38 protein-coding genes are annotated in these 43,274 nt (G+C 41.4%); 23 read left to right on the forward strand and 15 right to left on the reverse strand.

Going from position 1 to position 43,274, the window contains the following annotated elements:
• Positions 1-1,460, reverse strand: a 1,460-nt coding sequence (gene lnt / locus AC5JP1_RS12975; protein WP_493844493.1) for an apolipoprotein N-acyltransferase, incomplete at its 3' end; no start/stop codon positions are given.
• A gap of 239 nt (positions 1,461-1,699) precedes the next feature.
• Here lnt and AC5JP1_RS12980 point away from each other — a divergent pair.
• Positions 1,700-2,344 carry a DUF411 domain-containing protein gene (locus AC5JP1_RS12980; protein ID WP_082787298.1) on the forward strand — a complete coding sequence of 215 codons (645 nt, stop codon included), beginning with the start codon at positions 1,700-1,702 and terminating at the stop codon, positions 2,342-2,344.
• 796 nt (positions 2,345-3,140) lie between these two features.
• Entirely contained in the window at positions 3,141-3,863 is a 723-nt protein-coding gene (locus AC5JP1_RS12985; RefSeq protein WP_057758750.1) for a CHAP domain-containing protein, read from the forward strand.
• A 147-nt stretch (positions 3,864-4,010) separates the two neighbouring features.
• Here the strand turns inward: AC5JP1_RS12985 and cadR are convergent, their stop codons facing one another.
• Positions 4,011-4,421 (reverse strand): Cd(II)/Pb(II)-responsive transcriptional regulator, encoded by a 411-nt coding sequence (gene cadR, locus AC5JP1_RS12990; RefSeq protein WP_493844494.1) that lies wholly within the window; start codon positions 4,419-4,421, stop codon positions 4,011-4,013.
• Between the two features lie 142 nt (positions 4,422-4,563).
• On the opposite strand from cadR, the gene AC5JP1_RS12995 reads away from it, so the two are divergent.
• The 8 genes from AC5JP1_RS12995 (at position 4,564) to AC5JP1_RS13030 (ending at position 13,913) form a co-directional block, all read left to right on the forward strand.
• Entirely contained in the window at positions 4,564-6,765 is a 2,202-nt protein-coding gene (locus tag AC5JP1_RS12995) for a heavy metal translocating P-type ATPase (protein WP_102083145.1), read from the forward strand.
• Positions 6,766-6,886: 121 nt separating this feature from the next.
• Complete coding sequence (locus tag AC5JP1_RS13000; protein WP_114701930.1) at positions 6,887-8,935, forward strand: heme lyase CcmF/NrfE family subunit; 2,049 nt, start codon at positions 6,887-6,889, stop codon at positions 8,933-8,935.
• A 69-nt stretch (positions 8,936-9,004) separates the two neighbouring features.
• Positions 9,005-9,598: a DsbE family thiol:disulfide interchange protein gene (locus AC5JP1_RS13005; RefSeq protein ID WP_493844506.1), complete on the forward strand. Its 594-nt coding sequence runs from the start codon at positions 9,005-9,007 to the stop codon at positions 9,596-9,598.
• Between the two features lie 83 nt (positions 9,599-9,681).
• Positions 9,682-10,164, forward strand: coding sequence for a cytochrome c-type biogenesis protein (locus AC5JP1_RS13010; RefSeq protein WP_371532842.1), 483 nt, complete (start codon positions 9,682-9,684; stop codon positions 10,162-10,164).
• Positions 10,161-11,441 (forward strand): c-type cytochrome biogenesis protein CcmI, encoded by a 1,281-nt coding sequence (gene ccmI, locus AC5JP1_RS13015; RefSeq protein WP_493844495.1) that lies wholly within the window; start codon positions 10,161-10,163, stop codon positions 11,439-11,441. Before AC5JP1_RS13010 ends, ccmI begins: the two co-directional genes overlap by 4 nt.
• A 141-nt stretch (positions 11,442-11,582) precedes the next feature.
• Positions 11,583-12,290, forward strand: a complete 708-nt coding sequence (gene lspA / locus AC5JP1_RS13020) for a signal peptidase II (protein ID WP_114701927.1) — start codon at positions 11,583-11,585, stop codon at positions 12,288-12,290.
• 245 nt (positions 12,291-12,535) lie between these two features.
• Positions 12,536-12,898, forward strand: a complete 363-nt coding sequence (locus AC5JP1_RS13025) for a DUF3817 domain-containing protein (RefSeq protein WP_493844496.1) — start codon at positions 12,536-12,538, stop codon at positions 12,896-12,898.
• A gap of 733 nt (positions 12,899-13,631) precedes the next feature.
• A complete protein-coding gene (locus AC5JP1_RS13030; protein WP_493844497.1) occupies positions 13,632-13,913 on the forward strand; it encodes a hypothetical protein in 282 nt (93 codons plus the stop codon).
• 234 nt (positions 13,914-14,147) lie between these two features.
• Here the strand turns inward: AC5JP1_RS13030 and AC5JP1_RS13035 are convergent, their stop codons facing one another.
• Both AC5JP1_RS13035 and AC5JP1_RS13040 read right to left on the reverse strand, forming a co-directional pair.
• A complete protein-coding gene (locus tag AC5JP1_RS13035; protein ID WP_114701979.1) occupies positions 14,148-15,731 on the reverse strand; it encodes a Fic family protein in 1,584 nt (527 codons plus the stop codon).
• 164 nt (positions 15,732-15,895) lie between these two features.
• Positions 15,896-16,492 (reverse strand): recombinase family protein, encoded by a 597-nt coding sequence (locus AC5JP1_RS13040; protein ID WP_114701980.1) that lies wholly within the window; start codon positions 16,490-16,492, stop codon positions 15,896-15,898.
• A gap of 277 nt (positions 16,493-16,769) precedes the next feature.
• On the opposite strand from AC5JP1_RS13040, the gene AC5JP1_RS13045 reads away from it, so the two are divergent.
• Positions 16,770-17,039 (forward strand): recombinase family protein, encoded by a 270-nt coding sequence (locus AC5JP1_RS13045; protein ID WP_443535576.1) that lies wholly within the window; start codon positions 16,770-16,772, stop codon positions 17,037-17,039.
• A 113-nt stretch (positions 17,040-17,152) separates the two neighbouring features.
• Here AC5JP1_RS13045 and AC5JP1_RS13050 read toward each other — a convergent pair whose 3' ends face one another.
• The gene (locus AC5JP1_RS13050) at positions 17,153-17,953 is read right to left on the reverse strand and encodes an AAA family ATPase (protein WP_493844498.1); all 801 of its coding nucleotides are present in this window, start codon (positions 17,951-17,953) and stop codon (positions 17,153-17,155) included.
• Positions 17,954-18,020: 67 nt separating this feature from the next.
• Here AC5JP1_RS13050 and AC5JP1_RS13055 point away from each other — a divergent pair.
• A protein-coding gene (locus tag AC5JP1_RS13055; RefSeq protein ID WP_493842780.1) for an IS3 family transposase occupies positions 18,021-19,186 on the forward strand; the annotation gives its coding sequence in 2 pieces (ribosomal slippage) (positions 18,021-18,279 and positions 18,279-19,186; 1,167 coding nt in all).
• A gap of 307 nt (positions 19,187-19,493) precedes the next feature.
• On the opposite strand, the gene AC5JP1_RS13060 is transcribed toward AC5JP1_RS13055, so the two are convergent.
• Positions 19,494-20,659, reverse strand: a protein-coding gene (locus AC5JP1_RS13060) for an IS3 family transposase (protein WP_493842780.1) whose coding sequence is annotated in 2 segments (ribosomal slippage) — positions 19,494-20,401 and positions 20,401-20,659 — 1,167 coding nt in all. Because the reading frame shifts where the segments join, the coding sequence is not laid out codon by codon here.
• 100 nt (positions 20,660-20,759) lie between these two features.
• Here AC5JP1_RS13060 and AC5JP1_RS13065 point away from each other — a divergent pair.
• Positions 20,760-21,925 (forward strand): IS3 family transposase gene (locus AC5JP1_RS13065; RefSeq protein WP_493842780.1). Its coding sequence is split into 2 segments (ribosomal slippage): positions 20,760-21,018 and positions 21,018-21,925, totalling 1,167 coding nucleotides; the frame shifts between segments, so codons are not numbered across the junction.
• A 66-nt stretch (positions 21,926-21,991) separates the two neighbouring features.
• Here the strand turns inward: AC5JP1_RS13065 and AC5JP1_RS13070 are convergent.
• From AC5JP1_RS13070 to parA, 7 genes are all read right to left on the reverse strand, one after another.
• Positions 21,992-23,188, reverse strand: a complete 1,197-nt coding sequence (locus tag AC5JP1_RS13070; RefSeq protein ID WP_493844499.1) for an AAA family ATPase — start codon at positions 23,186-23,188, stop codon at positions 21,992-21,994.
• A 71-nt stretch (positions 23,189-23,259) separates the two neighbouring features.
• Positions 23,260-26,442 (reverse strand): type I restriction endonuclease subunit R, encoded by a 3,183-nt coding sequence (locus AC5JP1_RS13075; RefSeq protein WP_493844500.1) that lies wholly within the window; start codon positions 26,440-26,442, stop codon positions 23,260-23,262.
• A gap of 78 nt (positions 26,443-26,520) precedes the next feature.
• Positions 26,521-27,369 carry a hypothetical protein gene (locus AC5JP1_RS13080; protein ID WP_493844501.1) on the reverse strand — a complete coding sequence of 283 codons (849 nt, stop codon included), beginning with the start codon at positions 27,367-27,369 and terminating at the stop codon, positions 26,521-26,523.
• A gap of 52 nt (positions 27,370-27,421) precedes the next feature.
• On the reverse strand, positions 27,422-28,747 hold the full coding sequence (locus AC5JP1_RS13085; RefSeq protein ID WP_493844502.1) for a restriction endonuclease subunit S: 1,326 nt from the start codon (positions 28,745-28,747) through the stop codon (positions 27,422-27,424).
• Positions 28,737-30,326 carry a class I SAM-dependent DNA methyltransferase gene (locus AC5JP1_RS13090; protein ID WP_493844503.1) on the reverse strand — a complete coding sequence of 530 codons (1,590 nt, stop codon included), beginning with the start codon at positions 30,324-30,326 and terminating at the stop codon, positions 28,737-28,739. Before AC5JP1_RS13090 ends, AC5JP1_RS13085 begins: the two co-directional genes overlap by 11 nt.
• A gap of 378 nt (positions 30,327-30,704) precedes the next feature.
• Positions 30,705-30,914 (reverse strand): hypothetical protein, encoded by a 210-nt coding sequence (locus tag AC5JP1_RS13095; protein ID WP_057758776.1) that lies wholly within the window; start codon positions 30,912-30,914, stop codon positions 30,705-30,707.
• 3 nt (positions 30,915-30,917) lie between these two features.
• Positions 30,918-31,556, reverse strand: coding sequence for a ParA family partition ATPase (gene parA / locus AC5JP1_RS13100; protein WP_057758778.1), 639 nt, complete (start codon positions 31,554-31,556; stop codon positions 30,918-30,920).
• A gap of 340 nt (positions 31,557-31,896) precedes the next feature.
• Here parA and AC5JP1_RS13105 point away from each other — a divergent pair, with 340 nt between their 5' ends.
• Positions 31,897-32,121 (forward strand): helix-turn-helix domain-containing protein, encoded by a 225-nt coding sequence (locus AC5JP1_RS13105; RefSeq protein WP_057758779.1) that lies wholly within the window; start codon positions 31,897-31,899, stop codon positions 32,119-32,121.
• 155 nt (positions 32,122-32,276) lie between these two features.
• Positions 32,277-32,552, forward strand: coding sequence for a hypothetical protein (locus AC5JP1_RS13110; RefSeq protein WP_057758781.1), 276 nt, complete (start codon positions 32,277-32,279; stop codon positions 32,550-32,552).
• A 187-nt stretch (positions 32,553-32,739) separates the two neighbouring features.
• On the opposite strand, the gene AC5JP1_RS13115 is transcribed toward AC5JP1_RS13110, so the two are convergent.
• Positions 32,740-33,696: a hypothetical protein gene (locus AC5JP1_RS13115; RefSeq protein ID WP_201569629.1), complete on the reverse strand. Its 957-nt coding sequence runs from the start codon at positions 33,694-33,696 to the stop codon at positions 32,740-32,742.
• Positions 33,697-33,726: 30 nt separating this feature from the next.
• A complete protein-coding gene (locus AC5JP1_RS13120) occupies positions 33,727-36,363 on the reverse strand; it encodes a MobA/MobL family protein (protein WP_493844504.1) in 2,637 nt (878 codons plus the stop codon).
• Positions 36,364-36,625: 262 nt separating this feature from the next.
• Between AC5JP1_RS13120 and AC5JP1_RS13125 the strand changes: the two genes are divergently transcribed.
• From AC5JP1_RS13125 to AC5JP1_RS13160, 8 genes are all read left to right on the forward strand, one after another.
• The gene (locus AC5JP1_RS13125; protein WP_201555265.1) at positions 36,626-36,967 is read left to right on the forward strand and encodes a hypothetical protein; all 342 of its coding nucleotides are present in this window, start codon (positions 36,626-36,628) and stop codon (positions 36,965-36,967) included.
• A gap of 198 nt (positions 36,968-37,165) precedes the next feature.
• Entirely contained in the window at positions 37,166-37,336 is a 171-nt protein-coding gene (locus AC5JP1_RS13130; RefSeq protein ID WP_162799535.1) for a hypothetical protein, read from the forward strand.
• Positions 37,337-37,662: 326 nt separating this feature from the next.
• Positions 37,663-38,619: a replication initiation protein gene (locus AC5JP1_RS13135; RefSeq protein WP_493844505.1), complete on the forward strand. Its 957-nt coding sequence runs from the start codon at positions 37,663-37,665 to the stop codon at positions 38,617-38,619.
• An 83-nt stretch (positions 38,620-38,702) separates the two neighbouring features.
• Positions 38,703-38,930, forward strand: coding sequence for a type II toxin-antitoxin system RelB/DinJ family antitoxin (locus tag AC5JP1_RS13140; protein ID WP_114701935.1), 228 nt, complete (start codon positions 38,703-38,705; stop codon positions 38,928-38,930).
• An 18-nt stretch (positions 38,931-38,948) separates the two neighbouring features.
• Positions 38,949-39,212: a BrnT family toxin gene (locus tag AC5JP1_RS13145; RefSeq protein ID WP_226949371.1), complete on the forward strand. Its 264-nt coding sequence runs from the start codon at positions 38,949-38,951 to the stop codon at positions 39,210-39,212.
• Positions 39,199-39,363 carry a hypothetical protein gene (locus AC5JP1_RS13150; RefSeq protein ID WP_156410068.1) on the forward strand — a complete coding sequence of 55 codons (165 nt, stop codon included), beginning with the start codon at positions 39,199-39,201 and terminating at the stop codon, positions 39,361-39,363. Before AC5JP1_RS13145 ends, AC5JP1_RS13150 begins: the two co-directional genes overlap by 14 nt.
• Positions 39,364-39,621: 258 nt before the next feature.
• Positions 39,622-40,623: a DNA-binding protein gene (locus AC5JP1_RS13155; RefSeq protein WP_114701934.1), complete on the forward strand. Its 1,002-nt coding sequence runs from the start codon at positions 39,622-39,624 to the stop codon at positions 40,621-40,623.
• A gap of 1,429 nt (positions 40,624-42,052) precedes the next feature.
• Positions 42,053-42,979, forward strand: a complete 927-nt coding sequence (locus AC5JP1_RS13160; protein WP_114701933.1) for a cation diffusion facilitator family transporter — start codon at positions 42,053-42,055, stop codon at positions 42,977-42,979.
• Positions 42,980-43,274 lie beyond the last annotated feature (295 nt).

Below are 43,274 nucleotides of genomic sequence, written 5' to 3' on the forward strand. Positions count from 1 at the left end.
TTACCAACCCGTGCCTGTATCTCACCACGTAGTACAGTACGCTCAAACTGCGGTGCGCGTTTTACAATACGACCTTTATGGTTAATGATAGCGGTAACACCAGTATTGGTCGCTCGAATAAACCAGCGCCCGTTCTCAAGCGCGCGCATTTGTACCATTTGCAAATGTTGCAATGGTCCTGCTGAAGTGCCAAACCAGGCATCGTTAGAGACGGTCAACAAAAAGTCAGTATCGATGGCATTTTTACGCGTGGTATCTGGATAAGCTACCTCATAACAGATAGCCGTCCCTATATTGTGTTCACGCACCTTTAGCGGTGACTGCTGATCACTACCACGACTATAGCTCTTAATATCCTGACTACCGGCCAAACTTGGGAAAATATCGAGCACGCCTTCAAATGGAATATACTCTCCAAAAGGCACTAGACGCTGCTTCTTGTATAGGCCTTCCGCTTCTACACCTCGAGCAATCACGCTATTGTAAAATGGGGGATACTTATCCGTACTGGCATTGAATGCCGCTTTATCCTTATAAGGGATACCAGTTATCCATGTCGTATTGGTCGCATTGGCCATTTCTATCATTTCACTAATAAAGCCCGCAGCCTCATCCTGAAACATCGGAATAGATGATTCAGGCCACACCACCACATCACGTCCCCACTCAGTGCGCGTTAACTTCGCATAAATCTTTAGCGTTTCTACTTGATATTGCGTCAGCCACTTTATATCTTGTGAAATATTACCTTGAATCAATGACACTGACAGATCAGGTGTGCCCTTAGGTTTTGTCCATTGCGGATTGACCAGCCATAATGATGTGCTAATGGCTAATAACAGTACAGAAACGACGGCATAACTACTGCGTCGAAGCAGTAGCTCTACTAAACTTGCAGCCAATAGTATGGCAACAAAAGAGACGGCAAAAACACCAGCAACGGGTGCTAAGGACGATAACCAATACTCTTCAGTAAATGCATAACCAACAAACAGCCACGGAAAGCCTGTGAATAACCAAGTTTTTAACCATTCTTGTAGCACCCAAAGAGCAGCAAATGAAAAGGGTTGTTTGCCTACCATACGGTTAAAGACTAGTGCTAAAAATCCATGAAACAGTCCCATACCGAGACCCATCAATCCAATCATAATCAATGCGAGCCACGTTGGAGTATCGCTATAATCATGGATGGCAGTATAGAGCCAAAAGCCGCCGACGCACCATAGCCCCATACCGTAAGCTTCACCGATAATAAAAGCGCGACGACCACTCATATTTGGTACCAACAGCGCATATAAAATCGCTGGTGACACTATTGCTAGCGGCCAGAACCCATGAGGCGCTAGCGCAAATAAAAAAATAGCCCCTGCAAGCCATGCTGCTACTAGCGTAAACCATAGCGGTAATTGATTTGAGTGAGTACTCAAACGCTTTTGTAGATTAATAGTAGACAGGCGCATCGCAAATTATCCAAAATTATGAGTTTTGAATTTTTAGTCAAAATCCAAAACTCGGATAGACCTGTTAATACTACAGGCAGCATTTCAAAATGAAAACTGCTTATGATACCAGTCCGCACTGCTCAATGGATAAATTTACGTACTCCGTTTGATGGGTTATTATGCTACATTACCAAACGATATGAAGTGTTACTTGACCTTCTATAGCTCACAATATCTACAGTACATGAGAGAGCACTATGACCCCCTTAAAAATAAAATCCAGTCTTATATTCAATCGTTATCTGTCTAAGGGGTTGCGTAGTACGTTAGTATTACTTGCCGCCTCATCACTATTTGCTTGTAGCCAACCGAGTAGTGGCGTATCTGATGCAAGCACAACATCGGCATCAACTGAAGATGTAGTGACTGTTCCGAAGACAGCTGAACCAAACGTTATAAATACTCCTATGATGACATCAGTAAGTAAACCAGACCTACTAAAAAACGTCTCAGCCACTGTCTATAAAGATGCCAATTGCGGCTGCTGTAAAGAATGGATAAGTCATGCAGAAGATAATGGTCTAAGTGCAACCGCGCAAGATGTTGCGGACTTAGCCGTATTTAAAGAGCGCTACAGCGTTCCAAATGAAATGCGTTCTTGCCATACTGTAGTCACTACTGATGGTTACGTCTTTGAAGGTCATGTACCCGCTAAATATATGGCGCAGTTTTTAGAAAATCCGCCAGTACAAGCTATGGGTCTTGCCGTACCTGGCATGCCTGTTGGTAGCCCGGGTATGGAGTATCAAAATAAATTCATGCCCTATCAGGTTATGCAACTCAATAAAGACGGGACGACCCAAGTTTATGCTGATATTGAATCGGTAGAGCAGCAATTATAGTGTGTTAGCAGTTAAGAATACTTTGATTATAGTGTTAGCGTTAAAAGCGAATGAAGCAAGTATAAGACTGTTCTATTGCTTATAAAATGATTCTTCATCAAAAAATTCATTAGCTATTGCGACTTTAAAATTAAAAATAACTTTGAATTTGTAACTTTTGATGACAATGTAAGCGGATTTATCGGTTATTAACCCTTAAAATAGATAAATAACTAAGGGTTAATACAAGAATATACAGGATGTATCGAAACAATTACGTAATATTAAATAAGCCAGTAGGGAATTAACATCTATATCAATATTATAAATTATTATATTATCTTAATAATTAGTTAGACCCTATATAGGGTAATTACTTCATCCAATAGAAAAACGTCTGAGGGTTAAATCTAAATTATAGATTTAACCCTCAGACGTTTTTTTGCTTATAAAACAGTAGAAATTGTGGTCAATCTAGTCAGCTATATTCTGTACATGTTACACAAACTTACATTGTAAAATGTGGGATATTAGCAATTTTTTCGACATCAAAAAAGTATTTTTGGGGTTTTTAAGGGGGATGACAGGCTAAACAGCCTATGCTAAAGTCGGCTTTGTGTTTTGGTCAGCAGCTTGATTTGTAACAGCTTCGTAAGACTTCAATGAGCTGTGATCGCCAATAATCATTTTTTATATGAATAATATGCAGCAGAAGTATCAGTCACTATGACATATATATACTTGAGTTATTGAGATTTAATTGACTGCGCTGTTGTTGATAACAGACGATTTTGAATTAACCGTAGGTATTAGATTTATGAAACAGGCTTTATTGATTTTGTCAGTACTGGGTATGGGCATAGCACAAACGAGTGGTGCTGCTATCACAATCTCTCAAACAAATAATACCATCACCAATACTTCTGTGGCATCAAACTACGGTTCATCAAAAAACATCTATAGCACCAAAAGTGGTGCTTATGTTTCTAATAATGATGAAATTAGTCAAGCAATTAGCAACCTAAGTGCGCAGGCCAAGCAAAAAGAGAATCAGCTTTCATCATTAAACAGCCGCTTATACGCTGAAAAACAACAGCAGCAAGTCAATAAGGTTCCTGACAGCAATTCAGCCCCCGCTATCGCTGCTGCTCGCGCCTCAAAAGTGGCTTTATCTGGCAGCTCTGGATATTGTGCCCGTTACGTACGTAAAGCACTACAATCAGCTGGTTATGAATTTACACCCAATCCTTCAGCCTATCAGTACGCCACTCGTGGCACGCTTGATAAAGCAGGTTTTAGCAAAATCAGTAATGATATGCCAACCCAAGTAGGTGATGTTATTGTCTATGATCGCTCATCAAAGCGCCCGCATGGCCATATCCAAATATTTGATGGCGAAAATTGGATTTCTGATTTCCGTCAGAACAGCATCAGCCCATACAGTGGTGTCTATGCTTATACGACATGGCGCGATTCAAAATACGTGGATGACGCATCCGCATCAGATCGTAATATCTACCTTGCTATGAATGATAAATAAGACTTTCTAAGTCAGCACAACATAGTTGTTATTTCCTCCAACCCAGTAGTGATCTTAATATCATTGCTGGGTTTTTTTGTGCTTAACATCAGGGCGTATTTAACCTTTCATGATTTGATCCGTCAGAAATGAACACTACTGATATCATTACTCATGACAGGAGTTATCGACAAGCGCGTTTAAAATGCCACATGATGACGCTGGTGCACTACTTGCACATTTCTGGCGCAAAACGGTCAAGTGATGCTTTAAGTGCATCAATTCTTCCATTCGTATTTCTACAGCATAAATTTGCTTATCTAGTAATGAGTTCACATCGCCGCAGTCCTTGTCAGGCGACTCCCAGTATTCAAGTAAGATTCGCACATCATCTAAAGCCATATCGAGCGTACGGCAATGTAGGATAAATTGTAGACGCTCAATGTGCTCTTCATTATATAAACGATAATTCCCTTCGCTACGAGAAGGCTCGGGTAATAAACGCTCTTTTTCATAATAGCGAATGGTTTCTACTGTGGCACCTGTGCGTTTAGCGAGCTCACCAATTTTGATTGTCATAACAACCTCTATGATTTAAATAATTAAAGTGGCTGTAAAGACTAGCGCTAGAGAAATTAAAATTACGAAACTGTAGATAAATAACCTTGACTCTAAAGCCACTATAGGGTTCATAATATCATTATTCAAAGGGTAAATTATTATGAAATATCATATTGAAGGTATGGACTGTGCCAGTTGCATCGGCAAGATTGAAACAGCTTTGAAACGTATGCCTGGGGTTTCTGATGTTCAGCTGAATTTCGCTACAGAAACGCTAGAGCTAAATTTAGCCCCTGGTGCGCCGACTCAGGCTAGTGATATCGAAAAAACAATCAAAAGCCTAGGGTTCGGCATCTCTGCCAATACTGGTCAACAAACTGTATCGGCTATTGATATTGACAGCGACAATCAGATGGCTCCGCAGGATAAGCAATGGTGGCAAACTCAAAAAGGCAAACAGGTTGTTGGCCTCGGTATTTTGATGGGCAGCGCTTATGCACTGTCACTACTGTTGCCCGCTTATGGGATATGGGTGTTTGCCATCGCTGTGATTGTAGGCGTTTTTCCATTTGCGCGCAAAGCCTTAGCACTGGCTAAAACAGGTTCATTCTTTTCAATTGAAACGCTGATGTCCGTCGCCGTGCTTGGCGCACTTATCATTGGTGAAGCTGAAGAGGCCGCAGCAGTTGTCTTTTTGTTCTCAATCGGTGAACTGTTTGAGAGTATCGCTGCTGATCGCGCTCGCGCTGGCATCAGAGCCTTATCATCGCTGGTTCCGAAAAGTGCAATTTTACTTGATGCTCAAGGTGGGCAGCGTAACGTTCCAGCGACTTCATTACAAGTGAATGACCTTGTGCTGGTGCGTCCTGGAGATAGGGTATCTGCTGATGGTTCCATTGTTCAAGGTGCGTCCAGCCTTGATGATTCGCCCGTGACGGGAGAGTCTGTTCCTGTTGCCAAGACGATGGGTGACAATGTATTTGCAGGGTCAATTAACATCGATGGTGTGCTCCAAGTGCGCGTAGAAAAGACAGCCGCCGATAACACCATTTCGCGCATTATTGAGCTGGTAGAGCAAGCCCAAGCCTCCAAAGCACCCACTGCCCGTTTTATTGAGAAATTCAGTCGCTATTACACACCGGCAGTGATGGCTATTGCCGCCCTAATTATTATCATTCCACCGTTAGCCATGGGTGGAGATTGGTCGACTTGGTTGTATCGCGGTCTAGCACTGTTGCTGATTGCCTGTCCCTGTGCTCTTGTACTATCAACACCCGCTGCCATCGCCTCTGGTCTTGCTGTTGGTGCGCGCCGTGGCTTGCTGATCAAAGGCGGTAGTGCTTTAGAAACTATCGGCCAAGTGAAGACGGTCGCTTTTGACAAGACAGGCACTTTAACTGAAGGCAAACCACGCGTGACCGATGTTGTTGCCTTTACACAAGAGGACTCAAGTATTCAAGGTCAGAATTCTCAAGGTCAAGATGAGATATTGGCACTTTTTGCCAGTGTGGAGACTGGTTCTAGTCACCCACTTGCTGAAGCCATTGTCAGCCATGCTGAAGCCGCTAAAGTTGTTATACCTGTGGCTTCCAAAGCTTCTGCTACTGCGGGTAAAGCGGTACACGCAACTGTCGCGGAGCGCGCGCTAGCTATCGGTTCGCCTGTTTACGCAGCCGATGAGGCATTGATTTCATCCACACAACAGGCGCAAATTGAGGCGCTGCAAAATGAGGGTAAGACCGTCTCTGTTCTTTTCGATGAGCAAAACCGTGAAGTGCTTGGATTAATCGCGCTAAGAGACGAATTACGAGACGACGCTCATGAAGGTGTGGCTCAGCTCAAAGCGATGGGTGTGCGCTCCGTCATGCTAACAGGCGACAACCGCTTAACCGCTCAAGCACTTGCCAGTAATTTAGACGTGGAATGGGAAGCTGAGCTGTTGCCTGAGGACAAACTGCGCCTGCTTAACGAGATGAAGAACAACCGCAAAATAGCGATGGTTGGTGATGGTATTAACGATGCGCCAGCGCTAGCAACTGCCGATGTTGGCATCGCGATGGGTGGTGGTACCGATGTGGCCATTGAGACGGCCGATATCGCATTATTAAAAAGTCGTGTTACGGATATGGCTCATCTCATCGCACTTTCACGTGCCACCATGCGCAACATTCATCAGAACGTCATTTTCGCTTTGGGTCTCAAAGGCGTCTTTCTGATCACGACCGTATTCGGCATTACTGGACTATGGATTGCGGTTCTAGCTGATGCTGGAGCAACAGTGCTCGTTACTCTTAATGCGTTACGTTTACTGCGCTTTAAGGGAGCGCCTCCACTGGTAAATCCGCCTAAAGTAGTTAAATAAAACCCTTCGAAATCAATTAAAAACTAGAGATAGCAGCAGATTTCGGGGGTGGGTTCTAATAATAAAAATTCCACCGCCACAGTAAACTGCAACCGCATTAGAGTAAATAAGGTTAGACCGTATGTTGATTACAGAATTGGGCTATTTTGCCTTGCTTACCGCTTTTGTATTGGCGTTATTGCAGGTAATTCTGCCAACTATTGGTGTTATTCATAACCAAGTTGCTTGGCAACGACTAGCCCCTAGCTTAGCTTGGGCACAGTTTGCCGCCATGATAACGTCATTTGGCGCTTTGATAGCAGGTTTTTATTATAATGATTTTAGCCTCAGTTACGTCGCGCAGCATTCCAATACGCTGTTGCCTTGGTACTATAAGTTATCGGCGACATGGGGCGGACACGAGGGCTCTTTGCTGCTATGGATGACCATCATGGCCACATGGTGTGCACTGGTATCATACTTTAGTCGCGGCTTGCCGTTATCAATGCGTGCGCGGGTATTAGTTATTTTGGCCGGTGTACAGTTAATGATGCTAACGATGCTGATATTTACCTCGTCACCGTTTGAGCGTACCTTACCCAATCTAGCGGTCGATGGCGCTGATTTAAATCCTGTCCTACAAGATTTCGGTCTGATTATTCATCCGCCCATGTTATATATGGGCTATGTGGGTATGGTAGTACCTTTTGCATTTTGTATGGCGGCATTGTGGGAAGGGCGTTTAGATGCTGCTTGGACACGCTGGTCACGTCCATGGGCGCTCGCGGCTTGGGGGTTTTTGACCATTGGTATTGCACTGGGCTCGTGGTGGGCCTACTACGAGCTTGGCTGGGGCGGTTGGTGGTTTTGGGATCCGGTAGAGAATGCCTCGTTTATGCCTTGGCTTGTCGGCTTAGCATTGCTGCATTCATTAGCAGTCACTGAAAAGCGCGGGGTGTTTAAAGCATGGACCATTATGCTGGCTATTTTCGCCTTTGCCTTAAGCTTGCTTGGCACGTTCCTGGTACGCTCTGGAGTCCTTACCTCAGTGCATTCGTTTGCCGCTGATCCGACGCGTGGTTTGGTTATCTTAGCTATTCTTGGCATTATCATCGGTAGTGGTCTATTAATGTTTGCCGTTCGAGGTTGGCGTTTAACCGTTGAAAGTCAATATCAGCTGATTTCACGTGAGTCCTTTTTAGTGATCAACAACGCCATCATTTTGATTGCAACCTTAGTGGTGCTGCTCGGCACCCTTTACCCTATTATCGCTGATGCCTTTGGTTTAGGACAAGTGTCCGTTGGCCCTCCTTATTTTAATGCATTATTTGTACCTTTAACGTGGCTGTTATTAATAGCTATGGGTATGGGCTCAAATATTCGCTGGAAAAAAGACACCCGTCCACTACTGGGTATAGGCATGGTCATCGCCGTTAGTAGCTTAGTATTAGCTGCCATTATTACTTACTTTGTTAATCCATCGTCTATGCTTAATATTGGTGTGACTTTAGCCGTTAGCTTTTGGGCACTGCTATGGATGGCAGTTGATTTTAAAGATAAAACTAAGAATGCGCCTAATCTTTTTAACGGTTTGCGGCAGTTGCGTCTGAGCTATTGGGGTCAACAGACTGCTCATATTGGCGTATTGGTTGCTGTCATTGGCATAGCCTTTACTAGTAGCCTGAGTATTGAGCGTGACGTAGCAATGGGTATTGGCGATACAGTCAATGTTCAAGGTTACGATTTTGAAGTAACTGAATTTTTTGAAATAAAGGGTAGTAACTTTGATGCAACGCAAGCGCAAGTCGTGGTATCCAAAGACGGTCGTGAAGTGGCGAAACTGACTCCAGAAAAGCGTACTTATATTATCAGCACGATGCCAACGACTGAAGCCGCTATTGACCCCAGTCTTATGCGCGATGTTTATGTCGCACTGGGCGAACCTATTGCCGATGGTAGTAACCAATGGGCATTAAGGATTTATGTAAAACCATTAATTCGCTGGATTTGGTTAGGGGCAATTATCATGGCTCTAGGTGGATTAATTAGCATGCTTGATAAACGATACCGCATCAAAAAAGTTAAAGCTCCGTTGCTAGTTACTGGTAGTTTGGCTACTGATGGAGTCAATGAGGTAGCTATTGAACAGGCAATCTCAGCATCGACGATGTCGACATTAAAGGAGAAATAAATGACTATGTCGAATAATACTCCTGAGCAAAAAGATAGCCAAAACAGTAAGCAGCGTAACCCAAAGACAATGAAAAAAAAGCAGACGAAGCTATGGTTCTTAGTTCCGCTTATCCTCTTTTTTGGTTTGGTAGTTATATTGTACATGCGCTTAGGTAAACCAACAGACATTGTGACCAATACCGCTCTTGAGCGTCCGGTTCCTACCTTTGAGCTGCCGGTATTAGCAGATACTACCCGTACTATCACCAATGATAATTTGCCGGATAAGCCGTTCTTACTTAATGTTTGGGGCTCATGGTGTCCAACTTGCGTTATTGAGCATCCGTTTTTAATGCAACTAGAAGAGCGCGGCGTTGATATCGTTGGTGTGAATTATAAGGATGAGATTGGTAATGCGCTCAGTTACTTAAACCGAGGCGGTGATCCATTTTCTATGTCTATTCAGGATTCATTGGGTCAGTTTGCTCTAGACTTAGGCATAACTGGTGCGCCCGAAACCTTTGTTGTGGATGGAGATGGCATCATTCGTCAGCATATTGTTGGTGAGATTAATGAAGCCAATTGGCAACAGCGTGTTAAGCCGTGCCTGACCGTACTTAATGAGGCTAATAAGAACAACGATAGCCCTGATCTCATTCAGGTTGAGGAGATGTGCAAATGAACGTTACTCGAATAAGAGCTCCTCAAATAAAACTCAATATAATTTTAAAACTAGCAAGCTTAATACTAGCGTGTCTGCTTAACATGACGGCAAACGCAGCTATTGACGTATACGATTTTGATTCACCACAGCAAGAAGCTCAGTATCGTGGATTAATAGAAGAGTTTCGCTGCCCAAAATGCCAAAATCAAAACCTTGCAGCCTCTGATGCACCGATTGCACAGGATCTAAAGCAAAAAGTCTATGATTTAATTAAAGATAGACGTAGTGATGCTGAAATACGCGCCTATATGCAAGAGCGCTACGGTGACTTTATTAGCTACAAGCCGCCTATGCGACCATCGACATGGATCCTATGGTTTTTTCCACCACTATTATTGCTCGTCTTAATTGTTGGTTGGTTTTGGCAAAGTAAACGCCGCCAAGTTGTCGCCCGTGGCCAAAACGGCGTTACAGTGAACAGTACTGCTGCCTTGACCTCTGCGGAAAAGGCTGAGCTTGATCGTCTATTATCGCAAGCTGAGAATGTCGACCACGATATTACTAGCATAGAGGACAAAAAATGACTCTATTTTCTACTTTTGGCTTATTTGTAGCTCTAAGCTTGCTGATTGCTCTTATATTTGCGCTAATTGCTATTATGCCATGGCTACGAGCACCGCGTTTGCAGTCCAAACCAATAGACAATCAACTGCTAGATATTAATGTTGCAGTATTTCGCGAACGTTTAGCTGAGCTACAAACAGATAAATACAGCGGTACTATTAATAATAGCCATTATCAAAATCAAAAGCTGGAACTGGAGCGTCAGCTATTAGATGCGCAGCGTCAGATAACACCTATGGTCACCCCTGATGTCAAAAGCCGTTTAATTGTCGCAGCTTGGATCCCAATATTGGCTGCAATGGCGTACTTACTAATAGGCAATCGTACGCCCGTGTTTGATTTGTGGACAAGCGAGGACAAAGTAGGACAAGTGGCTGATGACCTATTGACGGCTAAGATTGATAAGCCACCAAAGTGGGCGACTGAAAACGGTCGTCAGTTGATTAGCGCTATGCAGACCAACGTCCATCGTAACGCTGATGATCCTAATCGCTGGATGCGCCTATCTGAACTTTTCTTATCGATGGAGGCGACTGACTCTGCGTTAGAAGCCTTATCGCGTGCCTATCGTTTAGCACCTGATAACGAGGAGATTGCTACTACTTATGCTCAGACTAGTTTTTTTGTTAATGAAGGTCAGTTAGACGCCAATATTCGCCGTCTATTACAAGCTATATTAGCTAAGAATCCGCAGCATGAACGGGCTCAAATGCTCATGGCAATGGGTGAGACTCGTAGTAGTAACTTTGCCCAAGCGCAAGGTTGGATTAAACGCTTACAAGGCAGCATTGTGGCCAAACCAGGTGATCATACTAAAGCTTTAGCAAGCTTAGATGAGTTAAGCAACTACGTTAGCACGCAAGAAAAGCAAGCGCTAGAAGGTATTGACGTGACAGTGAAAATTAACGCTAATTTATTACCGTTAGTGAAAGCTGATGATGTGTTGTTTGTTGCGATACGTGACGTTAAAGGAGGTCCACCGTTTGCCGCCAAACGTTTACCCATTAGTATTATCAAGCAAGGTGAGGCTAGTATCCGCTTAAGTAATCTTGATGCGATGATGCCAGATCGCACGTTAAATTCAGCTCGTAGTGACAAAACTCAGTTAGCAGTCGTTGCTCGTATTAGTCATAGCGGTAATGCCATAGCAGAATCAGGCGACTTATCGGGTAATCCTATAATGATTAGCGTTGAACAGACTCAGGTTAATGTTGAAATCAATCAACAGATTCCCTAATAAAAAATTATTACCGTAAGTTTCATAAAACCAGAGCGGTAAGTGGAGCCGTTTATGAAAGTGGCGCGATTAATAATTGTATACCAAAAACATATACGTTTAACATTGTTCATTGTATAAACATAGATAAAGAAAACAACTATGACTGAATCTACCGACAGATTAGATAGTACTAAATTGAATAGCGTTGAATCGGCTAGTACTAATATTGCTGACAATAAAGTACCTATAGCTGTGAGTAGTACTCATCAATCGATTGACTCTAAAACCATGAATCATACGCCTAAAGCTATGTACGTGACTTCAGGCAACTCAATAACACCTAAAGGTAAGTTGGACAAAATGCCAAAAATGGTTGCCAATGGCAGTCGCGCTTTTATCTGGTATTTGTTGGCGATAATGGTATTAATACTTGATCAATGGACTAAGTGGTTGGCCCAAACCACATTAGCGTTCAATGACCCCGTACCGGTCATTGAACCATTTCTCAACTGGACACTCGCTTATAACTATGGGGCAGCATTTAGCTTTTTAGCCGACGCTGGCGGTTGGCAGAAATGGTTTTTCTCAGGCTTAGCTTTTGTAATGGCTATCTTTTTAACGGTTTATTTAATCAAAGCGCCACGTGCAGCCAAGCTATTATCTATGGGGTTGGCCTTAATGCTTGGTGGTGCGATTGGCAACTTAATCGATCGTTTAAGAATTGGTAAAGTGGTTGACTTTATCCATGTGCATTATGCTGATGTATGGAATTATCCTATTTTCAATGTTGCAGATATAGGTGTCTGTGTCGGTGTCGCATTGATTATAATTGACATGATATTTTTAGAAAGTAAGCGTAATAAATAAGCACATTGATGCCGATTATCACAAACAAAATGAACTAGCGTCGTAGTCACTCTATACGGAAACATACTTTTTATACTTGAGTATGTTTATAAAATGTGAACTGGAAGATAATGTATGACTGGTATAGGTACTCACTCATTTTAGGTCTTAAAACTCAATACTTAAAAGCTCTGCGTAGAGCCATTATTATAGAGACATTGAATAATCCATAAATTCTTTATTGATCATAACAAAAGGAAAATACAGTGTCACAGGCTCAGCCAACTATTGAAAAAATTCACAGCCTTAGAAAAAAACAAGAGACAGCGTTAAAAAGTCTTACCCTTATAGGCTATCTAGAAGGCACCTCTTTCTTATTATTGCTCTTCATCGCCATGCCACTAAAATATATGATGGACATTCCAGAAGGTGTGAAATACATCGGTATGGCACACGGTATGTTGTTTATTACCTATATCATAATACTTATAGGCTCAGCTATCAAAATAAAAATGCCTCTTTGGGCAATACCTGCGGGCGTACTCGGCTCACTCTTACCTTTTGGCCCATTTATATTCGATCATTTACTAAAAAAGAACTTGCAGGAAAATGCAAGTAAAGAAGCCTAGAACAAGCTCTGCTACAAATGCCACAAACGTATCTTATTACTCAAGATTATTTTTCCTAACTAAATCACAAGCCGCCATCACTCATCATGGCGACAAATGAATAACATTGAGCAGAAATTAATCACAATAAAACTTTAATTCAGACCAAGTATGAATAGCCTCACACTCCAGTTACTTTTCGAACTTATCTTACATACTATCGACAAACCCGTCTTGTTTAAAAGCTAAACAGGTTTTGTCATTCGCGATGGCTTTCCTGTTATCGTAGGGTATACCCCAAGGGAACCATCTAAAAGGCATCAAAAACCGATTAATAGACGACTTATAACAGACTATTGTACGTGTTTATGTTTATCAGAGCGTGTCTACGAGCGTCTACCAAAGAATAAGATGCCAAGCGTACCAAAAACGAGCTTATACAGTTTGCTACTGATCATGATCACAAAATTGCCGCCTTCTATGTCGAAAACGAATCAGGCGCAACTTTAATACGTCCACAGTTAATGTAAGTGATCGATGATGCCTATGAAGGCGATATAATTTTGGTAGAGCAGATTGACCGCTTAGCACGTTTAAACCAAGCTAATTGGGATACTCTCAAAAGAATGCTATTAGAAAAGAATCTGGGGTAGTATCAAAAGAGCTACCGACCTCATATATGACGCCTCAATCTGAGAGCAGCACTGAATTTATGAGCAGCGTATTACAGTCCATTAATTCGATGATGCTTGATATGCTCGCTGCTATTGCTAGAAAGGACTATAAAGATCGACATAACCGTCAGGTGCAAGGTATTGCTCATGCTAAGACAGAAGGTAAATATTTAGGGCGTAGGAAAGATACCGAAAAGCGTAAGATTATTGCTAGCCTCCTAAAATCTGGGCATAGCTATTCTGAAATACAAGCTACAGCTAAGTGTTCGCGTCAGCTGATAGCTGTTATAGCTAAACAAATACTCAAATACTCAAATACTCAAATACTCAAATACTCAAATACTCAAATACTCAAATTTTAGGAGCTGTAATAATTCTTGTCAAACAAAAGTAATCTGTTATCAAAGTTCCTTTAACATATTCTATTTTTAGTAGTTTATTAGCTTGAATAGGGTCAAGAAAAATATTGATTACTTTTCAGGCTACGGTATTTTCGCCGAATCGTTTTACAAACGAATCATCATTGGAACGATAATATTGAGACTAGCTTGAGCTTGATTATCAAGGCAGACTTTCCTGCGTATAGCAGGGTTCGTCTAACTATTCAAACCATCTGCTTCATCTTTAAAGGTCTCTACAACGATAGAGAAAATATCGTCCCAAACCTCATCATTTGCCAAAAACGGATAATCCTTCAGTAGCTTATTACTTTTAGCACCCTTATTTTGTAGCATGCTGCGAATGATTCTATCGGCATAGCTGTTGGGCATCTCAACAATCTCTTTTATCGCCAGTCGTGCATGGTCATGCTTTCTTAGGTACTGTGACTCGTTATGCATCTCTTTTTCAATAACATGAGCAATCAGTCCTGATAAGTACTGAACGTGAGGCGTTAGATCCATGAAGCGCCATGCAGGTTGAATCAGGTGAGTATTTCCAAAATTTAAGTTTGAGCGAATACCATCAGGGTAGGTAACTGCCTGTTTATCAAAGCTGTAATGATCACGGATTTGCTTCATGAGCGGCACAGAGACACGGTCTAAAATCTTATCATAGGCATGCCGGTCTGAGGGATGCTCGGCAATGGCTTGTGATATAGGTAGGATAATCGGCTCATGAATGACCTGGTCTCGCCTGAGGACGTCATTAATTAAAAAGCGATGTACACGGCCATTGCCATCCGCCAGCGGATGAATATATACAAAGGCAAAGGAGGCAACCGCACTACGCATCAGTGCTGATTGTCCCTCAGTCTTTTCCATAAATACCTGTAATCCTTCTAACTTATCAGCAATGTCATCAGCTGGTGGAGCAATATAATGCACAATTTCTTTAAAGCCATTGACCTGAGTATGCGACACAAAAACTGGTGATTGACGGACACCATACTGCTGGATAACCGTTTTGCTACCGAGTATCTCTTGTTGCAACTCTGCTAGTGATTCAGGATCAAGCGGAATGTCACCGGTGCCGGTACGCCGTGCCATCACATCGGCAAAACGTTCAATGCGTTTTAACTCTTTTCCCTCACCTTCTATAGTAAAGCTGGCTTTACTCTCTCGTAGGGTCATCCATACGGAGGCGCGCATCAGTAAGTCTTGCCCAAATTCATCGTTAAGTTTGTCAACCATTGTGGCAATATCGAGTGCAGCTGCTTGCGTAAAGGCCTCTGTTTTTACCAGCATCGGACAGAAATGACGGGTTCCTGCTAGATTGTCATTGATACGCCAGCGAGCGTTCTTGATGACCTGCGAAGGACTTGAAGTAACCAACTTCTTGGTATCCAAAGCATCCACATAGTTACCGCCTATATTACTCGGTACCTCTAAATGCTTATCCATGAGCCACTCATACAAGAAAGCCATTCTACGGGCATAGCTGCCTGTCGGCTCAGCGTTTACCCATGCTTGCACGTCATTTGCCCCTATCTGCTCAAATAGACGAACCAGTAACTCTAAATTCAGTACTTCATGACGCATGTGAAACTGTAAGTGCGCAATGATAGTGTCCAGTGGACGTGCGGTTTCCTGATAAGCGTTATGAATGACGTCACCGTCTTTATAGGTTTGTCTGCGCCCACCGATACTACTGCTGACATATAAAGGCGAAACCAGCTCTATGCTGGCATAACGGACAAGCCATGCTGCGCCAATAGGATCTGAGATAGGGGTATTCATCATGAGTGGCTCAAGCGATTATAGATAAGCCATTTTGCGCAAAAACAATTATGAATGCAATATAATGATTATTATAAAGCCTTATTGCATTAAAACGATTTTCTTATGACGTTGCGATGCCTTTAAATCAAGACCAAAGGTCACGTTGAGTCGATATTTAAAATACCTCAGCTATTGACCTGCTTTAAGACACGATAAACGGTAGCTACGCCAACACCAACCGCCTTAGCGATCTCTTCTTTTGTCATATTGTTTTGACTAGCCAATGCTTTAATACGATTGTGTTTTGCGGTATTGGCTTTCTTACCAGTGGGTTTATAGCCACTGTTGGCCAATCCTTGTTTAATGCGCTCTCTACGCTTGTCATTATCAAGCTTTGCCATGGTCGCTAATAAATCGATCAGCATATCGTTAATCACTTTTAGGATCTCACCTGTCATACCGTCACTCATCGTATGTGTGGTTGGTAGATCAGCCACCACCAATCGTAAGCCCTTATCTTTAATACGCTGCTTTAGAATCGAAAAATCATCTTGAGATAGTCTGCTTAATCTATCCACGCTTTCAACCAATAAAATATCGCCTTGCTCGGCGTCCTTTAGCAACTTAGCTAAGATTGGTCTATCGAGCTTTGTACCACTGAAGTGCTCAACGTAATCAACATAGCTATCACCATAGCGGCTACTGAAGGCAACCAAATCTATTAATGCTCTAGTAGCGTCTTGATCCTTAGTGCTGGCTCTCACATAAATACGAACGGTCATAATACCTCTTTGTATCAGTTAGACTTAATAATTGATGTTCATTGATAATAGCAAGATATTACTATCATTTAATATCAAATAAAAGTCAAATGATAGATAGGTTATCGTTTAGAAGTTTTATGTTTTGGGTATAGGTTAATGGTAGACCGCTTAGCACTTTTAAATCAGTATGACTGGGACATCTTAAAAAATACTGTCTGGGAAAAAGCTAGCGGTAGTATCAAAAGAGCTGCCGACTTCATATATGGCCTTGTAGCCTGCAAACAATACTGAGTTTATGACTAGCGTATTGCAAGCCATCACCTCAATGGTGCTTGATATTTTCGTTGATATTGCTAGAAAGAACTATAAAGATCGGCGTAACCGTCAGATGCAAGGTATTGCTCGTGTTAAGACAGAGGGTAAATACTCAGGACGTAGGAAAGATACCGGGAAGCGTAAGATTATCGCTAGTCTCCTAAAATTTGGGCATAGCTATTCTGAAATACAAATTACGGCTAAGTGCTCGCGTCAACTGATAGTTGTTGTAGCTAAAGAAACGGAATGATACTCAAATACTCAAATACTCAAATACTCAAATACTCAAATACTCAAATACTCAAATACTCAAATACTCAAATACTCAAATACTCAAATACTCAAATACTCAAATACTCAAATTCATTTTTCTCTTACCATCATTTCATAATGTGCAAGATGGTTAGTATGCTTGAAGATATCTTTAAATATGCGTTTGTATTCATCTATAGTTGAGCTTTGGTCATCAACGTACAAGTCGTCTGGTATACAGTGAGATCCATCATTAACCCAACATATAAGAGATCTACAAATCAATTGCTCGTGAGTACATGAGAAGCATGCCAAAATGTCATTATCCTCAATCCCTCCAAGGATCTTGAAATAATTTTCAATGATACGTCGCATAGAATTTTGAAGTGTTGTTTGAGACGTTGAATCTTCTCTTAACTCTTGCCATAAAAGCTCATAAGAGCTTTTTATAGGGTTTTTATTATAATAGTTTTTTATGCTCGTAACATTTCCAACTTTTCTAAGATTCCAGAAGTTAGCTCTACAGCTGGCTTTTAGTTTGTTACTTGTATAGGAAATTTCTTTATGAAAATATACATTATGAGTCAGGACTATTAGTTGTTTTATCTTGTGGTTGCTATCATTGTTTATATCGTAAATGATATCTTTTACTAAGCTACTAACAACAAATAGGATGTTACTATCTAAGCTTGATATAGGGTCATCAATAACGATCACTCGGTTTGAATTTATCGTACTTTCTGTCGATCCACCTTTGCAAAGATGATAAAAATAAAGAAAAGTTATAAAAGAAACTTCACCTTCACTCAACGTTTCATTAGCAATAGAACCATCATTTCTCTTTAATTGATAGTGTTTGTTACTATCTGGACTTTCCACTATAGAAAATCCCGTAAACCCGAAGTAACTCAAAGTGAGCTATGCTGAAGAAACCGTACAAGTAAACTTGGTAAACTAAGCATATTAATCGGAGTTTATCATGGTCAAGAAAATAAGAACCTATAGCACAGAATTTAAAGCTGAAGCCGTTAAGAAGATATCAGACAATAATGGCAATATCTCAGCGACTGCAAAGCAGCTTGGCATCGCCATGCAAACCTTATCGAACTGGAACAACAAAGCCAATCAAGGCAAGCTGATTGGCACAGAGCAATATGATCCTGATCTCATGAGTGCTCTTCAAGAAATAAAGCAGCTCAAGCGGCAGCTTAAAGTAGCCGAAGAGGAGCGAGAGATATTAAAAAAGGCGACGGCGTACTTCGCGAAAAACAGCTAGTCAGGTACGCCTTCATCAAAGATAACCAGCACTTCTTTACCATCACCACTATGTGCCGCGTGCTAAGGGTTAAGCATTCAAGTTACTACGACTGGCTGAGTCGCGATATCAGCGAGCAGCAGATACATCGCAACCATTGTGAGCTACTCGTTAAAGCCGCTCACAGTGAAACTCATGAGCGCTATGGTGTTGAGCGTCTGCATGCGCATCTAAGTGAGCAAGGTCATAACATCAGTCCCTACATGGTCAGAAGCATCAAAGAGGAATACAGCATCAAATGCCGTCGCCACAAACACTTTAAAGTCACCACCGACTCCAATCACAACAAACTGGTCTATCCAAACGTGTTGGATCAAGAGTTTGATGCCAGTCGCCCTAACCAAGCGTGGGCCAGTGACATCACCTATATTTGGACGCTTGAGGGCTGGTTGTATTTAGCGGGAGTCAAAGATTTATATACCAAAGAGCTGGTCGGCTATGCGATCAATAAGCGAATGACCGCAGATCTAGTATGCAAAGCATTGAACATGGCCATCAAGAATAAACAACCAAGCAAAGGGCTAGTCGTTCACTCTGACAGAGGCAGTCAGTACTGTAGCCATGCTTACCACAAGATCATCAAGCAGCATCAGTTTACAGGTTCAATGAGCGGTAAAGGCAACTGCTTTGACAACGCACCCATAGAAAGCTTCTGGGGCATATTGAAGAACGAGCTAGTATATCACCAAGACTATAAAACAAGGTTTGCAGCTATCAGAGATATCATTGGATATATTGAGTTATATTATAATCAGACTAGGATTCAAAAGGGTTTAGGCTATAAATCGCCAAGACAGGTGTGGTTTGATTATTATCGTCAGGCTGCGTAATCAAAATCTCCCAAGTTTATATATACGGGATTGACGGCAGGGGTCAAAGAGCTGTTTATATCATCAATTGTTTTTTTAGTATTCGTCTTTTTCTGAGATAGTTGTGCTATCTCTCTATTTATTTTCTTAATGTTAGCTTCCGTCGTCGCTAGACGCTCATTAATACTCCTAATAGCACTATTAGCATTTTTACTCTCCCTATTATATTTCTTTAGATTATCCTTATTTAGTTCAGCTATGTATCGCCAAGAATTTCTTACTTGACCCCTGCCGTCAATCCCGTATATATAAACTTGGGAGATTTTGATTACGCAGCCTGACGATAATAATCAAACCACACCTGTCTTGGCGATTTATAGCCTAAACCCTTTTGAATCCTAGTCTGATTATAATATAACTCAATATATCCAATGATATCTCTGATAGCTGCAAACCTTGTTTTATAGTCTTGGTGATATACTAGCTCGTTCTTCAATATGCCCCAGAAGCTTTCTATGGGTGCGTTGTCAAAGCAGTTGCCTTTACCGCTCATTGAACCTGTAAACTGATGCTGCTTGATGATCTTGTGGTAAGCATGGCTACAGTACTGACTGCCTCTGTCAGAGTGAACGACTAGCCCTTTGCTTGGTTGTTTATTCTTGATGGCCATGTTCAATGCTTTGCATACTAGATCTGCGGTCATTCGCTTATTGATCGCATAGCCGACCAGCTCTTTGGTATATAAATCTTTGACTCCCGCTAAATACAACCAGCCCTCAAGCGTCCAAATATAGGTGATGTCACTGGCCCACGCTTGGTTAGGGCGACTGGCATCAAACTCTTGATCCAACACGTTTGGATAGACCAGTTTGTTGTGATTGGAGTCGGTGGTGACTTTAAAGTGTTTGTGGCGACGGCATTTGATGCTGTATTCCTCTTTGATGCTTCTGACCATGTAGGGACTGATGTTATGACCTTGCTCACTTAGATGCGCATGCAGACGCTCAACACCATAGCGCTCATGAGTTTCACTGTGAGCGGCTTTAACGAGTAGCTCACAATGGTTGCGATGTATCTGCTGCTCGCTGATATCGCGACTCAGCCAGTCGTAGTAACTTGAATGCTTAACCCTTAGCACGCGGCACATAGTGGTGATGGTAAAGAAGTGCTGGTTATCTTTGATGAAGGCGTACCTGACTAGCTGTTTTTCGCGAAGTACGCCGTCGCCTTTTTTAATATCTCTCGCTCCTCTTCGGCTACTTTAAGCTGCCGCTTGAGCTGCTTTATTTCTTGAAGAGCACTCATGAGATCAGGATCATATTGCTCTGTGCCAATCAGCTTGCCTTGATTGGCTTTGTTGTTCCAGTTCGATAAGGTTTGCATGGCGATGCCAAGCTGCTTTGCAGTCGCTGAGATATTGCCATTATTGTCTGATATCTTCTTAACGGCTTCAGCTTTAAATTCTGTGCTATAGGTTCTTATTTTCTTGACCATGATAAACTCCGATTAATATGCTTAGTTTACCAAGTTGAGCTATGCTGAAGAAACCGTACAAGTAAACTTGGTAAACTAAGCATATTAATCGGAGTTTATCATGGTCAAGAAAATAAGAACCTATAGCACAGAATTTAAAGCTGAAGCCGTTAAGAAGATATCAGACAATAATGGCAATATCTCAGCGACTGCAAAGCAGCTTGGCATCGCCATGCAAACCTTATCGAACTGGAACAACAAAGCCAATCAAGGCAAGCTGATTGGCACAGAGCAATATGATCCTGATCTCATGAGTGCTCTTCAAGAAATAAAGCAGCTCAAGCGGCAGCTTAAAGTAGCCGAAGAGGAGCGAGAGATATTAAAAAAGGCGACGGCGTACTTCGCGAAAAACAGCTAGTCAGGTACGCCTTCATCAAAGATAACCAGCACTTCTTTACCATCACCACTATGTGCCGCGTGCTAAGGGTTAAGCATTCAAGTTACTACGACTGGCTGAGTCGCGATATCAGCGAGCAGCAGATACATCGCAACCATTGTGAGCTACTCGTTAAAGCCGCTCACAGTGAAACTCATGAGCGCTATGGTGTTGAGCGTCTGCATGCGCATCTAAGTGAGCAAGGTCATAACATCAGTCCCTACATGGTCAGAAGCATCAAAGAGGAATACAGCATCAAATGCCGTCGCCACAAACACTTTAAAGTCACCACCGACTCCAATCACAACAAACTGGTCTATCCAAACGTGTTGGATCAAGAGTTTGATGCCAGTCGCCCTAACCAAGCGTGGGCCAGTGACATCACCTATATTTGGACGCTTGAGGGCTGGTTGTATTTAGCGGGAGTCAAAGATTTATATACCAAAGAGCTGGTCGGCTATGCGATCAATAAGCGAATGACCGCAGATCTAGTATGCAAAGCATTGAACATGGCCATCAAGAATAAACAACCAAGCAAAGGGCTAGTCGTTCACTCTGACAGAGGCAGTCAGTACTGTAGCCATGCTTACCACAAGATCATCAAGCAGCATCAGTTTACAGGTTCAATGAGCGGTAAAGGCAACTGCTTTGACAACGCACCCATAGAAAGCTTCTGGGGCATATTGAAGAACGAGCTAGTATATCACCAAGACTATAAAACAAGGTTTGCAGCTATCAGAGATATCATTGGATATATTGAGTTATATTATAATCAGACTAGGATTCAAAAGGGTTTAGGCTATAAATCGCCAAGACAGGTGTGGTTTGATTATTATCGTCAGGCTGCGTAATCAAAATCTCCCAAGTTTATATATACGGGATTGACGGCAGGGGTCAAGTTTACTTGTACGGTTTCTTCAGCATAGCTCAACTAGTTCTGCTTTTGAAGCACCTAATCTTGAAACCAATGCATTTTGTTTATCAATCAGGCTATTTGCTTCATTAATAATTTTCTGTAGTTGCCCGATTTCAGTCATAGTGACATCTATGTCGATAACCCTGTTAGGTTTCTCTAACTTGCTAGCTATAAGGTTTATATTTAATTGGATTTTAGTTCTAAGTTGAGCCATAAACCGTTCAAACGAAACCGAATCGAAAGCATAGGAGGTTTTAACTTTGTGAGCGTCGGCTATCTGTTGGAATGAATTGAGCAACTTATCTGAGTAGCTGGTATATGCATTTTGCAAAGACTTTAATAGATTTTCTTTGATTGTGTAGTTGTTATCAAAATAACTGTGAATATCTTCTCTGAAATTATGGTCTATTGTGTCCTTTTGACAGAATGGACATGTTTCCACATTATCTTGGAGATAGGTCGATCCTTCACGTACCCAAGAGCTGATATTCAAACTTTCTATCAGTGCTGATATGTTAATGTCACCTTTTCCTACAATGATCTCTTTCCAAATATCATTGTTCTCTACCTGATCTAGCCCTGATGAAGGGCTTATAATCTTTGGCAAAGACGAAGGAGCCTTGCCATAAAGAGTCTCTGACTGTTCTTCTAATTCCTTCAAATCTAGGAGTGCTGCTGTGCCACCCAATTCGATCAAACTTTTCGCAAAAAAATCCTCTTTCTTCCCAAGATATCCCGATAGTGGGCTTTTTAAAGCATTTTTTCTCAACTCTCCGCTATCAAACCAGACAGCATCAACGACCTCTTTCTTTAAATCTAGTAAGTCTTTTTTCTTATCTGCTAAGCTTTTTCCTAGTCCGAAACTTACTTTTTCTAAACCTTCAACTTCATTTTGTTTTTTTAAGATCAATTTTTCGTTATCTATATCGTCCTCACCAATTGTAAACACCCCGTTCAAGCTGGCATTATTGAGTATATTTTTCTCTTTAAAATCCTTATTATAAACATGAATATCAAGGGGTCTATCTGACAACCATCTTATTGTACAGTTGGGAGAACGAGTTCTTAATAGATTAGAAAGAGTGGTTTTTCCACTTCCATTGGTTCCATATATAAAGTTAATCTTACCTAAATCATTACAACTAATGCCTGACTCATTGTAGGTAGCAATATTTTTTACTTGGAAACTTTCGATCATAACGCTATCCGTATAGAAAGGTCTTAGTGTATTTTGATAAATAAAAGTATACTAAATTCGTGTAAATATAACTAAACCACCCGATGCCTCTTAAAGTTCTCAGCCTGCTCAAATATCTCTTTGTAGACCTCTTTGGAATCTACAGGTGGATAGCCCCATTCATCGAGCAATACCATCAAATCAAACTGTAGCTCAGCTTTGATGTCATCACGCTTGTTCCAGTCAGTGTATTTAGCCTTCTCATCGATGAGCTTTTTCACTTCTTTAGACAGCTCAATCAGCTTGTCCTCTGGATAAGTGAAATCGTACTTATGCGCCAATGATAGCAGAATGTCATAAAACGCTTTTTCTTCAAAGTCGATACCCATCTCACCAAACGACGCCATCTCAACCCGTAGCTCGTTATATAGCTTGATGATCTCATCGGAGAAATCACCAATGACCTCAGCGCGCAGTATGTCTTGCTCGTCACGGTCATTATACTTCTCGACCAAAGCATTCATCTTCTTACTAAAATCAACGCCCTTCACCTTATTGGTCTTTTTAAGCTCACCAATGGCTTTTGCGAGCAGCTGTTGTAGTAGCTCTAGCTTGGTACTTGGCTGCTTGATTACTTCAAGCTTGGCTAAGTAGTCTTCATCGAAGATATCAATCTCACCGTCGGTATTATCGCCGAGCTTAAAGATCTCTTCTACGCCATCACTCATCAGCGCATCTTTCACTAGATCACGTACCTTTTGGTTCATCTGTTCAACGTCAGGTGCGCCGCCAGTGGTTATTTTAAAGATGATGGTACGAATGGCTAGGTAGTAATGAATCTTGTCTTTGTGAGTCTTGGTGAGTGCTTCACTACCTACGCAAATATCATAGGCAGACTTAAGACGTTTAGCTAAATCCATAAAGCGCTTTTCTAGCTTTTTAGATTGTAGCGCAAAGTCAGCTGCTGCATTTAAGCAATTGAGCTGCTCTAATGGCGTGCCGTTAAAGTAAAGGCTAGAGTCAAACTTATGATAGACGGTATCCAGTAGGTTTAAATGGTCTTTGACCACCACGACTGACTTTTGGATATCGTCTAGGTTTTGAACCTGACCACCAGTGTAATGCGAGAGCGCTAGATTCATCTGCTTTTTGATGCCGATGTAATCAACGACTAAGCCGCTTTCCTTGCCTTCAAATTTACGATTGACCCGTGATATGGTCTGAATCAAGCTATGCTTTTGTAGGGGTTTATCAATGTAGATGGTATCAAGAAAGGGTACATCAAAGCCTGTAAGCCACATATCAACAACGATGGCGATCTTAAAGTTAGATTTGCCGTTTTTAAACTGACGGTCGAGCTCTTTACGATAGTCTTTATTACCGAGATTGTCCCACATGCCTTTTGCGTCGTCTTTGTTACGAGTCATGATCATTTTGACGCGCTCCATGGGCATGACATTTTTCTTATCACTCTCTGATAAGGTTGAGCCTTCCTCACACGCTCTTACTTCATTCCATTCAGGACGCAGGTCAATGATGTCTTTATAGAGCTGATAAGCAGCTTCACGGCTGCTACAGACAAACATCGCCTTACCTTTTTGCGTCGTGCCCTCTTCTACTCGCGCCTCATAATGCTGAACAAAGTCTTCAGCAATGGCTCTGATGCGGTCAGGATCACCAAGAATGGTGGACATACTCGCCATGGCTTTCTTGCTTTTCTCTATCTGGTACTCATTGGTGCCAGCGTCCGCACTTTCTTTATAGTATTTTTCGACTTCATCAAGCTGCTTGCTATCGAGTAGCACTTTGGCCGCACGGCCTTCATAGACGATACGTACCGTGATTTCATCGAATACCGACTCAACCATGGTATAGCTATCAATGACTGGGCCGAAGACATCAAGGGTGGCATCAATCGGCGTACCTGTGAAGCCAACGTAAGTGGCATTGGGCAATGAATCATGCAGGTACTTAGCGAAGCCGTAGCTCTTCTTGACACCGTCTTCAGTGACGGTAATCTTCTGCTGAAGATTAATCTGGCTACGGTGTGCTTCATCTGAGATACAAATGACGTTGGTACGCTCAGTCAGCAACGCTAAATCTTCAGTGAACTTATGGACGGTGGTCAAAAACACACCGCCACTTCTGCGACCTTTTAACTGTTCGCGTAGATGCGCTCGACTTTCCACACTGATGATATTCTCATCACCGATATAGGTCTTAGCATTGGTAAAGGTTTCAGACAGCTGACCGTCTAAATCAGTGCGATCAGTGATTAAAATAATGGTTGGACTGCCAAGCTCAACGTCGCGCATCAGCAGACGCGCTAGAAACAGCATGGTATAGCTCTTACCACAGCCAGTGGCGCCAAAGTACGTACCGCCCTTTCCATCTCGTAAAGCATCGCTCTCGTCAAACTTGCCGTTTGCATCAAGCACTTTCATATGACGTTTAATATTATCAAACAGTTTGGTGGCTGCATAATATTGCGGGTAACGACAAACGATTTTTTCTTCCTTGCTGGATTTGTCAGGCACATAGATAAAATTGCGGATGACATCGAGCAAACGCGCTTTATCAAATAATCCGCTCATCATGCTCAGTAAGGAATGGATGCCGTCTTTCTCTAATTTCTCATCGCCAGTGACTTTGCGCCAAGAGTAGTAGAACTCATACGGGGCAAAGAACGAGCCCATCTTTGAGTTGACCCCATCACTGATGACACATAGGGCATTGTATTTAAACAGCCCTGGAATATCGCGCTTATAACGGGTGGTTAGCTGGGTGTAGGCATCAAACATGGTGGCATCTTCACGAATGCTGCTCTTAAACTCAAACACTACCAGTGGTAAGCCGTTGATATAAAGAATGCCATCAGGAATACGCAGCTCAAAGCCTTGTATCTCCATTTGATTGACGATACGAAAGCGATTGTTATCGAGTGCTTCATAATCGATGAGCTGGATGTATAGGTCTTTTTGGGTATAGTCCTCACGCTTCAAGAAAAACCCGTCAGCGACAAACTTCATGATGGCTTTGTTGGTATCGTACAGATCAGATGCAGGAAGGTACTCAAGCTTATGAATGATGGACTCAATCTCATATTCTGTGATCAAGTCATCTTTATAACGGGTGGCTAGAAACTGTCGAAGATCAGGCTTAATCAGCACATCGTCAGGATTACGGTCGAGTGCTTCGCCAACCGTATGTGGATAGCCCTCAGATGCTAGTAGCTCGACAATGGCTTGTTCAAGTCTGTCTTCGGTGAATTTCAATGATGCATCCTTTCTTATCGTTTTCTATTATTTAGTTCAAAACCTGCTATGCAAGTCTAATATTAAGCCAAAGCTAAATTATTCATAAGCCTTTTTCACCGGATTGAACTTCACAATCTTGCTGTAATTGACACTATTGATACGGTCGTAATCCTCAGTAGGCTTTTCACCTTCATAGGTCAACATAATAGGATAGTACGTAGCGTTTTCAGGTAGCACTTTAAAAGCAACTTTATAATCATAATGTAAAGGTGAACCTTCCTCATAATGACCGCTATTTTCTGCACCAGCGTCACCTAATGTATATAAATTGATAAAGTTACTTTCAGGCAAATGCAGTACGTCCCACCAGCTACTTATCGTACCGAAAGACATATAGTTATTCATAAACACACTACCTATTAGGTTTTTTCCCAATGGCTGTAAGCCTTCTTGAATACTTGTTTGATTGAGACTCACTCTTCCCCAACCGCTAGAAAACTCTACATTTTCTGGCGTTTTGCTGACCATTTGAAATAGTCCATTATCTAGTTTTTTAAAGCTATACAGATCAGCTGTTGCCTGACATGCATGACAAGATACAAGCGAGCCATCTTTAACCTGAACTTTTTCGATGATAACCAAATAACGTGGCTCACCTGTTACATTCTCATAAGGTAGTACCGGATGCATTAAAGCGATCGTTCTCTCTCCATCGCTGTTAACGCTGTCTAAACCAATATTTGGCATCGACTCAACATACTCATCATTGACAGAAGCATAGCCCATACGACCACTATAAAACTCACGCATGACCTCTTTAAAGCTTAAGTCTTTGATTTTAACCTGAGACATTTGAGTAGCAGAGAAAGCAGGAGCGGCAGCCATTGCAGGAGTTACTGATAAAGCACCTAAACTAAGTGCCAAACTAAGTAAAAGCTTCTTCATCTTAAACTCCATTAATGATTATATTTTTGAGATAAACGTTTATTGTCAAAAACTATATAGCTTCATCCACAAACGCAGCAGCATCTGGGATGCGTAATTCACCTGACATTAACTTAGGTAAAAGAGTGTCGCGAGTTTCCGCTAACTTCCTATTCAATTGGTCATTAAGAAAGGTCTTCTCAAAAAAGCTAACTGCCTTTACGTCAAAGATGTCATGTACGCTTTTACTTGGAACCAGAATATTTGTCGCTTTTATCTCAGCAGTGGACAAATTCACTTGAACACCACTATTTGCCCTACTTCTTAATTCACTTATAGTAGTATCAAGGTTTGAATAAATATAAATATATGGATAATTCAAAGTAGCGTCTTCTTTAACACTCAACCTTCCAACTCGCTGATTAACCAAAAACTTATCATCTTCTGGCATTAAAGCAGTATGTCCCAAAAGAGCCATACTTGACTTCATATCGGTCATAGCCATAAGTAAATCTCCCTTTTTTAGAAGATATCTCTCTAAGTCCTTAGCAGATTCAATAGGAAAATACGACTTAGTACCATCGTAATTAAAACCGCCACCCCGCTTAATATGCCCCATCTTAAATACATAAAAAGCATCTTCAGGGGCTGCCGTTAACTCCTTACTTTTAAAAGCATAACCATTTGAAAAATCACTTTCCTGTCCTAACGTGCTTATCTTCCACCCCTTCGGAATCCATCCCATCTCTTCCGTAAACTCAAACTCATCAGGGAATAATGCCTGAATATCTGAATTGTCTTTTTTCTCAATGCCTTTACGTTGCTCAGCACGTTCGATAAATTCATCAGGAATGGCATTACCAGCTGCGAGCGCATTATCAATCACGGGATCAAAGTCAACAAACCAGCTTTTAAACAACGCCTGCGCCATCGCTTCTAGCGTTTCGTTCATTTGGCGGTTTAGCTCGATTTTGTCGTCTAATGAGCCAAGGATATGGGCAATGGATTTTTGTTCTGGAAGTGGTGGTAGCTTAATCTTTAAGTCATTAAGAACTGGCACAGTCAAACTTGGCACAGCAGAACCTACATTAAGAGATACAAAATCCGTTAGTCTTAATTGATAAAAAAGGAACTTTGGAAACACGTTTTCAAGATTTATCTTTGTCCAAAATAAAGTATCAACTGTCCAAAATGGTTGGTCTACATAGTAAATATTATTTAATGAGCCTTTTCTTGGTATTAAAATTGACTCTTTCTCGTATATGGAGTTTTCCACATAGCGCATTAGTCCACCAGAACCAAAACAAGGAATGTCACCGTCGTTAAGTTTTTTATGGTCTTTGCCATACTTAATTTCCAATACATCCCCTAGTTTTGCAACTATCCAATCACTCGCCATAACCCAACACCTCCAAGTTCTGACGGATGGTCGCGTCTAGCTTTTGCGACTCTTGCATCTGCGCATATAACGTTTGGCTTAGCTCTAACATTTTAGTCTCAAACGGTATGCCATCATCCTCAATCGCTGCTGCACCTACATAACGCCCCGGAGTCAGTACATAATCATTAGCTTCGATATCCGCTAGGCTTGCTGATTTACAGTAGCCTGCCTCATCTGCATAGGCTTCATAACCACCTGCTTCTTTCTCACCGCGCCATGCATGATACGTCTTGGCAATCGCTTCGATATCATCAGTAGAGAACTCTTTATGAGTACGGTCAATCATCGCCCCGATATTACGCGCATCGATGAATAGCGTCTCACCGCTACGATTGCGAAGTCCACGTGCTTTGCTATCAGCGGATTTAGCAGGTTTGTCTTTACTGATAAACCATAAGCACACCGGAATTTGAGTGGTATAAAACAGCTGACCCGGCAGCGCAATCATACAATCGACCAGATCGTTTTTGATGATTTGCTCGCGTATATCACCTTCACCGCTAGTAGTGGTAGACATCGAACCATTGGCCAATACGAAACCTGCTGTACCGTGCTCAGAGAGCTTGGATATCATATGCAATATCCATGCATAGTTGGCATTGCCCGTAGGTGGTGTTGGATAGCCTGCCCAACGTGGATCATCAACCAGCTCATCAGGCGCGCGCCAATCCTTTTGGTTAAAAGGTGGGTTTGCCATAATGAAGTCGGCTTTTAGGTCTTCGTGCTGATCTTTAAAGAAGGTATCGGCAGCCACATCGCCCAAGTTGCTAGAGATACCACGAATGGCAAGGTTCATCTTGGCGAGCTTGTAGGTCGTGCTGGTGTACTCTTGCCCATAGATAGACACGTCTTTGGTATTGCCGTGGTGACTCTCGATGAACTTGATGGACTGGACGAACATACCGCCTGAACCGCAGCACGGATCATAGATTTTGCCTTGATACGGCTCAACCATTTCTGCAATCAGATTGACCACCGATTTAGGCGTATAGAACTCACCGCCACCCTTGCCTTCAGTCGCGGCAAACTTACCTAAAAAATACTCATACACGCGCCCTACGGTGTCTTCTTCTGGATTGCCGATGGTATCGATGTTATTGACCACATCAATCAAGGCAGCAAGCTTACTGGCTGTTAAGCCAAGACGCGAGAAGTAGTTGTCAGGCAATGCACCTTTGAGGGATTGATTGGTCTTTTCAATGGTACTGAGCGCCGTATCGATTTTAAGCGCGATGTCTTCTTGCTTAGCATTCTGCTGGATAAAACTCCAACGACTCTCCTCCGGTAAATAGAATACGTTGTCTTTGGTATAGGCTTGCACCATGTCGATATGCTTTTCATAGCCCGTATCAATAAGCTTTTGGCGCTGCTGCTCAAAAGTATCACTGATGAATTTTAAGAAAATCAGGCTAAGGACGATATGCTTATATTCTGAGGATTCAACACTACCTCGTAGCTTGTTGGCAGCATCCCAAAGGGCTTCTTCAAAGCGACCGTCTTTTATAGTGTCGTTCTTATTTGCAGGTGTTTTAGCCATGTTTTTTTGTTCTCTATGTTCTGAGGGGCAGTATTAGTTAAAGTTTGAATTCAGTTAGCCAGTTGTTTTAATAGGTATTTATAAAGCTAACCTGTAGAAATATCGGACTAAAACAAATCTAACCTGTAAGAAGTACAATCTTTCTACAGGTTAGGCAGTAAAAGATAGTTTCTAAATAGCGCATAGATAGCGCAACTACGTATAGATTAACAGTAACAAATCAAGGGTAACAATACTCGTTATTAGTCTGTCACTATGAAAAATTCTGGCTGAATGGGAGTTGTCAAAAATCAGCCCTAAAATCCGATAATATGTATAGTTTTTTGAGTTTTTTATACATATCCTTTTTATAGGCATAAAAAATCGGATTTTTTATGCCTATCGCTCAACCAACTTTTCTTCAATCATTTCAGTTAATAGCTCAGTCACTGTCTTTCGGTTATCAAGCGCAAACTTTTTGAATGCAATATACTTATCTTTGTCAATGTTAAAGTTTACTCGTGCCGTTTTTTGAGGACTATCGGTCACGTCTGACAAAGATAACTCATCTTTTACCTTCTTGCTGGGACGACCTGCTGCTAAGCTCATCATTTACTCCTTATCAAAGAATGTTTTAATTTCATTAACCAATGCTGTCATTTCTTGTACCGCATTACTATTCACTGACTCAGTATCAAACACGGTCTTGCCTAATGCTGCGCTATTTGGATAACTTACACGTTGCATAATTCTACTATCTAACACAGGTAGACCGTACTCTAGTAAAACTGAAGCCACATCCTTACCAATATTAGTATTCTGAATTGCCCTAGACACTACAAAGGCTGCTTTTAGTTTACCGTCAGTCATCTCTATACGCTGCTTTACTAAGTCTACTAAATCGCTAGTCGCCCAGACATCGTATGGGCTAGGCTGTACAGGAATTAATACAAAATCAGCCGCCTTAATTGCAGATAAAGCCAAACTAGTTGCTTGTGGTGAACCATCAATCACCACATACTCTTTATCAGAGACGTTTTTTAGATCTTTATCAAGCGTAGGTCTATCGAGACCTATCACTGGTACTGGATTATCTTCATCTACAGCTCGCCAATCCCGTGCACTGCCCTGCTGATCACTATCTACTAGCAATACACTATGTCCTTGCAGCTGCAAGCCACGAGCTAATTGAGTGGCAATAGTTGTCTTGCCACTGCCTCCTTTTTGATTCAACACAGCAATGACTTTCATAGAGCAATCCTAAGTTTGAGTATTTGAGTATTTGAGTATTTGAGTATTTGAGTATTTGAGTATTTGAGTATTATTAAGACTTTACTCAATAGTTAGATGAATAGCAACATTTTTAAAAAATAACTATATCTTTGATATCGACTGAATTTCTATGTGAATAATATTCATAAAAATGCATAAATTTATCAAAGACTGAGATGCCCCAGTAAACTGACTGCTAACATATAAAGTGTAGCTATCAAGTATCAATATGAGCTACTAAAAGCAATACTTTAGCCGCTCATATTCGTTATAATCCGCTCACCAATCAAAAACCACTAATATGAATGAGGGAACCACTATGGTGAAGTGTCACTTATCGACCATCATGGGTGAAAGACGCCTTAAAATTGCCGATATCTCAAGAGATACTGGCATCAATCGTGGCACCATTACTCGCATGTATCATGAAGAAGCCACCCGCGTTGATCTAGATGTCATCGAGTCTTTATGTACTTATCTTAGAATCAATGTTGGTGATTTATACGAAATCATAAATGAGGACAGCAGTGAGTCACCAGCATAAATAACGTTGTCATGAGCTGTGATTGTCTTTAAACGAATAAAAAGACCTACAGAAGGTTATTTTCTCTTGCAATAGATTAAAATATAGGTATAATTTGACCTGTAGTAAGTCATTTTATTTATTATATGCATATAATGGTCTATAGGAGAATACCAATGAATAACAATCTATCTCGGCTCAATAGCTGCACATGGTTTAGTGAACAGACTAAAACGTTAGCCTCTCAGCTGTTATTAAGCTTACAAATACAGCAAGGCTTACAGCTGGCAACCCTACTTGGTGTTGACCCCATTCTTTATAATGATGAAGCGGTTTATGTCTGGGTGCAACGACAGCTAGATGACGGTCTTATCGTTGACGATCATGCGTTAAGCACCCTTGAAACTGCTTTTATAGAGTTGGTCACAGCTCACACTGACCAAGCAGCGTAATGGCTTTAGCTTATATTTACAGACTTCTTGTTTAACAAGAAACAATAATCCTTAAAGCCAGATAAAGTGTCATTATCTGGCTTCTTGATATAGACAAAGATAACGACAATCAAACAAGCTTTTTTCAGTCTTATATGTCTCAGAAGACGCACTTTTGGGCAATATGGCTTACTGTTACCATATGCCTTTACTCAGTCGGCTCTGCACGCGGCACCCCAGCTATTTTATAATAAACAAAGCCTCTCTCATCTCTCAAAACACTTTTGCTGTCTGCTCTAACGCACCAGCTGATTGCATCAGGCTGCGCTTCATTAACATCACAAGCCAAAATAATCTGCTGACTTTGAGCGTTATCAAATGCCTGCTTCCACCCCGTTTCAAGCTCATCGATGCCGCGCTGTAGCTCTGCTTGCTGGTATCTCATCTCTGCAATCTCATCAAAGCTTGGCACATACCAAAATACCAGGGCCACCAAACTTATTATCACAGCCATCGTACCCGCTGCGACAACGGCTGCAATCCTTTTAATACTCATAGTCTCAATGGACTTATGAATTTTGTCCAAGTCTTTACTAGCTCTACCCTCAACCTGCTCAATCCGCGTTTTGGTGGTGGTCTCAAAGGTCTCAATATCTTCAATAATCTGCTTATGACCAGCTTGGTACTGATTGGTGAATAGGGCTAGATTGTCAGCGCTTGCGCCAAGCTTGTCAGCCACCGCTTGCATGGTACTCACTTGTACCTCTATGCTGTCGTTTTTAGCAGTAACGACCGACTCTACAGCCGTATCAATCTGCTGTTTCATATCGGTGATGATGCCTGCTATTTTGTCATCATAACGACGCGGCATCTCATTGTCAGTAAAAGCAGTCACTGCCGCTTGTAGCTGCTTTAACACGAGTTCTTGATACTGACTCAATGCCTGCGAAGTCGTGCTTGCGCTACTACCTAATTCTTCAATGGCAGAAGACACCTCATTCACCTTGCTATCAATACCGCTAAGCGAACGCTCAAGCCGCCTCGCTACCGCATCATCGGCTCGCTTAATCAGCTCACGCAAGGCCCCAATGACCGGAGTCAATGAAGTCACTAGGTTAACAAGTTGATCGTGTATGTCTTGCTCAGTGCGGTCATTTTTATTCATAGTAAGTACTCATTATTGTAATCATCACAACTAAAATGGGCGTGGTGACGAGTAATGGCGCGCTTTTTCTTGAATAGCATTGTCTATATCCAGCACTTGTGCGGCCAAGATTTGCGCTAAATTTTGCGTGCCCACGCGGATGTCAGGAACCTGCTCAAAACGCTCATTAAGCGCGTTTATAGTATCAATTTTATGACGGTCGCTAGGAAGCGTGCCGAGCGCTTGTAATAGTGTCTGTACCGACGTATCTCTGTCTATCATCACCCGTTCTGCATCCGTGTCTCGCAAACGCTTTTGCAACGCGGTGACGTTATCAGTATGCTGAAGCGTTTTTAAAACGAGGGCCTCAGCAGCTAACTTTTCAGCCGCCTCTATCACAGTGGCAGTAGTATCAATCGCTTTAAAGTCGATCTTATCAATACGGTATTTAACCCGTACCAGCATATTATCAAACCTGCTCTGATACGCCTTGACTTCTGCCTGTCGGGTACGCGCAAGGGCAGTAGCATCTTGCTCTTTTTGTTGTTTTTCTTGCCGCCGCTTCTCTGCTTCCTCTCGCTCACGCCTAGCTTTGTTCTCAGTTTCGGCTTGCTCACGCGCTTTGTTGAGCTGGTATTGGAGCGCCATGGTACGAGTACGCCAGTCATCAAGCCGATCTGCGTTCAATTGAGTGGTCTTGGTACGGGTAATCTCATCGTATAAGTTATCATCTTGCACAATCACCGCTTCACTTTGATCAAGAAGGGCAATACGCTGCTCATAAAACGGCGATAGGCGCTGATAGGTTTTTTGACTGGTATTGATTTGCAGCTTTAATTGTTTGATGTCTTCATTATTGGCGGTTTTAAATGTCTTTACATCAGATGCAAGCATCTGCAAACGTGCCTCAGCGGTATCATCTATCTCTACCGCTTTAAGAGCACGCAGCGCCTCACGCTCTTGCTCAAGCGCTTTAAAACGCTCAACATCAAGATCTGCCAGTGCCGCGAACTTATGATAGGTGTCAAGGTTGCTCGTTACCTCGATCGCCTGCAAATCCTCAAACGCCTCGCGCCAGTGCTGCTGCAGCTCAGTTTTTTCAACATCAATCTCATCAAGCGATTTAAAGTCAGTAGCCAGCTTATTCAGCGTTGCGGCAAACGGTTTTAGGGTGGCCTTAAGCGCCTTATGATCATCAATAACTCGATTGTTAAGGGGAATAAGCTCTTTTAAAACCGTTTTATTGTTCAGCATCGTTTTATCAATCTGTGACAGCTGCTCTTCAAGGCGGCTAACAGCGCGGCCTGTTTGTAGGGTGTCATCTTGTCTAAATTGATCAACCAACACTAAAGCCGTTTTCAGTGCCTCACTTTGCTCTGTCGTATGTATTTTCTGGGCAAGCTCAATCATTTTTTGGCGGGGCTCGCTAAAATCCTGTCCCACCTCCTCGGTGAACCGCTGGGTACTCTTAATGTTTTTATCAATGGTAATAATCTGTTTAGACTGGTGCGCTAACTCTTCATGCAGCGCATCAATGGTTGAAAATAAGGCGCTGCGTACCATCTTTTTTTGACTCACAAAGTTGGCTGAGATTGCTAAAAGCTCATCAAGTGCGTGATCATTGGCCGCATCACTATGCGTCTGACTCTTATTTTTAGGAATAGCGGGTTCAAGTTCAGCGGCAGGATCTACAAAGCGGATATTACTGAGCTCAATTCGCGCAAAGGGTTTACGCTTTTTATAATGTATTGTGACGCCGTTAACCTCTTGTTCATTGCTTTCTAGGTCAATACGTCCCTTGTCGTCATACTCAATTACCAGACCATTTTTTTCAATGTAAGCATTGATCTCATCAATCGTCTCGTTGTACTCATGAATCACTGAACGATTGCCTTTGAGAATATCCTTATATAGTGACTTACCCAGTTTCATTTTTGGTAAACGACTGATGCCCAGCTCACGGTAGGATTTCTCACTAATGGTTTTATTCTCAGGCAGTAGCTCATTGGCCATATCCGCCCAAAGGGTGCGTTGATATTTAAGTTCATCGCCGCGCCCGTTTAACCCCTTAGATAACCGCTCCTCCGTTGACCACTGCAACCAATTCTTGCGTGCTGATAAAGCATAACCCTTAACATCCGCTACTATCTCACGGCTTGAGAGTAAAATATGGGCATGAAAGTTACGACTGGTCAGCTCAACCACTTCAACCTCCCCCACATGTTTCTCGTGACTGTGGGGCCGATGAATGGCCACATCGACAAGCACGTTATAGCGATCAGATAAGGTTTGAGCGTAGCACTCGGCCAGAACTATACGCTGATCAGCGGTGATTCCATCAGGAAACATCACATCAATCTCAGTACCCAATTGCGCGTTTTTACGAGTCTCAATGCGTTCGATATCATTCCAAAAACCCTCACGTGTCACTGCTAGATCCCCAGCAAGAGTTGGCGTTAACAACGCCGTATGCACCACATTTTTCTCAATAACTTGCGTGTATTTAGTGCCATCACTGTCCACTAAGTTTAAGATTTTGTCTTTAGCTTTACTGGTATAATCGTGGACGACTCCTGACTGCTCATCAACCAGTTTTGAGCCAGAATTATAAGCCGACTTTGCCACCACACTATGATTTTTCGCCTTACTAACGGCGCTAACCGACAGATGAAACCCTTTATTATTCATAGCAAAAAAACCCAATATTGAGAGATGATTTTTTGGGGGTTGTAGGGGGTTCGCCCCCTGCCGAACTTAGGAGTTTATGTAAAAAAATAGCGCCCCTTGTGGGCATTTTTTACATAAACTCCTAAGTTCGCTCTTAACAGAGGGTTAAAATACTACTGCGCCCACGAAACGATGTGGTCTTGTGTATTTTACTACCTTGCATACCTGTGTATGTACTGCTAGGATCAACTCTATCATAGTTGGCTAAAAAAAAGATGAAGTAATGTCAGTAATATCAGATGATCTATTTGCAAATAAGATTAAGCAATTACAGGCTCTTAAAAAAGAGATTGATCAGGACAGGCTTGAAGCACATAAAATATTGGGGGAGTGGTTGGCCAACGCATTAGACGATGATGATAATCATGAACTGCAAGCTATTTTTTTAGACGCACACGATAATGAAAAGTATGTCCGTTTGAAAAAGCACCGTGAGTTTTTAAAGTCAATTGCTCATAAGATGCAAGGTGAGGCTAAGGTAACACTAAGCAACTTTACACCACCTAAAGACAGTCAGAATAGTAAGCACGGTTCATTGTTTGAGGATGATTCATTGGAGCAGTAGTAGCTAGGAATTGGATTATTAGCAGTACAGATGAATCGTCTGCTAATCAGCGAAAAGTTAGGAGGTTATTATTGGCCGTTTTAAGCGTTTTAAAATAGCTTTAGCTACCATCGTATCGAACAGAGCGTAGAACGCATATAAGAGTATTTTTTATGCGTTTTAGCAATGCTTTAAGATGTGTTTACAGATGTGTCGATAATGACTATTGAAAATGAAGACAAGTTATCTACAAAAAATGAGACTGATACTGAGAGTATGAAAACAGCGTTGGCCAGAATGACAGATGAAGACATTCAAAATATCTTTGACCGTGCTTTTGAAGATTTTCAAAGATCAAAGCTTAATCCGAACTATGAGAATAAAGATTGATACCGAGTAAATTGACCATAGCGTTTTGAGCTACTGAACAGTTCTATAAGTGATTGGTCGCTCATATTATCATCTCAAATCCGTCAGTTCTTGAGCTTTTTTCCTATTATTTAATATAAAAACATATTTTTTACTTTTAAAGATTTTTAAAGACTTTTAGGAAGCTCTCAGACCTTACCAGTTAAGGGCTTCAAGATCTATAAAGCTACAATCAGCTAGGTTAATGCTACAATCAGCTAGGTTAATGCTACAATCAGCTAGGTTAAAAGCTACAATCAGCAGGTATTATGCTACAATTAGATAGATTTGAGTATTAAGGCGTAGATATGACTAACCAAGTTGGTTTATATGAGAAGAAATACCCTGCAAATTGGGTTGTTATGCAAAATCGTATTCTACAAGCGTTTTATGAAATGACACTTGATGAAAAACGGTTGCTGTTGCTTGCTAGTTCAGTAGTGCGTTTGATAGATGCCACTGAAAAAGACACTATAGAGATAACCGCGAAAGCATTTGCAGAGGCTTGCAACATTCAAGTGGATTCTGCTTATACTCAATTAAAAGATGCTAGTGAAACGATGATGAGGCGATTTTTTAGCTATAGAAATGAACGCGGTAGCCGTGTCAATGTACAGTGGGTCATCAGATCAATATATGAAGATGGCTATGTGTCTCTATGTTTTACAGATGAAGTGCTACTGATGTTGAAGGTTTTTAATGAAAATAATCCATTCACTAAATATAAAAAAGAAGATGTACTTAAACTGAAGGGTGAATATTCAATAGATATATACCATCTGGCCAAAAAACATGAGGCAATGAGCTCGTGGACAATGTCACTTGAAGAAATTAGAGAGGAGCTAGCTCTTTCTAAATCTTACGAACGTATTAACAACCTAAAAAGTCGAGTCATCAACCCAAGCGTTGAAGAAATAACAGAAAAGTCAGATATTAAAATCACCTATGAAAACGTCAAACGTGGTCGTACCGTCACAGGACTAAAATTTAATGTAAAAGCTAAGCCCACCAAGAAAAAAAGTCTGGAGGACTTAAATCAGAATAATGAGAATAGAGATATACCATCCTTAACAGTCAAACAGATCGACCGTTTTGCGCCTCTATTGGCTAACTATGCCCCATTTGGTAGCTATGCGCCTTCAGGAAAAAGTACCCAAGAAGTGATCAGCTGGTTACACACTCAATTAAGAGATGAAGCTTTTTTAAAGACCCATAAAAAGCATTTGCTGGCGGTAGGTTATACGTTCCCTAAGCAAAAATCATAGCAAAGAAAAAAGAGTGATTAATCTGGTACTGTCTATACAAATGGTTTATATTATATGTACACAGATAAGCCATTTGTAATGCCATGACGACAACTAATTATAATATCAGGCTCGATCAAGAGCTAAAAGAAAATGCTTTTGCCGTGTTTGAAAGCTATGGTCTAACGCCGTCTCAAGCGATTAAATTGTTCTTGACCCAAGTGGCGCAAACCAATCAAGTACCGCTATCTTTTGAATACCAGAAAGTAACAGCTGTCAGTCAAGATGAATTGCTAATCTATAAAGAGCATACTGACAGAGAGAACAGATAAGTATTAGATTTGAATGGGATGAACAAAAAAAACACCAATCAGCGTAAGCACCGTTTATTATTTGAGGCAGCCGCCCGAGTTTTTCTAGACCTTTTATGCCTGCGTCAGCAAGACAGGTATGAAAATGATGAAAAGCAGTGGCAAGCGCTGGGTACAGTAGACGGTACCGCCGTCCTATTGGTAGCCCATACGCAAACAGAAATAGATAATGGTGAGGTTATACGCATTATCTCAGCTAGACGTGTCAAAAAAATGAAAGGGAGCCAGTGTGAACAAAGTTAGTTATCAAATAGACGAGCTACCACCACTAACGGCCAAGCAACAAGTAGATTTAGAGCATTTAGCAACGCTTAATGATGACGACATTGATCTATCAGACATTCCAGAAGTCACCGACTGGTCAGGTGTTAGCCGTGGCAGTATTAAACCATAAGCGTTCTTTACTGAGGCCAGTATCATTGCCAAATTTAAGGATAAAACCAAGCAAACAGGCGCTAATCATTAATAAATGATAGTAATGCGCTAGAAGAGTACTTAACTGATCGTTAGCCCTAATCTAATGATTGTGACCTCAAGATTACTTGAGGTTTTTTTAAGCCTTATATTGTAGTATGTTGTATATTGTATTATACTATATAAAAAATACTACAAACGCTACATATTTACTCATACAAAATTAAGGACAATAATTATGGCCATTACTACACAGCAAATTCATGCTATTGCTGATCAACTGCACGAACAAGGTATCAAACCTACTTTAGCCGAAGTGCGTAAGGCGCTGGGTGGTGGATCATTCACGACCATCAGTGAAGCTATGAAGTCTTGGCGTCAGGATAACCAACAAGAAGAGCAGCTAAGACAGGTTGAGCTACCAAGTGGTATCACTGAACGCTTACAAACGCTTGGTGCGGATATGTGGCAGACGGCCATTGATATTGCCAATGATCGTCTGGTTAAAGAACGGGAGGCTCTAGAGAGTATTAAGGCCAAGTCGCAAGCTGAGACAGATGAGGCTCAAGAAGCGGTTAAGACCCTAGAGAGTGAGCAGGCTGATTTGTTAGAACAGCTCGATGAGGTCACAGCAACTGCAGAGGCAACGGCTATCACCGCGGCTCAAGTGACTGCTGAACGGGATGTGCTGACACAGACACTCAGCGATACTCAGCACCAGCTAGAACTTGAACGAGCTAAAACAGTGGCAGCTCAGGCCCAACTTGGTGACCTGCGTAGCAGTTTTGATCAGCAATCAAAAGAGCTGAGTGCCAACATATCGAAGGTGGCCACGCTTGAAGCCACTGCTAATAGCGATAAAGCAGAGATCGCGCGTCTGCAAACAGAACTGACAGCAACTAAGGATGAGCTAAAGACAGTCGTTATTGAGCGCAACGAGATAACGAATCTTACAGCAGAAGTGAAAGGAGAGTTAAAGGCCATAATCGCTGAACGTGATAAGTTATCAGGGATTAATGAGCAGCTTACTCAAAAGCAAGCTAAGATTGAAGCAGATCATCAGCTACTGATTAAGCAACACGACACGTTAAATCATGAGAGAACTTTGCTTAGTACTGAGCACACTGCATTGAGTGAGCAGTATGATGAGCTTTCAATTAACTATCAATCAGAACAGGAAAAGAGTAGCTCATTGACTGCAGAGATTGAAAAGATGCGAGAGACAATTAACAATAAATAAGTCAATCCCGTTCTATTCACACTAAGCTTATGAATCCACCATGACAATATCGACTCACTGAATAAATGATGGTTGTATAATAAATATTCTAAATTTTTCTCTGAACTCTCATAGTATATAGCCTAGTGGGCTATATACTACTTAAATTAGCCTAAGTGAATTTATGCTGATTTTGGAGCCTTGAGCAGATTTCAAGGAACACTCACCCTAAAGCAATTATGAGTATAATAAAAATACTCACAAACACTTTAGTGCATTCCTTGAATTTGATGTGATTAGTCATGCCGACTTCATCGCCCATCGCGTCATCAAGACCGTATCACTGTATCAAGCTACGGCTGTTATGATTACGGCTGATAGCACCGCCTAGACACGCTCATAACCGCTACTGTGCTGTCATACGCTAGCAAGGGCGTTCGCCCAATATACCGCTACGATATGCACAAGTAACCACTCATTGCGTTGCTCTGATCCTTTGTCTAGTCACCCCTGTAGGGAGCTCACCCTTATGTCAAACGCAGTCGTCACCGAGGCCTGCCACCCATTTGACGGGTAACGGGTACAGAGAGAGCAGCACGAAAATGTAACGAGCGAACAAGCAGTTTTTAAAATGTATAGCAAATAGAGTTGATATGAAAGCAGATTTTGGATAAAATGCACCTATACGGGCATTTAATGCTGTTCAAATAACGCAGTCTGTGTGCTTATTTGTTCGTTACAGGGTGCGTCAACACACTGTAACCGTTATCTACATTTAAAACTAAATGCCTCTGGGAGTCAACTCCCAGAGGCATTTTTTTATTTGTCATACAGATTAGGTTTTTAATATCTGATTCTTCGTTAGATTGCTTAGGCTTTTCTTGTCGTCATTTAGCGTAAGCATTTCAATTATTTTGAAGTTAGCACTTAGTACATCCTCACAAGACGTTAAGTTTCTGACAATACTGGGATAGTTTACTATGAAGACCGGCTTAGTCGTCAGATGCAAGGTTTTACACGCGCTGTTAAGAAGCGGTAAATCATCTTTCTGAGAGAATACGATAATGAAAAGACAAACCTACACTCCTGAGATTAAAGAACGCGCCGTTCGTATGCTGATTGAAGCATTAAACGATTACACCTTTATGTGGTCATGTCATAAAAAGCACACTAATGAAACTATACTAACCAACATTCAAGACTAAGCTACACATACTAAAGAGCTTGAACATGAGAACAAGAAGCTTACGTAAGCCAGTTAGATTACAGTAAAATCCGCTTTTTTCGCCCAAGGAGAGATAGGACACACAATCAAGTTGTGGCTCAGTTTATTGATAAAAATAAGTGGGTCTACGGTATTAGAGCAATATTGACTGTGCAATATAGAAAATATGCAATAAACTTATTTTCTACCTTTAATAAAATGCAGCAACCTAAACAAGGGTAAATTATGAGTAATTCAGATAACCACAGTCATCAAGCTCCAGACCCTAAAAATATGAATAAAGCTTTTTATATTGGGATTGGTCTAAATTCTGCATTTACGCTCATCGAGTTTATAGTGGGCTACTCAACTAATTCATTAGCTTTAATCGCAGACGCTAGCCACAACTTAAGTGATGTTGCCAGTTTAATAATCTCGTTAATTGGAATGAAATTAGCACAGAAAGCATCTACTACGCTTTATACCTATGGCTACAAAAAAGCTTCTATAATGGCGTCTCTTATTAACGCCATATTGTTAGTTACAATCGTTATAGGTATTGCGTATGAGGCCTTGGGTCGATTTGATACGATACCGGAAGTTGCAGGAAAAGTTATTATTATTACAGCTCTAATAGGTGTATTTATAAATACTGTTTCTGCTTTTGCATTCTACAAAGGTCAAAAAGACGATATTAATGTCAAAGGTGCTTTCTTGCATCTAATGGTAGATGCATTGGTCTCTGTAGGTGTCGTTATCTCGGGCATTATTATTTACTATACAAGTTGGAATATCGTTGATCCTCTAGTTAGCTTGATTATTTCAGTCGTTATACTGTTATCGACTTGGGGTCTACTAAAAGAGAGTATCAAGCTTGCTATCGACGGAGTACCTCAAAATGTTGATCTCAGTAAAATCACTGCTATCTTAGAGAGCTATAATTTTATTCAAAACTTTCATCATTTACATATCTGGGCTTTGAGTACCACTGAGAATGCTCTTACAGTTCATATTGTACCGAAGACCGATATAACGTTTGAAGAGACTATTACTATGAAAGAAAACATCAAGGAAGATTTGGCGCATCAGAATATACAACATGCAACTATTGAATTTGGTACTAAGGCAGATGACAATCAAAAATCGCGTGCATTAAATGAAAGTATCAACTAAAAGATGATAGACCGTATATAGCTATCTCTTTTTAAGTATGAGGCGCGTGCCTTATGTCAACATAATTTTTTCAATCAGTTCTTATGTGATCAATAGTTTAAAACTTTTATATTTACGTGCGTTAGGACGTTACCTAGAAAAAATAAAAAACTTACGCTGATTAAATTATTATGATTAAGTTTACTATTACCCTCGTCTTCTAAGTGTGGTTAGACCTTTGCCAAAATAGCTTATTAGTAATAACAGGGTTATTATTATCAAGATAGGATAATTTCCCATAAGCATAAAGGGCGTG

The sequence above is a fragment of the Psychrobacter sp. H29 genome (genome assembly GCF_059073055.1).

What these genes read in the sequence shown, in the direction of transcription:
- AC5JP1_RS13160 (WP_114701933.1), top strand. Translation starts at nt 42,053, where the DNA reads ATGAGTAATTCAGATAACCACAGTCATCAAGCTCCAGACCCTAAAAAT.
- AC5JP1_RS13120 (WP_493844504.1), bottom strand. Translation starts at nt 36,363, where the DNA reads ATGAATAATAAAGGGTTTCATCTGTCGGTTAGCGCCGTTAGTAAGGCG.
- AC5JP1_RS13045 (WP_443535576.1), top strand. Translation starts at nt 16,770, where the DNA reads ATGACTAGCGTATTGCAAGCCATCACCTCAATGGTGCTTGATATTTTC.
- AC5JP1_RS13145 (WP_226949371.1), top strand. Translation starts at nt 38,949, where the DNA reads ATGAACAAAAAAAACACCAATCAGCGTAAGCACCGTTTATTATTTGAG.
- AC5JP1_RS13010 (WP_371532842.1), top strand. Translation starts at nt 9,682, where the DNA reads ATGACGGCAAACGCAGCTATTGACGTATACGATTTTGATTCACCACAG.
- AC5JP1_RS13095 (WP_057758776.1), bottom strand. Translation starts at nt 30,914, where the DNA reads ATGAGCTTAGCAGCAGGTCGTCCCAGCAAGAAGGTAAAAGATGAGTTA.
- AC5JP1_RS12980 (WP_082787298.1), top strand. Translation starts at nt 1,700, where the DNA reads ATGACCCCCTTAAAAATAAAATCCAGTCTTATATTCAATCGTTATCTG.
- AC5JP1_RS13140 (WP_114701935.1), top strand. Translation starts at nt 38,703, where the DNA reads ATGACGACAACTAATTATAATATCAGGCTCGATCAAGAGCTAAAAGAA.
- AC5JP1_RS12995 (WP_102083145.1), top strand. Translation starts at nt 4,564, where the DNA reads ATGAAATATCATATTGAAGGTATGGACTGTGCCAGTTGCATCGGCAAG.
- ccmI (WP_493844495.1), top strand. Translation starts at nt 10,161, where the DNA reads ATGACTCTATTTTCTACTTTTGGCTTATTTGTAGCTCTAAGCTTGCTG.
- AC5JP1_RS13110 (WP_057758781.1), top strand. Translation starts at nt 32,277, where the DNA reads ATGAATAACAATCTATCTCGGCTCAATAGCTGCACATGGTTTAGTGAA.
- AC5JP1_RS13090 (WP_493844503.1), bottom strand. Translation starts at nt 30,326, where the DNA reads ATGGCTAAAACACCTGCAAATAAGAACGACACTATAAAAGACGGTCGC.
- AC5JP1_RS13115 (WP_201569629.1), bottom strand. Translation starts at nt 33,696, where the DNA reads ATGAATAAAAATGACCGCACTGAGCAAGACATACACGATCAACTTGTT.
- AC5JP1_RS13130 (WP_162799535.1), top strand. Translation starts at nt 37,166, where the DNA reads ATGACTATTGAAAATGAAGACAAGTTATCTACAAAAAATGAGACTGAT.
- AC5JP1_RS13080 (WP_493844501.1), bottom strand. Translation starts at nt 27,369, where the DNA reads ATGAAGAAGCTTTTACTTAGTTTGGCACTTAGTTTAGGTGCTTTATCA.
- AC5JP1_RS13030 (WP_493844497.1), top strand. Translation starts at nt 13,632, where the DNA reads ATGCTCGCTGCTATTGCTAGAAAGGACTATAAAGATCGACATAACCGT.
- AC5JP1_RS13040 (WP_114701980.1), bottom strand. Translation starts at nt 16,492, where the DNA reads ATGACCGTTCGTATTTATGTGAGAGCCAGCACTAAGGATCAAGACGCT.
- AC5JP1_RS13105 (WP_057758779.1), top strand. Translation starts at nt 31,897, where the DNA reads ATGGTGAAGTGTCACTTATCGACCATCATGGGTGAAAGACGCCTTAAA.
- AC5JP1_RS13000 (WP_114701930.1), top strand. Translation starts at nt 6,887, where the DNA reads ATGTTGATTACAGAATTGGGCTATTTTGCCTTGCTTACCGCTTTTGTA.
- lspA (WP_114701927.1), top strand. Translation starts at nt 11,583, where the DNA reads ATGACTGAATCTACCGACAGATTAGATAGTACTAAATTGAATAGCGTT.
- AC5JP1_RS13035 (WP_114701979.1), bottom strand. Translation starts at nt 15,731, where the DNA reads ATGATGAATACCCCTATCTCAGATCCTATTGGCGCAGCATGGCTTGTC.
- AC5JP1_RS13005 (WP_493844506.1), top strand. Translation starts at nt 9,005, where the DNA reads ATGAAAAAAAAGCAGACGAAGCTATGGTTCTTAGTTCCGCTTATCCTC.
- cadR (WP_493844494.1), bottom strand. Translation starts at nt 4,421, where the DNA reads ATGACAATCAAAATTGGTGAGCTCGCTAAACGCACAGGTGCCACAGTA.
- AC5JP1_RS13135 (WP_493844505.1), top strand. Translation starts at nt 37,663, where the DNA reads ATGACTAACCAAGTTGGTTTATATGAGAAGAAATACCCTGCAAATTGG.
- AC5JP1_RS13070 (WP_493844499.1), bottom strand. Translation starts at nt 23,188, where the DNA reads ATGATCGAAAGTTTCCAAGTAAAAAATATTGCTACCTACAATGAGTCA.
- AC5JP1_RS13155 (WP_114701934.1), top strand. Translation starts at nt 39,622, where the DNA reads ATGGCCATTACTACACAGCAAATTCATGCTATTGCTGATCAACTGCAC.
- parA (WP_057758778.1), bottom strand. Translation starts at nt 31,556, where the DNA reads ATGAAAGTCATTGCTGTGTTGAATCAAAAAGGAGGCAGTGGCAAGACA.
- AC5JP1_RS12985 (WP_057758750.1), top strand. Translation starts at nt 3,141, where the DNA reads ATGAAACAGGCTTTATTGATTTTGTCAGTACTGGGTATGGGCATAGCA.
- AC5JP1_RS13085 (WP_493844502.1), bottom strand. Translation starts at nt 28,747, where the DNA reads ATGGCGAGTGATTGGATAGTTGCAAAACTAGGGGATGTATTGGAAATT.
- AC5JP1_RS13125 (WP_201555265.1), top strand. Translation starts at nt 36,626, where the DNA reads ATGTCAGTAATATCAGATGATCTATTTGCAAATAAGATTAAGCAATTA.